This window comes from Brevibacterium ravenspurgense (assembly GCF_001584615.1).
In the GTDB taxonomy this organism is placed as follows: Bacteria; Actinomycetota; Actinomycetes; order Actinomycetales; family Brevibacteriaceae; genus Brevibacterium; species Brevibacterium ravenspurgense.
In genome coordinates, this window is sequence record NZ_LQQC01000006.1 from 1 (window position 1) to 44,066 (window position 44,066).

The window sequence follows — 44,066 nt, forward strand, 5'->3', positions numbered from 1 at the left end:
CCGCACTCGGTATGGTCAGCCCCGTCGACTTTGAGAACCAAATTGGTCTAATCACTAGTAGAAAAGAAATAGCTGCCTAACCACTAGGTAGCTCCACTACGTGTCCACGATTTGCGGGTAACCCCACAAGTATCAGGCGAGAAAACCCAAACCCACGATCACTATCTCAAAGGCACCGTGTTCTGCGGTGAGTGCGGCTCCCGACTCATGGTCACCAACGCCAAGAGCCGCCGTGGCGTCATCTACCCGTACTTCATCTGTGCCGGTCGTCACGCCAAACGCACCAACTGTGAACGCAAAGCAATGTATGTGCCTGATGTTGAAGCCGCGGTCGAAGACTACTACCGGCGCATCCAAATCCCTGAGCACACCATCCAGGGATTGCGTAGCCTCATCACCGCGCAATTCTCTCAACTCCACGCCACCGTCAAGCAAGAACGCAACGCACACGTGCTCGAACACGACGACCTCCAGGCAGAGCGTTCCAAACTTCTGCAAGCCCACTACGCGGGGGCGGTGCCGCTTGATCTCCTCAAGTCAGAGCAGGATCGCATCGGCAGACGGCTCGCGTTCCTCGAAGCACAGATCGAAGCCGGTGACATGGAGTACGAACTGGCAAGTGCCCACCTGGACGACTGCCTCGCACTGGGCAGAGACTGCTACAAGCTATACATGAGCATCGATGACTCGCTGCGGCGCATCGCCAACCAGGCGTTCTTCGACAAGCTCTACCTCAGTGAGGAGGGCACCGTTATCGGTGAACCGGGGGAACCGTTCAACGCGTTCTTCGACCCTGGTGTGCAGACGATAGCGGCCCGCCACGAGGGGCGGGCCGCTGAATCGAGGTCTCAAACCGGTAATGTCGCCGGTTTGAACAACGACCTTCTGGTGGGCCCCGTGGGGATCGAACCCACGACCCACGGATTAAAAGTCCGTTGCTCTACCAACTGAGCTAGAGGCCCGCGCACACAGCGCCTGACCAGTTTATCCTTTGCCATGCCGCGGCTCAAATCATCGGATGCCTCCCGCCTCGTACGGCGCGCCGGACGAGTCCTGCTCGTTTCGGATACCAGACAATAAGAATGCGGGGGTGGAAGGAGGACTAGTTCCTTCCACCCCCGCGGGGGATGAGCCGTCCAAAGGGAGAACCTACCCAGAAACTCCTCGGTGAACGCCTCAGACTGTGTGGTTCAGACCCAGTGGGCCTGCAGGGAGCGGCCTGCCTGCACCGTCAACAAACCGTGCAGGCAGGCGGTTTCAGTCGCAGATCATCCGAAGCGGCCGGAGATGTAGTTCTGCGTCTCTTCCTTATCCGGGTTCGAGAAGATGTTCGAGGTTTCGTTGAACTCGATGAGCTTGCCCGGCTTGCCGGTTCCCGCGATGTTGAAGAACGCGGTCTTGTCGGACACACGGGCGGCCTGCTGCATGTTGTGCGTGACGATGACGACGGTGAAGCGGTCCTTGAGGGTGTTGATGAGGTCCTCGATGGCCAGCGTCGAAATCGGGTCGAGAGCTGAGCACGGTTCGTCCATGAGGATGACTTCCGGTTCGACAGCGATTGCGCGTGCAATGCACAGACGCTGCTGCTGACCACCGGAAAGACCCGAACCGGGCTTGTCCAGACGGTCCTTGACCTCTTCCCACAGGTTCGAGCCGCGCAGCGCGCGCTCGGCGAGATCGTCGGCTTCAGACTTGGACAGCTTGTTGTTGTTCAGGCGAACACCGGCGAGCACGTTTTCCTTGATCGACATGGTGGGGAAGGGGTTGGCCTTCTGGAACACCATGCCGACTTCGCGGCGCACGTTGACGGGGTCGACGCCGGGGCCGTAGATGTCTTTGCCGTCCATCTTGACGGATCCCTGGACGCTGGCGCCGGGGATCACTTCGTGCATGCGGTTGAGCGTGCGCAGCACGGTGGACTTGCCACAGCCCGATGGGCCGATGAATGCGGTTACGGACTTCGGTTCGATGGTCATGGACACGCTTTCGACAGCGCGGAAGTCGCCGTAGAAGATGTTGAGATCTTCGATGTCGATCTGCTTGGACACGTTTCCTCCAAAAATCTGTTGCGGCTTATGCCGTTTCCCCGGGATCCGGGGTGCCGACTGAATTCACGAGGTGGAAGTCGGCTGAATTCTTGTCTGTTGTGCTGGGTGGGTCAGCGGCCGGCCTTGGGGGCAAGGACCTTTGCCATGATGCGCGCACCGAGGTTGAGCACCATCACGATGATGATGAGCACGAGCGCTGCGGCCCATGCGCGGTCAACCGAGGCGATTGCTGCGCTGCCCGGTGCGGTCGGTCGGGTCACGGAGTCGTAGATGTATGTCGGCAGGGTGGACATCCAGCCGGAGAATACGTTCCAGTTGACGCTTGCCGCGAAGCCGGCTGTCACCATGATCGGTGCGGTTTCACCGATGACGCGGGCAATTGCGATGGTGACACCGGACAGGATGCCCGAGATCGCGGTGGGCAGGACGATCTTGATGATCGTCTTCCACTTGGGAACGCCGAGCGCGTAGGAAGCTTCGCGCAGGTCGTGGGGGACCAGGCGGAGGATTTCTTCCGTGTTGCGCACGACCACCGGGATCATGAGCACAGACAGTGCCACGGCCGCTGAGATACCCGATTTCGCGGCCGTGAGGCTTTCGGGTGCGACGAGTCCGATGACAGTTGAGAACAGGGAGAAGGCGAACAGACCGGCAACGATCGACGGGATGCCCGTCATGACGTCGACAAAGAAGGTGATTGAACGGCCGAGCGCGCCGGCCTTCTTGCCGCCGGAGTATTCCACCAGGTAGACGGCGCACATGATGCCGACCGGAATCGAGATCAGTGCAGCGAACAGAGTGATGAGCAGCGTACCGACGATGGCGTGGTAGAAGCCGCCCAACAGTTGACCCCGGCCGGCGGCGAACTCCTTGTCGTAGATGCCCTTCATGCCTTCCATGGAGCGAGACAGGAGGGTGGAGTTCTCGACGAGGACGGGGCCGCCCTTCTCAAGCGACATCCACAGAAGTGAGATGAGCGGAATGAGCGCCAGCGCGAATGCCGAAGCCACGAGTGTTGTGGCCACACGGTCGACTGCCTTGCGGCGGCCTTCGACCGTCCACGACCACCCGACGATGATGGCGAGGTTGATGACGCCGGCGAGGAACGCGGCAAGCGGAACGTTGAAACCGTGTGCGATGACGAACGTCAAGACGATCGCCAGGATGATGGAGCCCGCAGCGACGAACAGGGGTGCGAACTTGGGCAGTCGCTTTGTGACCAGATGCGATGAGCTGCGGTTCTTGTCAACAGTGTTTGTCTGGGTGTTCATCACTTCCCCTTCACGGTCGTGCGAGCAACGATCCAGCGTGCTGTCATGTTGACCACCAGCGTGATCGCGAACAGGACGAGGCCGATCGAGATGAGTTCAGAGAGGCGCAGACCTGCGGCTTCTGGGAAGTTGTGGGCGATTTCCGCTGCGATCGTCTGGTTGCCCGACAGGAGAAGCGACACGATCAGGCCGCCCGAGGACAGAACCATGGCGACGGCCATCGTCTCACCGAGAGCGCGGCCCAGGCCGAGCATAACGGCGGACACAATGCCGGACGTGCCGAAGGGCAGAACAGCCATGCGGATCATTTCCCAGCGAGTTGCGCCAAGAGCCAGCGCGGCTTCTTCCTGCAGACGGGGGGTCTGGAGGAAGACTTCGCGGACGAGCGACGTGATGATCGGCAGAATCATGATGGACAGGACGAAGCTCGCGGTGAGCAGGGTGCGGCCCGTCTGTGAAATGGCTCCGTCGTCGTCGGGTGCGAAAATCGGGATCCAGCCGAGGTACTTGGCCAGCCAGGCGTAGAGACCGACGAGGTTGCTCGACAGTGCCAGGCCCCACAGGCCGTAGACGACCGAGGGGATGGCAGCCAGAAGGTCGATCGTGTAGCCGAGAACCGGTGCGAGCTTGCGCGGGGCCATGTGCGTGGTGAACAGCGCAATGCCGATGGCGAAGGGGGTCGCAATGATCAGCGAGATCACGGCCGAGATCAGTGTGCCGATGATGAGCGGGAACACGTAGGGCAGGAAACCGCGTCCGCCGCTGATCTGCGAGGGGTCGTCAAACGACGCTTTGATGGTGTCCGTGGACTGAAGAAGCAGGAAGAATGCAACGCCGGCGAGGATGGCAAGAATGAAAATGCCTGCGCTGAGTGCAGCTGCCGAGAAGATGCGGTCACCGGGACGGATTACCGTGCGGGACTTCTTCGTGTCCGGAGCAGAGGCTTGTGTGTCTGTTGCTGTAGACAAAAGAGCTCCTGTGGTGTGGGTAGGTATTTCAACGGGCTGTGCGGCTGTTCGGAGTCCGTCCCGAACAGCCGCACAGCCCTAATGCTCAGTCTGAGTATGTTTCAGACCGGCGTAAGATCACTGCTTGACTTCGATCTTGTCGAGGACAGAGGTGATCTTGTCGCGCATTTCAGAGGAGATCGGAGCCGAGCCTGCGCTTTCAGCAGCCGATTCCTGGCCCTCTTCGCTCACGACGAAGTTTTCCCAAGCCTTGACCAGGTCGACCTTTTCCTGGCTGTCGTAGGACGAGCACACGATGTGGTAGGACACGAGGACGATCGGGTAAGCGCCTGCTTCTTCGGTGTCGCGCTTCAGTTCAACAGCGATGTCACCTTCGCCGCGGCCTTCCGCGACGGGCGAAGCGTCAACGACCTTGGCGGCTGCTTCGGGGGTGTACTCCACGAAGTCTTCGCCGACCTTGATCTTGGCGGTGCCGAGGTCGTCGGCAACTGCGGAAGCGTCTGCGTAGCCGATTGCGCCGTCGGTTTCAGAAACGAGCGAAACAACACCGTCGGTGCCCTGTGCAGCTTCACCGCCGTATTCCGACGGGAATTCTTCGGCTGCTTCGTCCTTCCAGTCTTCGCCGGCTGCCTTGTTGAGGTAGTCGGTGAAGTTCTTGGTGGTGCCCGATTCGTCGGAGCGGTGGACAGCCGTGATCTTGGTGTCAGGCAGGTCAGCGTCCGGGTTCAGGTCGGCGATTGCCTTGTCGTTCCACTTGGTGATCTTGCCTGCGAAGATCTGTGCGGCGGTGGCAGCGTCGAGGTTGAGTTCGTCAACGCCTTCGAGGTTGTAGGCAATTGCGATCGGCGAAATGTAGACGGGGAATTCGAAAGCTCCGCCGTCGCCGCAGACCTTGTTGGCCTGCTCGAGTTCGTCGTCGTCCATGAATGCGTCCGAACCGGCGAAGTCTGCCTTGCCGGCCAGGAACTGCTTGCGGCCAGCGCCGGAGCCGTCGGGCGAGTAGTTGACGGTCACGTCGGAGTTCTGGCCGGTGAAGTCGGTGGTCCAGGACTGGATGGCGGCCTTCTGCGAGGACGCTCCGATGCCGACGAGTTCGCCGGAGACCTGGTCTCCGCCTTCGTTGCCTCCGCCGGATTCTCCGGTGGCGGATCCTCCGCCGCATGCGGACAGGGTGATTGCAGCTGCGGCGAATGCGGCTGCGGCAGGTGCGAGGCGCGTAAGCTTCACAAGAGTGCCTTTCTTTCGAGGTCACGGGGTAGGTTTTCCCTCAGTGCTCTTCAAAAGCTAGGCCGCGCGTGTAACGCCCAGGAACTTTTAAGGTTAACTGAAGGTGAACCTCTGCCAGGGCGCGGTGTTCCCCGCCACAAAAGGGCCTTCAAGCGACTATTGTGCCGATCTGTTCCTGCCGTTTGATCGGTTCGGACCGGTCGGTCGGGCAGTTGTTTTCAGGAGTCGATCGGGCGGAACCGCTCGAAGTCCACGATCTTCGGAATTGAGCCCGGCCGCACATAGGCCACAAGGATCTCGCCGGGGCTGAGGTACGGGTCTTTCTGCGGCAGCTTTTCCGCCAGGCCGGGCACACAGTATTCGGAGACGACTTCCAGGAATGTCGGCAGCACCGGCCTGTGCGAGCAGATGGCGGTCGTCTGGCCGCGCGCCATAACCTTCTTCAGCACCTTGACGGTCTTATTGGGGTTTTGGGTGTTCGCCTTCTCTGACAGCCAGCGGTTGGTGGAGATCTTCAGTCCGCGGCCTGCCGAGAACGGTTTGAGCGTTGCGGTGCAGCGTTTCCACGGGCTGGACAGCAGCTTGGGAATGTTCCAGGACCCCAAAAGGCCGGTCAGCGCCATCGACTGGCGCGTACCAATGGCCAGCAGGGGCCGCAGCGCTTCTGTTTCGTGCCATTTGGAGCGTGGGAAGGCCTTGGCGTGGCGGACGATGATGAACTGCCACGCCCGCAGCGAACCTGTTGAGTAGGCGAGTTTGAGCTTCTCCAGCTGTTCGCGGTCTGAGTGGCGGGAGACCTTTTTGATGGCCTGATCGATGGGCAGCCACCGCCCCTCATCGACTTCTTTGGGGTTGTCGGCCGCGGGCTTTTGGGTCGTGGTGATTTCAGCAGACCAGTACTTGACGTGCTTGGTGAGCTTTTTTCCCACCGTGTAGCGGGCGTCCGGCAACGGCAGGCCCAGGTGGATGATGTAGCCGGTCTCTTCCCGGACTTCGCGCACGGCGGCTTCCGGAAGTGTTTCGCCTTTGTCGACTTTGCCCTTGGGGAACGACCAGTCTTTGTGCTTGGGTCGGTGGATGAGCAGGACTTCCAGCTGGCCGGTGAAGTCGCGCCACAGAACTGCGCCGGCGGCAAAGACGTCGGCTTTGATCTTGGCGGATTCGCCGGCGTTGGCGACAGGGGTGGGGCTCACGGGCGCTCTCCTGGGCGACGGCGGTAGTCGGCGATGGTCAGTTCCTGATAGTTGGCGAGTTTCTCGCCGTCGGGTGAGCGGTCGATGTGCCGCCACACTCCCGCGGGACCCAGGACGAAGGATTCGGTCGCCGGGTCGAACGCGCGGTCGAACAGGGCGTCGATCTTGGCTATGTGTTCGGCTGATTTGAGTTCGACGAGAGCTTCGACGCGACGGTCGAGGTTGCGGTGCATGAGGTCGGCTGAGCCGATCCACATTTCGGTGTTCCCGTCGTTGAGGAAGGAGAACACGCGTGAGTGTTCGAGGTAGCGGCCCAGCACGGAGCGGACTTCGATGTTTTCGCTCAGCCCCTTGATCCCGGGTCGGATCGCGCAGATGCCGCGCACGAACATCTGGCACTGCACGCCTGCGCGGCTGGCCAGGTAGAGCGCGTCGATGATCGCTTCGTCGACGATGGAGTTGACCTTGATGCGCACGCGAGCGGGTTTGCCGGCGCGAGCGTTTTCGGTTTCGCGGTTGATCAGGTGCAGCAGGCTGGTGCGCACTGACTGTGGTGCGACCACGAGCCGCTGGTAGTCCGAGCGGGGCGAATAGCCGGAGAGCTTGTTGAAGAGCTTCGAAATGTCTTCGCCCAGCACGGGATCGCGGGACAGCAGGCCGAAGTCTTCGTAGCCACGGGCCGTTTTGGGATGGTAGTTGCCGGTGCCCACGTGTGAGTAGCGGACCAGGCCGTCGCTTTCCTGCCGCACGACAAGACAGAGCTTGGCGTGGGTTTTTAGGCCCACGAGTCCGTAGACCACGTGCACGCCGGCCCGTTCGAGTTTGCGCGCCCACGAAATGTTGGCCTCTTCGTCGAAGCGGGCTTTGATTTCGACGACCGCGAGCACCTGTTTGCCGTCGTGGGCGGCTTCGATGAGCGCGTCGACGATCGGGGAGTCTCCCGAGGTGCGGTACAGGGTCTGCTTGATGGCCAGCACGTGCGGGTCGGCCGCCGCCTGTTCGATGAAGGCCTGCACTGATGTCGAAAAGGAATCGTAGGGGTGGTGCAGGAGGATTTCGCGTTCCGCTGTCGCTTCGAAGACGTCGACCTGGTCGGCGGTTTCGGTGGGTGCGAGGTCACGGTTCATGCGCGGAACGGCCCGGGGGAAGTGCAGGTCGTCACGGGGAATGTCCGCGATGACCGACAGTCCCGTGAGGTCGAGCGGACCGTCCAGTTCGATGATTTCGGTGTCTGCCAGGTCGAGTTCTTCCTGCAGCAGCGCGCGCACGCGGGGGTGGATGTCGTGGGTGACTTCCAAACGGACGGGCGGGCCGAAGCGGCGGCGGCTGAGTTCTTTTTCCAGCGCCTTGAGCAGGTTTTCGGCTTCGTCTTCTTCGACTTCCATGTCTTCGTTGCGGGTGACGCGGAAGAGCGAATAGCCGACAATCTCCATGCCTTCGAAAAGGGTGTCGAGCTTTGTGGCGATGAGGTCTTCGATCGCGACGAAGCGGGCGGGGTGTTCTGGTGACACCACCCGGTTTCCATCGGGGGACTCTGACACGTTGATGAACCGGGGCAGCAGGCCGGGCACTTTGAGGCGGGCAAAGCTCTCCGATCCTGTCGCGGGGTTGCGCAGCAGGATGCCGAGGTTGAGCGAAAGCCCCGAAATATAGGGGAAGGGGTGCGCGGGGTCGACTGCCAGGGGAGTGAGAACGGGAAAGACCCGCTCGCGGTAGAAGCGGTCGATCCGCTTGTGTTCGCGCGCGGTGAGTTCGTCCATCGACACGAAGTGGATGCCCTGGTCTGCGAGTTTGGGCTTGATGTCGTCGAGGAAAAGCCGCGTGTGGCGTTTGGCCAGTGCACGCGAATGCTTGTTGATTGACCGCATGACCGCTCGCGGCTGGGCACCCGTGACAGAAGGTACGGCCAGTCCCGTGGCGATGCGGCGTTTGAGGCCGGCCACGCGGACCATGAAGAATTCATCGAGGTTCGACGCGAAGATCGACAGGAAGTTCACCCGCTCCAACAGCGGGGTTTCGGGGTCGTCCGCCATGGTGAGCACGCGCTCGTTGAACGCCAGCCACGACAGTTCGCGGTCGAGGTAGCGGTCCTGTGGTTCGGGAAGGTCGTGTTTCTTCCCGCTGGCGGCGACGTCGTACATCAGCGTTCTCCCTGCGTTGTTTCAGCGGTGTCCTCAGCCTGCGGCGGGGCGTAGCTGATGTGTTCAATGCGGTGTGCAAACCCCAGACGGTCGTACAGGCCGAGGGCCTTGTCGTTGTCGTCTTCTACGTAGAGCTCGAGCATCTGCGCTCCGCGGCGGTCGATCATGTCGCGCATGCCGGCAACCATGAGTGCATTGCCGATGCCCTTTGCGTGCACGCTGGGATCTACAGCGATGACGTAGACCTCGCCCACCAGCAGACCGGAAACGTGTTCGGGGTGCATTTTGGTGTCGTGGAAGCCGATGACCCGGCCGTCCTGTTCGGCGATGATGACGTCGCGCGGATCGAAATCAGCGCTGCGGGTGCGACCGCGAATGTCCTCAATGGTCTGGTTGCCCTGTTCCGGGTGCCAGGAGAAGGCGGCGTTGTTGATTTCCAGCCAACGCTCTTCGTCCGCGGTTTCAAAAGTGCGCAGCGAAACGCCAGCCGGCAGATCCAGCGGCGGCAGTTCGAGTTTTTCCACGCGCGGGGTCTGCAGCTGCAGAAGAGTGCGCTGCGGCGTGTAGCCGTATTCGGCGGCAAGAGCCGCGGCGGCCGGGTGGTTTCCGTGCGACCATGGCCACGTGGTGTGCTGACTTCCCTCAGCCCGCAGGCGCTCCAGCAGTTCGGTCCACAGCTTCTTGCCCAGTCCCTGACCTCTGAAGTCGGGGTGGATTGTGAACTCGACGGCACCTCGGGAGCCCAGCCCCGTGGCAATTCCGAAGCCGACGACGGTCGAGCCATCGACCAGAGCGACAGTGATCGTGTCGGCGGCATCCGCCGCATCGAGCACACCGTCTGACAGTGGGGGAACGCCGTCTGCGCGCTGCGCTTCTGCAAGAAGGCTGCGGACGCTTCCGTCAACGCGGGCGGGAGAGTGAATATCCCAGGACACAGCTGCTGCCACCTTTCGCGGCGATCGGGTTTCCGGCTTCGCGGCCACAGTATATCGACGCGCCGCGCTTTCCCCGCCATTAGGCAGACTCATCCGGCTCTGAGACGATAGGGCCGTGTACAGATGGTTTCGCGCCCTCGTGGCCTTGGTCGGAGCGCTCGCTTTGGGGGCAACCTCCCTCTTGGGAAGCTACCCGCTCGCCGGCGAGGCCGTTGCCGTCATACCCGTGGCCCTGGCAACAGCTGCTCTCGTCGGCGTTCTCGCCTTCGGCTGGCCGCGTCTGACTGACTCCCCACAGCGCTGGCTGACGTCGATCATGCTGTTCGTGTTCGGCCTGGCCGGCATGGGCAGCACGTGGATGAGCATCTATCCGCCGCACCTGGAGTGGCTGCCGCTGCTGACGGGCTTGGCCCTGCTGTGGGCGTTCGTGCAGAACCTGGCACGCGGCATTGAGGCCTCAAACGCCGTGGCCAATGTGTCGGCGCAGGTGGCGGGTGTCGTCGTGACGCTCGCGGCGTGTTCGTGGGCCGCGAGTTTCCGCCTGCCGGGCGATGAGTCGGCGATCATCATCGGCCTGTCCGCCATTTTCTTGGCTCAATGCGCATCCATCCTGCCGTTCCCGGCCCGCTACACGTCGCCGTTGGCGATCATCGCGGGGCTCGTCGGCGCGCTCATCGCCTACTCCGCTTGGTGGTATCCGACCCAGACTCTCGTTTCAGCGAGCATCATGGGCGTGCTGCTCGGCGGTCTCGTCGCCGCTGTTGACCGCGCGCTCGCCCCGATTGCCGTCGGCCGCTTCCATGCGCGCAGTCCCAGGCGCAGTCCCAACCGCAGCAAAGTCCGCGAAGTCGGCGTCAACCTCACCCTGGGCGGAACACCTATTGCGCTCGGCGGTGTGGTTGTCTACATCTTCGATCAGCTGCCGCTGATCTTTCCCATGATCTGACCTGATCTGTGACCGGGTGGTCAGGTCGACTGACGATGTGCCGGGCGCGTCTTCTTTCCAATCGCGCCCTGGGTACACTGAAGGCATGGATAACTTCGTGGTTCTCGAAACCTTCTTCACCGTTCTTGTTGCCCTCGCCGGCCTCGGCACCATCGGTGTTGCGGCCAAGGTCATCACCAACCTCTTCAAGAGCCGCCGCTGATGGTCACCGAAATCCCTACGGACCTCGCTCCTGAGCTTGTGCCGCTGGCATGGGTCATCGGGTCCTGGGAGGGTGTCGGCGTTGTCGGCTACGCTGACGCTCCCGACACCCAGTTCGGCCAGCGCATCGACTTCGTCGCCCCTGTCGGAGCCCCGTTCCTGCACTACACGGCGCAGGCGTACACGCTTGACGACGACGGCAAGATCGACAAGACGCTGACCATGGAAACCGGCATCTGGCAGCTGGTGCGCAAGCGCGAGGCCCACGATGCCGGTCCGGGACTCATGGTGCCCACCGCGGACACCCCGTTCACGACGGCTGACTCCGTCGAAAAGCTGCGCGGAGACGACGACGCTTTCGAACTCGAAGTCTCGATCGTGCAGCCGCACGGCATCATGGAGCTCTACACCGGTCGCGTCAAGGGCCCGCGTATTGACTTGGCCACTGACCTCGTTGCCCGCACCACCACCTCGAAGGAATACAAGTCCTCCACCCGCATGTACGGGCTGGTCGAAGGTGATCTTCTGTGGGCATGGGACATGGCCGCGCTCGGCAACCCGCTGGGCAGCCACGCTTCAGCGCGGCTGAAGAAGGTCGCCTGACAAGGTTTCCATGACGGTCGACCACACCGCCGAATACCCTCTGGATTGGTACGACGGGCCGACACTCGAAGAGCGCAGACGCCGCAGACGGCGCAATCTGGCGATCTTCGTGTCAATCTTCGTTGTGCTCGCAGTCATTGCGGGGTTCCTCGTGGCGGTCGTGGGGACGGCTACGGTGCGGTATCAGAACATCCGCGCCCATGCGGACAGCGCGGTTGAAGCGGCCAGGCAGTTCGCTGATGATCTCCGCGACGACCCGCAGAATGCCGAAGCTTCACGGAAGAAGGCCTCGGACGAACTGCACGCGGCGCGTAAGGAAATCGACAAGTTCCCCATGCCGGTTCTGCGCAAGTCCACTGACCTCGACACGAACGTGAGCATCGTTGCCACGATCCTCGACCAGTTCATCATCGTCGTCGATGAAGCTGCACCGACCGTGGTCAAACTCGCCCAGTCGACTTCGGCCTTCAAGGGCGAAGACGACCAGTCGCTGGCCGAGCGCATCAGTGCGCTGAAGGACCTTGGAACGGCAGCGGCCGACACTCCGGAGGCTATGAAGAAGCTCAAAGGCGCCCGAGACACTCTCAACAATGTGGATGAGACCGGTGCGTGGAGGTCAGTGCGCTCACAGCTGTACAAGTCCCAGGATGTGCTGAACGAGACGTACGACACTTTGAAGCCCACAACCCGGCTTGCGTCCTAGCAGCACTGTAGGCACACAGCCGTTCTGGACTGAGAAGCCTCAACGCAGTATTCCCCGTCGAACAGTCAGGAGATTCGTGAATTCGCTTCGCTACCCCCGCTCTGCAGCCGTCTACGGCATCGACGAACGCGCAGACGAAGTCCAGCACTTCGGCATGCCGCTGAAAGAACAGCGTGACCTCGCTGCAGGCCGTGCTGTCGCTGACCTTTCGAGCTTCCGCGTGTACACGCTCACCGGCGAAGACCGTCTGCGCTGGCTTCACTCCCTGACAACGCAGTCACTGGAGAACCTGCCGGCGGGCACGAGCACTGAAACGCTGATCCTGTCGGCCACCGGGCACATCGAACACTGGGTGCGGATCATCGCGGAAGAGGACAGCCTGTGGCTGATCTTCGAAACGGGCGGTGAAGAAGCTGTCGAATGGCTGAATTCGATGCGCTTCATGATGCGCGCAGAAATCACTGACCGCACGCCTGAGTTCCAGAGCGTCGGCACGGTCGGCCCCGCACCGGAAGGGCTTCCCGTCCAAGCCGAGTGGAACGACCCGTGGCCTGCAATCGGAGCCGGCTCCGCCTCGTATGCTGCCCTCGACTTGGGCCAGGAACAGGCTTCACCGAAACACCCGGGCCACACGAACGACCTGCGCATCCAGCTGTGCCCGCGGGAGCAGCTGCGCGACTGGCAGCCCGGCGGCGTTGCCGGCCGCGACGCCTGGGAGGCCCTGAGGATCGAGAACTGGCGGCCGTCCCCGCAGGACGTTGACTCGAAAACGCTCGTGGGCGAACTCGACGTGCTGCGCACCGCAGTACATCTGGCCAAGGGCTGCTACCGCGGTCAGGAAGCCGTAGCCCGTGTGCACAACCTGGGTCAGGTGCCGCGCCGCCTGGTGTTCCTGCACGTCGACGGTTCGACTCACACCATTCCGCGCCCGGGCGCGGAAGTCTATGCCGAAGTCCGAGGTGCCGAAAGGGTGATCGGGCACCTGACCTCGACCGCGATCCACTACGAGTACGGGCCCGTGGCGCTTGCTCTGATCCGCCGCGGAACCAGCCCTGACGCACAGCTGCTGGTTGCCGGAGACGAAGACGAAAAGCTGCCGACCACGGTCGAAGAAATCGTTGCCTTCAAACGCGAAAACCGCGTCGGCCTGCCGCAGATCAATCGCGAAGTTGATCTTCGTCGGTTTGGCAGGTGAGCCGGTCTGCACGAACGCGTCAGAGAGTTCTACACTGACCTCATGACTACGTTGGAGCAGGGCGGGCAGAGCCTGCCGCAGGAACGCAAACTTGTAACTGAAATCCCCGGACCGAAGTCCCGTGAACTCGAGCAGCGCCGCAAGGCCGCAGTGTGTGCCGGTGTCGGCAGTTCGCTGCCGGCCTACATCGTCGCCGGCGGTGGGGGCATCCTCAAGGACATCGACGGGAACCAGATCATCGACCTGGGTGCAGGCATCGCCGTCACGAACGTCGGCAACTCGAACCCGCGCGTGGTGAACCGTGCCAAGGAGGCACTGGAAGCGTTCACCCACACGTGCTTCATGGTCAACCCGTACGAGGCGTACGTTGAAGTTGCCGAAGCACTCAACCGCCTGACCCCCGGCGACCACGAAAAGCGCACCCTGCTTCTGAACTCGGGTGCCGAAGCGGTCGAAAACGCCGTCAAGATCGCCCGCAGCTACACCAAGCGCAACGCGGTTGTCGTGTTCGACCACGCCTACCACGGCCGCACCAACCTCACGATGGCCATGACCGCGAAGGCCATGCCGTACAAGAAGGGCTTCGGCCCGTTCGCCGGCGAGGTCTACCGCGCACCCATGTCCTACCCGTTCCGCGACAACGCCGCATACGGCACCAAGCTGTCCGGTGAAGAGGCCGCTAAGCGCGTCACCACCATGATCGACAAGCAGATCGGCGCTGAAGAAGTCGCTGCGATCGTCATCGAGCCCATCCAGGGTGAGGGCGGATTCATCGTCCCCGCTGAAGGCTTCCTGCCGGCTCTGCAGGAGTACGCGCAGAAGAACGGAATCGTCTTCGTCGTTGACGAAGTCCAGGCCGGATTTGCTCGCACCGGCAAGATGTTCGCTTCCGAATGGGAGGGCATCACACCTGACCTCGTCACCACCGCTAAGGGCATCGCCGGCGGTCTGCCGCTGTCGGCAGTCACCGGTCGCGCCGACATCATGGACGCGGTGCACGGCGGTGGCCTGGGCGGCACCTACTCCGGCAACCCGGTTGCCGTTGCCGGTGCTCTCGGCGCCATCGAAGCCTACGAACAGGACGGTCTCGCCCAGCGTGCTCTCGAGATCGGCGAAAAGATGGTTGACCGCTGCACCAAGCTGCAGTCGCGTTTCGCCGAAGTCGGCGACATCCGCGGCCGCGGTGCTATGCAGGCTGTCGAACTCGTTGTCGAAGGCACCACTGAACCGCACCCCACGCTCGCCGGTGATGTCGTCAAGTACTGCGCTGAACAGGGCGTTCTCGTTCTGTCCACCGGTACGTTCGGCAACGTGCTGCGCTTCCTGCCGCCGCTGACCATCTCCGACGAACTCCTCGACGACGCATTCGACGTCATGGAAGAGGCTTTCGCCAAGGCACTCGGCAAATGATCTGAACCGCGCGGTGGGGCTTGCCCTCACCGCGCGGCTAAGCCGCAGAAACGCTTCCGGCCGCTGCAATCACGCAGCGGCCGGAAGCGTTTCTGCTGTTCTAGTCGGCTTTAGCCCTGGCAAACAGCGCGGCGATGATTGCTCCGGACACGTTGTGCCACACGCTGAAAACAGCGGCCGGCAGTGCTGCGAGAGGTGAAAAATAGGCTGCGGCAAGGGACGCTGCCAGCCCGGAGTTCTGCATGCCCACCTCAATGGACAGTGCGCGGCGCTGGGCGGGGGACAGGCCCGTGAGCCTGGCGGCTCCATAGCCCAGCGCCAGGCCGATGGCGTTGTGCAGGATGACGGCCAGCAGAACAATGAGCCCGGCGGATGCCAGGCTGCTCTTGGAACCGGCAACGACCACCGCGACGATCAGCGTGATCGTGATGGTCGACAGCCACGGCAGGGCCGGTGCGACGGCCTCCACGGCACGTGCCGCAAACAGCCGCACGACGACACCCAAAACGACCGGCACGAACACGGTTTTGACGATCGAGAGCATCATCGCCCCGGCCGACACCTCGAGGTAGGAACCGGCAAGCCACAGTGTGAGGACCGGCGTGAGCAGGGGAGCCAGCAGCGTTGACACCGTCGTCACGGTCACCGACAGCGCAACATCGCCGCGCGACAGGTAGGTGACAACGTTCGATGCTGTGCCGCCGGGCGCACAGCCTACGAGGATGACGCCGACGGCCAGCATGGGCTCCAGGCCCAGCAGGCGGACGATTGCCAGTCCGGCCAGCGGCATGATGGTGAACTGCAGAGCAACACCGATCAGCACTGCCCAGGGGCGCTTGGCGATGCGGGCGAAGTCCGGCATCGTGAGCGTCAGCCCCATGAGGAACATGACCACGCCCAGTGCCCACGGGATCGCGGGGCTCATCGCCACGAGCGTGTCGGATGCGGCGACTCCCAGCAGCCCGCCGAGCACCACCAGTACCGGGAACGCCGTCACGGCCAGTCGTGCGCTGCGGGTCTGCTGGTCGCCGGCTGCTCTGCCTGTGTGTGCTGCTGACGAGGTGCCGCTCCCGCGGCCGCTGTCATCTTTGGGTGTGTTCGTGTTCCCGGGTGCCATAGCGGGTAATCTACGCGCCGATTCGCTTTCAGCCCAGTGAAATCTCACATGGCAAGAGGGCAGCAGACCCCCAGCCCCGCCTCGGCAGCCCACCCCAGCCCCGCCTCGGTATCCCAGCCCCGCCTCGGCGACCTGAGGGAATTACTCGCGGCTCAGGGGTGTTCCGGGATTATGACTGAATCACCGTTGAAGCTTTCGATTCTTGACCTTGTGCCGGTACGCGGCGAGCAGACCACCAGTGATGCCCTGCGGGCCTCGAAGTCGTTTGTGGAAAAGGCCGATGCGCTGGGCTACACCCGCTACTGGGTGGCTGAGCACCACAACATGCCGGCCATTGCATCGAGCCACCCGGCTGTCGAGCTCATGCACTTAGGCCAGAACACCAAGCAGATCCGCTTGGGCTCCGGCGGTGTCATGCTGCCCAACCACGCTCCGTATTCCGTTGCCGAGCAGTTCTCCCTGCTGGCTGCCGTCTACGGTGACCGGATTGATCTGGGCATTGGGCGTGCACCGGGCACCGACCCGTTTACGCGCATGGCCATGTGGGGTCACCTGGGGGATGGCCAGGTGGTCAATCGTGAAGGCCAGCCGGTTGACCCGGTGGAGTACTTCCCGCAGCACGTCATGGACATTCTGCGCCTGCTGAGCCCGGAGGGCCTGGACGTGGAGCTGTTCGGCGATCGCAAGCACACTCTGCGCGCTACCCCGAAGCTTGAGGTCAATCCGGCAGCCCAGGTGTGGCTTCTGGGTTCGAGCAATTACTCAAGCCAGCTGGCAGCAGCCCTGGGGCTGCCCTACGTGTTCGCCAATCACTTTGCCGGCCGGGGTGCACAGCAGGCCATGCAGACGTACCGTGACCAGTTCGAAGCAAGCCAGTTCGGAAGCCAGCCGCGCAGCTTCATGACGGCGAACGTCGTTGTTGCTGAAACCGAGGAAGAGGCCTGGAACCTCGCGCAGCCGTTCCTGTACCAGATGGCGAACCTGCGGGTGGGTGCTCCCATGCGCTCCATGCCGACGGTCGGGCGGGAAACCGACGAGGTCATGTCCGCAGGCCACCGCGCCGTGGCGGACAAACTCGCGCAGACCTACATCATCGGCACACCGAAGGACGCCGCTCGTCAGCTGCGCGAACTGGCAGCCGAGGGCGGCGTCGACGAAGTGATGATGCAGGCGGTAGCTGGCGGTTACCCGGACGAGGACCTGGGCACTTCGGTCGCCCGAGAGCGGACTCTCGAGCTTCTGGCCGAAGAGCTCTTCTGATCCTCTAGCTTCCCGGGGCTCTTAGGCTCCCGAGGTGCCGCCGCCCTGATCTGCGCCTTCGCCTGCGTGCCGCAGGCGGATGGCGCGGGCCTGGTTGTCGGCAAGTTCCACCAGCAGGCGTCGCTGTGCTGCCGGTGCTTGCGGGTGTTCGTCCAACCACGTGTTCGTCAGGTCGAGCACGCGCTGCAGGTCCTTGCCCCACGTGGGGTAGAGGCCCAGCACCAGACGGCGTGCGATTTCGATTGAGTGGTCAGTCCAGAACGATTCGAGTCGTTCAAAGTACTGTTCCACGTACGGTTCGCACAGCGGCAGGGCGCTCGGTGCTGTGAAGCCCTGGATGGTGGCACTCAGCGCGTCGTTGGACAGTGTGTGGTCGTCGACGGCTGCGGTGAATGCACGCTGTTTGGCCAGTGCCAGAGGCATGGCCGCCCGTGCTGTGCGTGCTCGCAGCGCTCCCGCACCGGTGTTGTCGAGTGCTGCTTCCGCGTCGATGTCTTCGTGGTCGGCCCAGCCCTGTGTGACGAGCGCGGTGAGTGCCAGCCAGCGCAGTGAGTGGTCGATTTTCAGGTTGTCTGCCCCGTCGGTCAGTGTGCTGCCGAGCTCTGCGTCGAGCACTGCCGATGCCATTTCCCGTCCGGCGGCGTCTACGGGGTGCGGTTGCGTGAGCACCGTCGAGCGCTGTACCAGCAGCAGTGTCAGTTCGGCCAGGTCGAGCTGCACGTCGGAACCAGATGGGGCCGTCGCCAGGGCGTCGAGGGCTGAGCCGAGCAGTGACCGCAGCGCCTCTGGGTGTTCGGCGTCGGCCGTCCATCGGTCGAGTGCGCCGAGCACTGTCTGGCGCATCCCGCCGGCGATGCCGGCGTGGTCTTCACGGCCGAGGGAACGTGCGTGGGCCTCAATGAGGTCTGTCACGGGCAGCAGCCCGTCGCGGGCGGCGTTGGTGAGTGCCGACCAGACCAGCGCCCGGTCCATGGGGTCTGCAAGGCGGCTGACGTGGCGCAGCGCCGTAGCGGTCGAGCGTTCGTCCAGGCGGATTTTGACGAAGTCGTCGTCGCCGTGGTTGACCAGCAGGAGGTCGGGGGCGGGCTTGCTGATCAGCTGGGGGACATCGGCCGTTGCCGTGTCGAAGTCCAGCGTGAACATGTCCGTGAGGTCAAGGGCCGCACCGTTTTTGGTGAAGATGCCCACCCGCATGGTGTGCGGGCGCAGTGCGTCGGACCCGTCGCAGTTGCGCTGGTAGGCCTTGGCGGCGGTGATGGTGCCGTCTGCGTCGACGTCCAGGTCGATGCCGATTTCGCTCATGCCGGTGGTCTGCAGCCAAGCCTGAGCCCAGCCTCGTACGTCCCGGTCCGGTGCTGCCGCATCGAGTGCGGACAGGAAGTCCTCCAGCGTGGTGCTGCCGTAGGCGTGGTCGCGGAAGTACTGGCGGGAGCCTTCGCGGAAGGCGTCAATGCCCACGTAGGCGACCAGCTGTTTGAGCACTGATGCGCCCTTGGCGTAGGTGATGCCGTCGAAGTTGAGTTTCGCTGCTTCGACGTCGGGAATGTCGGCCACGATCGGGTGGGCTGTGGGGTATTGGTCTTGGCGGTACGCCCAGTCTTTGCGCGACAGTGCGAAGGACACCCAGCCGTCGTCGAATTCGGTGGCTTCGGCCAGGGCGAGTCCGCCCATGTAGTCGGCGAAGGACTCTTTGAGCCACAGATCGTCCCACCAGGTCATGGTTGCTAGGTCCCCGAACCACATGTGTGCCATTTCGTGCAGGATGACGTTGGCGCGGCCTTCCAGCTGGCGGCGAGTGACGGCGTCCCGGAACAGGTAGTCGTCGGTGAAGGTCACCAGGCCGGGGTTCTCCATGGCGCCGAGGTTGTATTCGGGTACGAAGATCTGGTCGTACTTGCCCCACGGGTAGGGGTAGTCGAAGAAGTCCATGAAGAAGTCCAGGCCCTGCTTCGTGACCGTGAAGATGGATTCGGGGTCCATGTGGTCGGCGAGGCTGGCCCGGGCGTACAGGCCCAGTGGGATGGTGAGGTCTGTGCCGTTTTCACCGGCACCGGCGCGGGTGTAGGTGTCGGTGAGTTCGACGTAGTGGCCGGCGCACACGCACGTGATGTAGCTCGACTGGCGCAGGGTGGGGGCGAAGCTGTGCCGCGTGATGTCCTTGGCGACCTCTTCGGACTGCAGGCTGGCTCCGCCGGACAGCACCGTGAAGTCGGACGGTGCGGTCACGTCGAATTCGAATACGGCCTTGAGGTCCGGCTGGTCGAAGTTTGCGAACACTCGGCGGGCGTCGGTCGGTTCGTACTGCGTGTACAGGTAGACCTTGTCGTCTGCCGGGTCGAAGAATCGGTGCATGCCCTCACCGGAGCGCGAGTACAGCGCTTTCGCTCCGATGGTCAGTTCGTTGTGTCCGGCCGTGACGGGGAAGGTCACGCGGAAGCCGTCGAAGGCCGAGGCCGGATCGAGGTCCTGCCCGTTGATGCTGACGGCGTACACCGAATCGGCGATGATGTCGATGAACGTCGTGGCGTCTTCCGCCGCGGTGAACGTCACGGTGGTCACGGAGTCGTAGGTGGGGATGTCACGGTTGGGCGCACCGGACACGTCGAGGCTGACGCGGTACGTGTCGAGGGTGAGCAGACGTGCTCGTTCTTGTGCTTCTTTGCGAGTGAGATTTGATGTCATTGGTCCTCCGCCGAACAGCTTTTCATATTTCGCTGAAGGTGGATATATAGACTTCAGGAGGAGGTGCGTCAGTGAGTACAGTCAAGCAGCCGTCGCGGGCCAGGCGCCTGGGTTCGTACGTGGGGCTGCGCGCTCGGCTGGGTCTGCGCCGCATCAAGGCGAACTTCAGCCAGTATCTGCAGGTGGTCATCGGCGCTGTTGTGGCGTATTCGTTCTGTCTGCTGGTGCTTGGCCACCAGTACCCGTTCTTGGCGGCCGTCGCCGCAACCGTGGGAACGGGTGTTGTCACAGACCGTCGTCTGCGGCGGGCCACAGAGTTCGGCATCGGAGCGATTTTCGGTGTGCTGGCCGGCGAGGTGGTGCTGTCGCTGTTCGGCACGGGCATCTGGCAGATGGCTCTGGTCATGTTCTGCGGCATCCTCGTGGGCGCGCTCATCAATTCCGGCCCGCTGTTCATCACGCAGATCGGTGTGCAGTCCATCTACGTGGTCACGGTTCCGCCGGCGCTGAACGCCTACCCCTTTGATCGAACCGTCGACGCTGCTGTCGGCGCGTCTGTCGCAATCCTCATGAGCCTCATCGTGCCGCACGACGCGCGCAAGGCCCCGCGAGACCGAGCGGCGTCCCTGCTCGACGAGATCTCTGAGATTCTGCAGGCCATTTCGCGCAGCATCCGAACGGCGGACACAGGAGCGGCGCAGCGCGCGCTGGAACGGGCGCGTGACACCCAGAGCTTTGTCGACCAGTGGCACAGTTCGGTCAACGTGTCGAAGGAAGCCACTCGCATCAACGCGCGGTCACGCCGCTACGCAGCCGAGGTCAACCGACTTGCCCGCGCCGCCGAATACGCGGACCGCTCCATGCGCATGGTGCGGATTGTGGCGCGCCGATCGGTCACGCTGACCCAGACGGGCGAGGCCAGGTCGGAGATCTCGGGTCTCATCGATGCGCTCGCCGAGGGCAGCTCGATGCTCGGCATTGCGCTGCGCCGCGGTACGTCCCGCGTGCCGGCCGAAGAGTACCTGTCATCGGTGGCGGCACGCCTGGACGTCAAGGCCCCTTTTGTTGAAGACCGTCTAGACGAAACGATCATCCTCATGCTGCGCCCGCTGGCACACGACCTCATGTGCGCTGCCGGTCTGACCGAAGCCGCAGCTGATGACATCCTGCCGGGCCTGCCGGAACTTGGAGAGAACTGACCGGCACGTGAGTGCCGGGGCTCCTGGTGAGCCAAGTGCCCGGGGGAGCAGCCCGGGAAGCTTCCGGCACCTCGTGGAACCACAAGGCTGACGAGGTGCCGGTCACCTGGTGCGGCAAATCTGCAGCTGATCAATTTTCCACACGTTTTGGCACACAGCGTCGATGTCTGCTTGATTGTGGCTGGTCAGAAGCACAGTGCGACCTTCTTCCCGAAGCTCGTGCAGGAGCGTGCGAATCCGCTCAACGCTGCTGTCATCGAGCCCGTTGAATGCTTCGTCGAGGATGATCATCTTCTGACCTTCCATAAAGGCTTGGGCAATAGACAGTTTCTGCTTCATGCCGAGAGAGTAGTTGCGAGCTTTTTGTTTGAGGCTTGGGTCGAGGCCGACTCTTTCCATTGCCGCGGCTGCCTCATCTGGGCCGATGACCCGACGAATGCGGGCCAGATCGAGTAGATTCTCTAAGCCTGTGAGGTGGCCAAGATAGGCCGGACGGTCGATCACGACCCCGACTTCGGTCGGGAAATCAGCGCGGGGACTTCTGAGGCTTTGGTCCAATCGGATGCTTCCGGAATCGGGCCGCTGCAGTCCGACGATCATTTTGAATAGGACTGATTTCCCTGAGCCGTTAGGGCCTTGAAGACCGTGGATTCGGTTTTCCTCGATCTCCATTGACGCTGATCGAAAGATTTCTGTGCCTTTGAAGGACTTGGATACGTTGTCGATATGCACAAGCGGCTGATTCATGGTTTCCACCGTTCGATGTAGTCGGGTGAGGGAGAGCAGGTCAGTGTCTGTCTGCTTCTGGCAGAGGTCTGAATTTGGAGATCAGAATCAGCAGGGCAGCACTGCTGCAGAAGCTGATTGCTGAGGCGCCCGCGGTCCAGGAGGATTCCCAAGCACCTAGAAAACCAGTTGCGGAAGGTGCAGGCCATAGCGGGTTCGCCGCGGGCAAAGTGGATGCTCCTGCCGCAACTAGGACGAGCGCGGCAGAACCGATTCGCGAAGTCGCCCATACTGCGGCCAGGGCCAACATGATCGTTGCCATGGAGCTGGCAGTCCCGCCGAGTACGACTGCGAGCCAGTCAGTCCAGACAGCCGGGGTGAGGCCGTAGATCATGCCGCTGGCTGCGCAGAGAAGCACAAAGGCCGAAGCTGAAACGAGTGTGCGCGCCGTGTCGGTCACCAGTTCGCGGATCAGTACGCGTGACGCTGTTCCGTGCCGAAGGGCTACAAGAGAGAATCGGGGAAGGACCCACCCGGACCAGCGGACAAGCGAGACCATCGCCAGTCCCAGCCAGACGATCACGCCATAAGCCCAGTGGACGAAGGACAGTCCGGCAGGCGACGTTCCGTAGAACAGCGCATCCGCCGCTGTGTCTTCTGGGGATGCGAGCAGCAACAGCATCCAGGCTAGAGCGAGTGCTGTAAGAAACCACACGCTTCGAGGTGTTCGAAGGACTCGAAGGGCGGTGTGGATTCCAGCTCCGGCCTGTATGACAGCTAATGTCGCGATGCTGAAGGCGATGCAGGGGTGTATCCAAACGCTCAGGCCGTTTGCGCTCGGATGTATCGGCAAAAGAAAAGAGATCGGATTCACCGTTAGCGGAAGGAACTCTGCCCGGAATAGGACGGGTGGCAGAAGGATCAACAAGGCGGCTGAAATCCTGTGTGCAAAAACTGAGACACGGTACGCCACTGCGAGCCCTGCGGCAGCAGCCGCCAAGGTTCCAGCCCATGCGAATAGCGGAACGAGGAGTGCGCTGAGGACTGGAGTTTCTGCGAGTGCGAATGCGCTGAGCACCTGTGACCCAGCGGCGTCACCGGGGATTGTGGCGAAGCTGCTCCATGACAGGCTTAGACCGTTTCCTGTCGCAGTGATTGCAGAGCCGACCGCAGCTCCCGCACCTGCAGCGAGCCCTGCGAATGCACCGGTGACCGCCTCCGAGGCAACGGCCGCCCTCACTGTGCCCCGCCGGAGAATTCGCAAGGGAGACATGGAGCTCTGCTGGCCAGTCGCGCTGGCGATGATCAAAACTGGCCACACTGCATACAGCAGGGGGTACGGGTCATGCGAACCCGCAACAACCGACTCCCAAAAAGAAACCCGCGCATCTGTAGGGATAGGAGGAAAAACAAGACCGAAGACAAAATAGACCCCAGCGCTCGCTAAAAAGATGAGACTGGCTTTTCGCAGAACTTCGGGACCGGGCAGTACTTGAGAAAAGCGAATCGGCGCAGCTGTGCTCTGGGGGCGCCGAGCGTGCGCCGATTTCATTGCAGCGCCCGGGGTAAGCGAGGAGACCACAGCGTAAAGCCGACCGTGCCGAGGACCGTGAGCAGTACGACGCAGGTTGTTATGACCGGCTCGTGGAGTGGTCCCTGTTCCAGCCCGGTCGGCAGCACAGCGTTGTCAGGCATGAACATCTCCAGCTGTGCGATTGCCAGAGCGGTGCCGACAAGAAAAACAACTGCGGGGCCCAGGAGCAGCGCCAGGAATGGATTGCGCAGGTGCATTGCCAGTGCTGTGAAGAGAACCGTATAGAGCATGCCGTGGAAAGCAGTCCAGAAAATCATGAAGACGACGAATTTCCAGGTTCCTGTGTGCGCAAACTGGCTGAATGTCATGTCTTCTGCCACTGGAAGAACCCGTTGTTCTGGTATGAAGGCGACCTGGTCGAATGCGGGTGCAATGGCAAAGGCCCACATTGCGGCCAACCCGATAGCTGAGCCAAACGCAAGTGCTCCTATCGCAGCTGAGCGAACAACGTGGGTTCCAACATAGGAACTCCGTCCCCGGCGAGCGATGATCGGCATCCATCCAGCGGCTTGAGTCTCCTGGAGCACGACGGGCACATAGAGAAGCGCTGCGTAGAAGACGAACAGCAGCGGCAGAACGTTGCCGATCGAAAAAATGAAAAGATCAGCCGGATCGGCGATGACGTTCGACGGTGCCGCTAGTGAACCATAGAGCACAGGAGTGAAGGCGATGAGAATGCCGACCGCAGCGGTCGGCGCAAATCGCTTGACATTGGCTGCTGAGAGAGGCTTTTCCCCAGCGAGCGCTGGAAATACTCGCTGGGGAAAAACGCTGACTATTGCGTGTTTCAGTTGCTCTTCCACTTTCCTGAGACTTGGACATTCACTCGGGTTGTGAGGTTGGTGCTGAACTGCACACGAGTCTTCTTTTTAGCCCCGACTCCGTTAGGCAGATCTCTGGATCTGTTCAGAAAGTTTTTGTTCATGCCTTCTCCTTTGAAGTTCCTTAAACCAGAATAGTAAATGTATGGCTTGAGTCACGTCAATGCTTCGTTTAGCGTTTTATTTGGATGCTGCGGTCCATGGTCTTGCGCCCGGCTAGAATGGCGGCATGCAGGTGCTCGGGAATATCCAAATGGGAATCATGATGCTCATCCAGGTGGGCGTCTTCGCTTTGACGACGATCGCGTTCATCGACTCGCTGCGATTCTCTGACGAGGCCTACAAAGCCATTGACCGCCACTCTAAGGCGCTGTGGTGCATCATCCTGGGTGTGGCCGCGGCCTTGGCGTTCGTCAACCTGCCGATCACCGGCGGCACGGGTGGTCTTGGCCTGCTGGGCATTGCCAGCATCGTGGCCGCCGGCATCTATCTGGGCGACATGGCCAAGAAGCTGCGCGCCGTTCAGCCCCGACGTGACCGGCGATGACGCGCGCGATTCTGCCCGGCGCGGAAGAGCACTACACGGCCATCATCGGCTCGGGTGAGCCCACGACCGTCTTCGCGCACGGCTTCGGCGGCAGCATTCGCGACACCAGGCCCTTCGGAACCGGTATTCGCGGTACAAAAGTCTTTCCCCACATGCCCGGCCACGGAGGCAACCCATCGCCGGGACCCGGGTGGGACTATCCGATGCTGGCACACGCGCTCGCGGGTGTTCTTGAGCGCACTGACGCTGATCACGCACTCGGGGTTTCCATGAGCGCTGGGGCTCTCGCCAGGCTCATCACTGACGGGCATCCGGCTGCACGCAGTCTGAAAAAGGTCGCTTTTGTCCTCCCGGCCTCGTGGACCCCGCCGCCCGAACACCTCATGGAGAACTTTGAGGCGTACACGACGATGCTGCGCGGCTATGTCGAATCCGGTGATGAAGACGGCCTCGTTCGGGCTCTTGTGGAACGCGAAGCGCCCGAGGTTCGGCAGATGCCGGAAGCCCAGCAGTTCGCTCGCGGGCGAGCCCGGGCCATCATGACAACTGACCTCAAAGACGGCATCGGCTTGGCGCGCCAAACGGCAGTTGAGAACCCGCAGGGTGCGGCAGGTTTCACGGGCGAAGTTCTTGTGCTGACCCACGAGGACGACAACAGCCACCCTGTTGAAGTCGCACAGAAATATGCGGCGGCGTTCCCCAGCGCGCGCTTCGAAGTTCTGCCGCGTGGCTCCATCCTGTGGCGCGGCCGCCAGGACGTGCGACGCATACTGGGCGAGTTCTTCAATAGCTGAGCCGCCGATGCCGAACTCATCCGCTCGCCGTTTGGCACTCATATCCCTGCACACGTCCCCGGCTGCCCAACCCGGTGCCGGTGATGCCGGGGGACTGAACGTGTACGCCCTCAACGTGGCCCGGGAAATCGCGGCCGCCGGGCACACCGTCGACATCTTCACAGCGGACCCGCAGCTGCAGAGCGGGGGCCAGCAGGCACCTCGTGAACTGGGTCCCGGAATCCGTGCCCACCTGTTGGAGACGAGAGCCCAGACAAAAGAGGAACTCGCAGCCGACATCGACATCTTGGCCCGGCAGCTGAGCGAACACCCCGACTACCGTGCCGCCGACTGCGTGTGGGCGCACTACTGGATTTCAGCCGACGCAGCCCTGCGCGCGAAGCCGCACAAACCGACCGCAGTGTCGTTCCACACGATGGCGGCGGTTAAGGAGCGTGACTTCCCGGGGCACAGCGAACCGGCCCAGAGGCTGGAAGCCGAACGGCGGATCGCGCAGACGGCCGACACCATCGTGGCCAACACACCGGCGGAAGCCGAAGACGCGCAGGATCTGCTGGGCGCGAAGGCTGACAGAGTGCTCACGGCGCCGCCGGGTGTGCGCGCAGACATCTTCACCCCCGGCGACCAGGCCGAAGCGCGCAGCCGGGTGGGCGTTGACGCCGACCTGCTGGTTCTGGGTGTCGGCAGGATGCAGCGTGTCAAGGGAACCGATTTGGCGATCGAAACCCTCGCATCGCTGCGTGCTCTGCGGCCGGACCTGGCGAGCCGCACGCGCATGGTCCAGCTGGGCGCGGCATCCGGAGGCGCACACGACAGCGTGTACACCGAACTGGCCGAGAGGCTCGGGGCTGCTGAGGTTCTTGAGATCCGCGAACCCGTGCCGGCTGAGGAACTAGCCGACTGGTACAGGGCGGCTGACGTGGTGATCGTGCCGTCGCGCTCGGAGTCCTTCGGCTTTGTCGCCGCCGAAGCGTCAGCCGCCGGCCGCGCGGTTCTCGCCTCGCGCGTGGGCGGGCTGGAGGTCATCGTCGACAGCGGGGCAACGGGAATTCTGCTGGCTAAGCGGGACCACCGGCTGTGGGCCGAGGAGCTCGCACGGCTGCTCGACGATGCTGGGCTGCGTGATCGCCTGGGGCGGGCGGCGCACAAGCGCGCACAGAGGTTTACGTGGCAGGCCTGTGCTGAGAAGGTAATGGAAGCACTGACTGTTGCCGGAGCGGGTGGAAAGCCTGCGGGGAGGAACGAATGACGTCGATCGAAGAAACAGCATCTGCCCTGGTCGCTTGGGCCAAAGACGCGGAGGTCGAATTCGATGTGGTCGACGTCGGCCACTTGGTCGTCACGCTGCCGGGCGAAAAGAAGCTCAAAACCACCGTGTCGGTCCGCTTCACCCCCACCCGAGTCGACCTGCAGGCGTTCCTCATGCGCAGGCCCGACGAAAACCATGCCGCGTTCTACAGGTGGATGCTGCGGCGCAACCAGATCCTCCACCTCGTGTCGTTCTTCCTCGACCCGCACGGAGACGTCTACCTGCGCGCATCGATTCCAGCATCCGCGTGGACGCCCGACATCATCGACCAGGTGATGGGTGAAATCCTCACGGTCTCCGACGGCAGCTTCAACGACCTTCTGGTCCACGGCTTCCTCACCTCGATGAAGCGCGAATGGGCGTGGAGGATCGCCCGCGGCGAATCCACCCGCAACCTCGAAGCATTCAAACACCTGCTGGATACCGACGACAACGAATTCATCGGCACGTTCACCGAAACAGGTGACGAAAACAGCCAGTGAGAATGACAGCGACCGCGGCTGATTTCAGCTGAAACTGACGCTGTCTGAGACTGTCAACGGCGGCCCTGCGGATGATCCCGCCGAGCGAGACCCGCGCATGGAAGAATAGAGATATGACTTACAACCTCGTGCTGCTGCGCCACGGCGAAAGCGAATGGAACAAGAAGAACCTCTTCACCGGCTGGGTTGACGTAACCCTCACTGATAAGGGCCGCACCGAAGCCGCCCGGGCCGGTGAGCTGCTGACAGAAGCGGGACTCGCACCCGATGTCCTGCACACCTCGCGCCTGAAGCGCGCCATCATCACATCGAACTTGGCACTGGAAACCGCTGACCGGTCCTGGATCGATGTCAAGCGCTCCTGGCGCCTGAACGAACGCCACTACGGTGCCCTGCAGGGTAAGAACAAAGCCGAAGTGCGCGACGAATTCGGTGAAGAGCAGTTCATGACGTGGCGTCGTTCGTTCGACACCCCGCCGCCGGAACTCGACGACAGCTCAGAATGGTCGCAGGCAGGGGAAGCCCGCTACGCAAACCTGGGTTCGGCCATTCCGCGGACTGAATGCCTCAAGGACGTCATCAAGCGCCTGCTGCCGTACTGGTACGACTCGATCGTCCCGGACCTTCAGCTGGGCCGCACGGTTCTGGTCACCGCACACGGCAATTCGCTGCGGGCACTCGTCAAGCACCTCGACGGCATCAGCGACGAAGAGATTGTCGGCCTCAACATCCCCACCGGCATTCCGCTGCACTACGAACTCGACGAAGACTTCAAGCCGGTGACCCCCGGTGGTCGCTACCTCGACCCGGAAGCTGCAGCAGAAGCCGCCGCTGCGGTCGCAGCCCAGGGCAAGAAGTGAGCTGAGAGCTGAGCTTCGGCGCGCTGAAGCTCAGCATCAACCGCAAAGGCCCGGTGTCCATGTGGACACCGGGCCTTATGCGTTCAGCTGTGTGCTGCTGAACCCTGTGCTGCTCAGTTTTCGTTCTGCTCAGCGCGGATGTCGGCGATTTCAGCTTCGCGGCGGGCCGGTTCGGAGTCGTGAAGCGTTGACAGCGTCGGTTCGAACGAACCGGTGAGCAGGTACTCAACGCGGTGTGCCACGTTGACGGCCTGGTCGCCGAAGCGCTCAAAGTAGCGGGAGATCAGCGTGACATCGGCAATCTGGCTGGGCGAGATTTCGCCGTTAGACAGTTCGCCGATGATGGTGAATACCCGCAGGTGAAGAGTGTCGAGCTCTTCGTCGATCGCAGCGATCATCGGAACGGCTGCAGTGCCGGGCTCGCTCAGCAGCTGAACAAGAGCATTGCCGATGCGGACCGCGGTCGTGCCCATGTGGGTGAAGACATCGCGGAACTGCTCGGGCAGAGCCGGTTCGGGGTGGCGGATGCGCACGAGCGAGCCGATGTGGCGGGCGAGGTCGCCCATGCGCTCGATGGCAACCGACATCTTCAGCGCCGCGATGACGGCGCGCAGATCCGCTGCGACAGGGGCCTGGAGAGCCAGCACTTCTGCTGAACGGCGGTCCAGGGAAGCCTGCATTCCGTCGATCGAATCGTCAGCGGCGATCACCTGCTGAGCGAGTTCGAGGTTGTTTTCCAAGAGAGCCTGAACTGAGCCCTCCATGGCCGCGGTGGCCTTTTCGGCCATTTCGACGAGTCCGTCGGCGATGGATTCGAGTTCATTGCGGAAGGCTTCGCGCACTCGAGGTCCTTTCCTTGAAGTTCTACGTGAGGCACTGTACACCCACACGAATCAAGTTAACGTTTTCAAGCGGGAGTTAAAGGAGCCTGTCACCAATATGAATACCACGGGAAATATCGTCAACTCCGTCGCTTTCAGATAGAACCCGCGTCACCATCCGTTTAGGCTATCAGTGTGGACGTGTTGATTATTTCGCTCATCACCGGCGGAGTTGGCCTCATTTTGGGCATCGCCGGGATCCTTGCGTTCCGCATGTCCGAAAGCTCGTGGTCATCCGCATCCCTGCACTCGGATGATGAACTTCCCGACGGCATTGCCGAAGTCCTTGCCGTTCTGCCCAGCGCGGCCATTGTCATCGACGCCGGTGACGACGTCACGAAGGCATCGCCTGCCGCCTACACGTTTGGTCTTGTGCGCGGTCACGTGCTGGCCGCCCCGCAGCTGCGCGAAGCCGTTGCAAGGGTGCGTGTGCGCGGTCTGATCGAAGAGATCGACTTTGAAACTCAGCGCGGATCGGATGAAAAGAGCCGCCGCTATCTGCACGCTCGCGTTGCTCCGCTGGCCGAGGCCTATGTTCTTGTGCTGTGTGACGACCAGACTGAGTCCCACCGCATCAACGCTGTCCGACGCGACTTCGTGGCGAATGTTTCGCACGAACTCAAAACACCCATCGGCGCGATTTCCCTCATGGCTGAAGCTGTTACTGACTTTTCGGACGATCCCGAGGCCGTGCAGCGCTTTGGCGGCAAACTGCAGAAGGAATCTGCTCGTCTGGCGCAGCTTGTCCAGGAGATCATCAATCTTTCCCGCGTACAGGACAACGAACAGCTGGAATCAACTGCCCGGGTGGAACTCGACGACGTCGTGCAGGAGGCTGTCGATCGGGCGCGGACGAATGCCGAAGCGAAAGGCATCGAACTGTCAGTCTCCGGCAGCCCTGGCACCGCTGTGCAGGGTTCGTTTGACCTTCTGGTCAATGCGGTGCGCAATCTGATTGACAATGCGGTCAACTATTCGAATTCCGGCACTTCTGTGGGCATCAGCGTGGAGTTTGCGGACGGCGATGCTTCGATCACCGTCACCGACCACGGGATCGGCATTTCCCCAGAAGAATCCGAGCGCATCTTTGAGCGCTTCTATCGGGTTGATCCGGCGCGTTCGCGCAATACGGGCGGCACCGGACTGGGTCTGTCGATCGTCAAGCACATCGTGGCCACCCATGGCGGCCGCATCGACGTGTGGAGTCGTCCCGGTGAGGGGTCTACCTTCACCATCATCCTGCCGGCCACGCCGGCTGATAATGTTCGGCTTCTGAAGCCGCCGGAAAACAAGACCTCGGACGGAATGTCTGTCGAAGGTCACGAGAGAAAGGCATGAGTTGACCAAGATTCTGCTCGTCGAAGACGAAGAGTCGCTGTCGGACCCGCTGTCCTACCTGCTGGGGCGCGAAGGCTACGACGTTGTTGTGGCTGCTGACGGCAAGAAGGCGGTCGAGGAATTCGAGACCGGCGGGGCAGACCTGGTGCTTTTGGACCTCATGCTGCCCGGTCTGCCGGGTACTGAAGTCTGCCGCACTATTCGCAGCAAATCGAACGTGCCGATCATCATGCTCACTGCAAAGGACGCCGAAATCGACAAGGTTGTGGGCCTCGAGCTCGGCGCGGATGACTATGTGACGAAGCCGTATTCTTCGCGCGAACTTCTGGCGCGCATTCGCGCTGTTCTGCGCCGTGGTTCAGCGTCTGTTGACGATGAATTCGACGACGTTCTCGAAGCAGGCGGTGTGCGCGTGGATGTTGACCGTCACGTGGTCACGGTGCGCGGTGAGGAAATGCAGCTGCCGCTGAAGGAATTCGAGCTTCTGGAAATGCTGGTTCGCAATGCCGGTCGCGTTATGACGCGCGGTCAGCTGATCGATCGGGTCTGGGGCTCCGACTACGTGGGAGACACCAAAACCCTCGACGTCCACATCAAGCGTCTGCGCGCCAAGATCGAGGTCAACCCCTCCGAACCCAAGCTGCTGACAACACTGCGCGGCCTGGGCTACAAGTTCGAAGACTGAGGCTTTGCAATCTGAGCGGCTGCGCCCATTAGGACTGAACTAAGACAGTTGGCTGGGTGAACAAAGTGCCAACGGGCTGAGACGAAGCCAAAGCAGAGGCCCCCGAGTGGAACTCCACTCGGGGGCCTCTGCTTTAGGCGGTCGCCCACGCTTTAGCAACGGATCCACGCTTTAGCAGTGGCTGTTTTCGCGCAGATTCCGGCTATCGGGTGTTTGTGTGCGGCTAACGGGTGTTTTTCTTGCTTAGGGGTGTTTTTGTTGAGGCGGGGTTTATGCCGGTCTGGTTTGCTCTGGTTGTCGAGGCGGAGGTGGGGAGGGCACCCGCGCCGCCGAGGTGGGGCTTGTGCTGGGACCCGAAATCCACCTAGGCATTCCCTTGTGCTGCCTCCTGCGGGCGGTCGCCCACGCTTTAGCAACGGATCCACGCTTTAGCAGTGGCTGTTTTCGCGCAGATTCCGGCTATCGGGTGTTTGAGTGCGGCTAACGGGTGTTTTTGTTGCTTAGGGGTGTTTTTGCCGAGGCGGAGGTGGGGCTTGTGCCGGTCTGGTTTGCTCTGGTTGCCGAGGCGGAGGTGGGGCTTGTGCTGGCTGCCGAGGTGGGGCTTGTGCCGGGACCCGAATTCCACTTAGGTATTCCCTTGTGCTGCCTCCTGTGGGCGGTCGCCCACGCTTTAGCAACGGATCCACGCTTTAGCAGCGGTTGTTTTTGCGCAGATTCCGGCTATCGGGTGTTTGTGTGCGGCTATCGGGTGTTTTTGTTGCTTAGGGGTGTTTTTGCCGAGGCGGAGGTGGGGAGGGCACCCGCACCGCCGAGGTGGGGCTTGTGCCGGTCTGGTTTGCTCTGGTTGCCGAGGCGGCGCCACATGCAAGAGGTCCCCGAGCGACAATCGCTCGGGGACCTCTTCTGTAAGCGTGTGCAAGAACCTGCCCGCTGTGGGAGCAGGCTCACCGGCTTCACTGTCCGGTGGTGCTGTCCGTTGTGGCGTCAGCGCCGGCGGACGGTTCGCTGGTGGGCTCCAGGGTCTTGTAGTACCAGTGGCTGCCGTCGAGGATCTGCGTCTGCACGTCTTCGGAGTTGCCGTTGACGGTGACCGTGACGTCGACGAGCGTGCCGGTTTCCTGGTTCAGGCCGGTGACGATGACTTCCTTGTCGCCTTCAGCGTTGGGGTTCTGCGGGTCCTGCGAGAAAGTGTCCCCAGCTTTGACGGTCTGCTTGACGGTCTTGTCGCCGGCCTCAATCGAGACTTCGGCGGTTTCTTCGCTGTTGTTGACCAGCGTGTAGAACAGCTGGGCCTTTTCCTGGTCTTCGTCTGAGATGAGCAGGATGCCGCGAACGTCCACACCGTCAATCGAGGTGGCCGCGCCGTCGCCACCGTTGTAGTGGTACTTGGCGGTCTGCTGAGAAGAGATCAGTGCGGCACAGCCGGTGAGGGGTGCAACCAGGGCTGCTGCGAGCGCGACGGCGCCGAAGCGGGTCAGCCTTTTCACGATTAAAGCTCCTAGAAGAAGAAATGCTAAGCCTCTGACCGCATCGTACCTGTTTTTGTCAACGGTCCGAAACTCGGGTCACAGGATTCAGTATGGAATCTCCCATGGTCCTCTGAAAGTGCCAGTAGAGCGCTATATCACACTGTGGACCGCTGTCGCCCAATTTGCGGAAAGTGTCGTGGTAAGATGGGTCACCGAAAGGGGACTAAAGAGTATGAGTTTTCAGGTTGGAGACACCGTCGTCTACCCGCACCACGGTGCAGCCACTGTTCAAGAAGTGAACACCCGCAAGATCAAGGGTGAAGAGACCGTCTTCCTCAAGCTTGAGGTTTCGCACGGCGATCTGACAATCGAAGTCCCTGCTGAGAACTGCGACCTCGTCGGTGTTCGCGACGTCGTCAACGCAGAGGGTCTGGAAAAGGTCTTCGAAGTTCTTCGCGCTGAAGTGGCCGAAGAGCCCACTAACTGGTCGCGCCGTTACAAGGCCAATCTCGAAAAGTTCCAGTCCGGCGACGTCATCAAGGTTGCCGAAGTTGTTCGCGACCTGTGGCGCCGCGAACAGGACCGCGGACTTTCCACTGGTGAAAAGCGCATGCTTGCCAAAGCACGTCAGGTTCTGGTTTCTGAACTGGCTCTGGCCAAGGAAAAGGAAGAGGACGAAGCCGAAGCAATGCTTGACGAGGTTCTCGCTTCCTGATTTCTGTCACACGGTCCGCGCTCAGACTGTCCTGAGCGCGGGCTTTGTGCTTCTGTGCCGGCTGTTTCCCCGGGCTGGCGTCGCCACCGCCAGCAGCCGCCATGTCGCTGCCGCCGGCTACCATTGCTGTCGTGGAGACAGCTCTCATCATTCCCGCCGCCGGGTCCGGTACGCGCTTGGGCGCTGACCGTCCGAAGGCCTTCGTTGAACTGGCAGGCCGCACGCTCTTGGCGTGGTCCCTGCGCTCTGGTCTGCGTGCCGGCTGCGGGCTCACCGTTATTGCCGCACCCGCGGACTTGCTGGAAGAAGCGCGCGCCATCGCAGACGCCGAATGTGACTCGCTCAAAGTTCCACGCAGCCTGGTTGCGGTCGTTGAAGGCGGTGCTGAGCGCACAGATTCCGTCGCTGCCGCACTGGAACTGCTCGAAACCGCCAACCCAAGCTTTGTCCTTGTGCACGATGCAGCTCGCGCGCTCACCCCAAACGAGGTCTTCATCCGCGTGATCGATGCTCTGCGCGCCGGCGAGCGCAATGTTGTGCCGACCCTCCCGGTAGCCGACACCATCAGGACAGTGGCGGGCAGCACCTCGTCAGTCGAGGACCTTGCGACTCCCGTCGACCGTTCCCAGCTGAGGCGAGTCCAGACCCCGCAGGGGTTCCGCACGGAAGACCTGCGCGCGGCTCACCGGCACGCTCGCCAGACCGGTCTTTCGGCAACTGACGATGCGGGGCTCCTGGAAGCCATCGGCATTCCCGCCAGGGGAGTGCCGGGGGCAGAAGCGGCACACAAAATCACGTACCCCGAAGATCTGCGCACAGCGCGCGCTCGACTGCAAGGAGAATGACAATGCGGGTGGGAATCGGCTTTGACACCCACGCTTTTTCGGACGACCCACAGCGGCGCCTGTGGTTGGCGGGCTTGCTGTGGGAAGACGCCGGGCCGGGCCTGGAGGGGCACTCGGATTCCGATGCGGTTGCTCACGCCTGCTGTGACGCTCTGTTCTCGGCCGCCGGCATCGGCGACCTGGGCGCGCACTTCGGTGTTGACCGCCCGGAACTTGCCGGAGCATCCGGTGCTGAACTGCTGAAAGAAGCCGCCCGCCTGGTGCGCGAAGCCGGTTTTTCCATTGGCAACATCGCGGTGCAGGCCGTGTGTACTCGCCCCAAAATAGGCACCCGCCGGGCCGAAGCCCAGCGGGTGCTGAGTGTTGCCGCCGGAGCGCCGGTCGCGGTGTCCGGCACGACGTCTGACGGTTTGGGCTTCACCGGTCGAGGTGAAGGAGTCGCCGCTGTGGCGACCGCCCTGGTTTACCAGGCGTGAGGTTCGTCCGGTGCGAGTTCATCGCCGCCGGTGACTTCCTCAACTGACTTACCGCGCGTCACGATGACGCCGATCAGCCACACGATGGCGAAGATGCCGAACGTCCACAGCATCTGCGTGCGGGTGTCCGGAGCGAACATGCCCAGCACGATGACGGCCAGCAGAGCGGCCGCGGTCAGCCACGACAGGACCGGGTAGCCCCACATCTTCATGGGCAGCGGGGTGCCGTCGCGTTCGGCGCGGTGGCGCAGGACGATGTGGCTGGCCACGGTCGCGATCCAGGTCACGAGCAGTGTTGAGCCGACCACGTTGAGGCCGATGAACAGCACATTGTCCTGGTTGAAGGCGTTGACCAGCACGGATGCGAAGCCGATGAGAACCGACACCATGATCGCTGGAATCGGCACGCCCCTGTTGTTTGCGCGTCCCGTGGCCGCCGGCGCCATGCCGCGGTGGGCCAGCGAGAACACCATGCGGGAGGCTCCGTACACGTTCGCGTTGAGCGAGCTCAGCAGAGCCACCACGATGATGATGGCCATGATGGCGCCCACTGCCGGCAGTCCGGTGGTCGTCAGGGTCGTGACGAACGGGTTTTCGGCAAGGTCCGGGTTGTCCCAGCGGACAGCGAGGATCATGAGCGTCACCGAACCCATGTAGAACACGAGGATGCGCAGCACGATGCCCGCGATCGCCTTGCGGATGGAGGTTTCCGGATCTGCTGTTTCAGCTGCTGCGACCGCGAGGATCTCAATGCCGCCGAACGCGAAGATCACAATGAGCAGGCCGGTGCCGATGCCGCCGATGCCCGAGGGCGCCAGGTCGATGCCCTGCACATTGCTCAGACCGGGGGATTCACCGGGGGTCAGGCCGAACAGGAAGGCTGTGACCACGATGAGGAACAGGATGACGAAGGCGACCTTGATGAAGCTGAACCAGTATTCGAATTCGCCGAACGAGCCAACGCCCATGAGGTTGATGACGGTGAAGATGAGCATGAAGGCCAGCACCCAGATCCACTGGGGAACATCCGGGAAGAACGCCGAGCGCATGATCTGCGCGGCGGCTGTCGCCTCAACCGCGACGACCAGGCACAGCTGCACCCACCACAGCCATCCGACGGCAAAAGCGGCCGCGGGGCCCAGCGCCTTGCCGGCGTAGTAGGAGAACGCTCCCGGGTTGGGGTCGGCGGCAACCATTTCGCCGAGCATCCGCATAACCGAGATGATGATGAGTCCGGCAGCCACATAGGCCAGAAGGATTGCCGGGCCGGCAACGGCGATTCCTTCGCCGACGCCGAGGAAGAGGCCCGCGCCGATTGCCGACCCGAGGCTCATCATGACGAGGTGCCGGGTCTTCAGACGCTTCTGCAGTTGGGTGGTGGCCATGAAAATCCTTTATGAACAAAACAGATGGTGGTCGCGGGTGACACTATGCCGCTCAGTGTCCGCGGTCAATCCATTCCTGCAGGTGCGGTTTTTCCGCGCCGATGCTGGTGGAATCGCCGTGTCCGGTCAGCACGATCGTGTCCTCAGGCAGGGCGAAGAGGCGTTCGCGAATCGACTCGATGATCGTGTCGAAGCTCGAATACGACCGTCCTGTTGCTCCCGGGCCCCCGTTGAACAGAGTGTCACCGGACAGCAGGACAGGCACCTCGGCATCCGAGGCTGTGGTTCCCCGAACGTCCTCGGGCAGTCCGGCACCCGTGAGGCCTTCGGCAATGTAGAAGCACGTGGAGCCAGGGGAGTGGCCCGGCGTGTGAAGCGCGCTCAGACGCAGGCCGGCCACCGTGAAGCTGTCGCCGTCGTCGATCCGGCCGGTGGGCTGACGGTCCTCGAAGACCTGGTCCCACAGGACCGAATCTGCGGGGTTGAGCAGAATCGGCGGGTCGCCGAGTTTGGCCTGTGCGTCGAAAACGTACCGAATGTGGTCATCATGGCCGTGTGTCAGCAGGATCGCGCTGACTTCGCGTTCGCCGACCGCTTCTGCAATCGCATTCGGGTTGTGTGCCGGGTCGATGACGACGACGGTGGAATCGTCGCCGACAATCCACACGTTGTTGTCGACGTCAAAGGTTTCGCCGTCGAGTGAAAAGGTTCCCGAGGTGATGAGCCGCTCAATGCGGACTGCGCTGTCTGTCATGTGAACTCCACTACCGATCGAAGGACTTCTCCTCGCGCCATCTTGTCAAAGGCATCTTCAACCTGCTCGATGCTGATCCGCTCGGTGACGAACTTCTCCAGCGGCAGGCGGCCCTGCTTGTACAGTTCGGTGAGCATCGGAAAGTCGCGTTCGGGCAGGCAGTCGCCGTACCACGAGGACTTGAGCTTGCCGCCTCGGGCGAACATGTCGATGAAGGGGACTGTCAGCTCCATGTCTGGTGTGGGAACACCCACCAGGACGACCGTTCCGGCGAGATCGCGGGCGTAGAACGCTTGGCGCCAGGTTTCGGGGCGGCCCACGGCGTCGATGACGACATCAGCGCCGAAGCCGCCGGTGAGGCTCTGGACCTTCTCGACGACCTCGTCTTCGCTCATGCCCTTTGACGAAAAGCTGTGGGTTGCGCCGAGTTCTTCTGCCGCGGCGAGCTTCTTGTGGTCGAAGTCGATCGCGATGATGGTCGATGCGCCCGCCAGCTTTGCGCCGGCAATCGCGGCACAGCCCACTCCGCCGCAGCCGATAACGGCCACGGAATCGCCGTGCTTGACCTCACCGGTGTTCATTGCTGCGCCGATGCCCGCCATGACACCGCAGCCCAGAAGCCCCAGCACGGCCGGGTCGCCCTCGTCGACCTTGGTGCACTGGCGTTCGGCAACGAGGGTCTTTTCAGCAAAGGACCCGATACCCAGGGCGGCTTCGAGTTCCGTGCCGTCAGTCAGCGTCATCTTCTGCTTGGCGTTGTGGGTGGCAAAGCAGTATTGCTGTTCGTTGCGCTTGCAGGCGCGGCATTCGCCACAGGTGGCGCGCCAGTTGAGGATGACGAAATCGCCGACCTCAACGTGGACGACGCCCTCGCCGACCGCGCTGACAACACCGACGGATTCGTGTCCCAGCAGGAACGGGAAGTCGTCGCTGACTCCGCCCTGACGGTAGTGGTAATCGGTGTGGCAGACACCGCAGGACTTGACGTCGACGACGACTTCGCCCGGACCGGGGTCGGGGATGACGATGTCGACTAGCTGTACGGGTTCTTCCTTTGCGAAGGCGACAATGCCCTTCACGGTCTGGGACATGCTGACTCCTATAAGCAGTCGTTGATGTGTCATGTCCCACGCTACCGAAAACTCGGCACGAATAAAGGCCGGGCTTCGCGGTGTGCGAAGCCCGGCCTCTGTTCAGTCAGCGGGTGGCGACGGTTCAGTCGATGTCGCCGGCCGCCTCGTCAGGGTGCGCCTTGAGGTGCAGGATTGCGGCTCCGAGACCGCCCCAGACGGTGATGATGGCGATGAGCATCATGATGACTGCGGATGCGCTCATGGCGTAACTCCGTTCTCGTTGTGCGGTGTGGCTTCCGGCGCGGCCTGCGGTTCAGTGGTCGCATGTGGGGCGGCGGCCGGGGAGCTGAGCTGCTGTTCGAACTCAGCCTGTGCTCGTTCAACCTTTTCGAGGCTCTTGCGCGGCCACGGTGTGATCGACAGGAGAATCGACACCACCAGGATGAGCCCGAGGACGCCCCAGCCGAGCAGGTTCAGTGTGATCTGCGGATAGCCTTCGTAGCCTTCCTTGATGGTTGTGATAATGACCTGAACGAGCATGACGACCAGGACTATCGGGGTGATGACTCCGACGAACGCCATCCAGACCTTGCCGAGCTTGAACGTTGAGACCGCGTTGAGGTGGTCGCGCAGGAACGGCAGGCGGCGCAGAACCCAGGCGACCGTGATGACCGCGATGATGGCAATGCCGACGATTCCGATGTTGTTGACGAAGTAGTCAATCGTGTCCAGTGTGATGAGGCCCGAGGTGGTGGAGAAGCCGACCACCGCGACAAGCGCCATGCCGCCGCCGACGAATCCGGTCGACTTGCGCTGCGAGATGCCGAGCTTGTCCGAAACAGCTGCGATCGGCACCTGCACCAGCGAGATCAGCGAGGACAGACCCGCGAAGATCAGGCTGACGAAGAACAGCACACCGAAGATCTCACCGAAGGGCATTTCGGAGATGATCAGCGGGAACACCACGAATGCCAGGCCGACACCGCCGGCAGCCACTTCGCTAACCTCGGTTCCAGAAGCAGTGGCCATGAAGCCCAGTGCGGCGAACACGCCGAGGCCCGCGAGGATTTCGAACGCGGAGTTCGACAGACCGACGACCAGGCCGGAGCCGGTGAGGTTGGTGCGCTTCTTCAGGTAGGACGCGTAGGTCAGCATGATGCCGAAGGCAACAGACAGCGAGAAGAAGATCTGACCGTAGGCGGCGATCCACACGCTGGGCTTGGCTATCTGACTGAAGTCCGGCTTGAACAGGGCGTCGAGGCCGGTGATGGCTCCGTCCAGCGTGAGGGCTCGGATGACGAGCCCCACGAACAGGACGATGAGCAGCGGAATGAAGACCTTCGAGAAGCGGGCGATACCGCCCTGCACGCCCAGGAAGAGGATGATGAGCGTAATGACCCACACGCCGATGAGCGGGCCGAGAACTGCGGGCACGATATCCGCGGTCGGCAGACCGCCGTCATCCAGCTGCAGGTACGAACCGAAGAGGAAGCCCTCGGGATCGTCGCCCCATGCCTTCGACAGGGAGAACCAGGCGTAGCTGGCCGCCCAGGCGATGATTGCCGAGTAGTAGATGGCGATGACGGTGGCGATGCCGACCTGGATCCAGCCGATGGGTTCAGCCGCCCGGTTCATCGACCGGAAGGCCAGCGGGGCCGAAGACCGGAACCGGTGGCCGATTGCGTAGTCCAGGAACAGCAGTGGGATACCCGCCGTAAGCAGAGCGATGAGGTAGGGGAGGATGAACGCTCCGCCGCCGCTCTCGTAGGCGACATAGGGGAAACGCCAGATGTTGCCCAGGCCGACTGCAGAGCCGACCGCGGCAAAGATGAAAGCGCTGCGGCTGACGAAAACCTGCCGCTTTTCACCCTGAGGGGGTGCTTGAGTAGACATATAAAACACCTTTGTTTTGATGCGATGTTGAGGAAACTGTAGACGAATTCGTGACGAATGTCATAGTTTTCCCAGTGCGCGTCCAGACTGTTGTCAGTTTGTGATTCGCAGGAGCGCGTGCGCCGGGGCTTCCGGGCCGGGCGCGTGCAGCAGATGGCGGCTAGACTGTCGGGCGTGACAATTCAGCTGTATAACACCAAGTCCCGCACCCTCGAGCCCCTCGTTCCCGTCTGTGACGGACAGGTGGGGATCTACGTGTGCGGTGCGACCGTTCAGGGTGCACCTCACATCGGCCACATGCGCTCGGCGGTCGTGTTCGACCAGCTTCGCCGCTGGCTGACCTACAGGGGACTTGATGTTCTGCTGGTGCGCAATGTGACCGACATCGACGACAAGATCCTGCAGAAGTCCGTCGAAGAGAGCCGCCCGTGGTTTGCCCACGCCTATAAATACGAGCAGGTGTTCACTGCCGCCTACGACCGGATCGGCGTGCTGCCCCCGTCCTATGAGCCGCGTGCCACCGGCCACATCACCGAAATGGTCGAACTGATCGGCAGGCTCATCGATGCCGGCCATGCCTATGCGGCGGAAGACGGCAGCGGCGACGTGTACTTCGACGCCCGGTCCTGGCCACAGTACGGTGCGCTGACGCACCAGAGCCTCGACGACATGGCCGAAACCGACGCTGAAGTTCGCGGCAAGCGGGACCCGCGCGACTTCGCTCTGTGGAAGGGCCACAAGGACGGCGACCCCCTGACCGCCAGCTGGCCCACCCCGTGGGGTCGCGGCCGGCCGGGCTGGCACATCGAGTGCTCCGCAATGTCGACCAAGTACCTGGGGGCCGAATTCGACATCCACGGCGGTGGCCTGGATCTGCGCTTCCCGCACCACGAAAACGAACTCGCCCAGTCGACCGCGGCCGGTGACGGCTTTGCCCGCATCTGGATGCACTCCGGTCTGCTCAATGTGGGCGGCGACAAGATGTCGAAGTCACTGGGCAACTCGATTTTCGCCCACGACCTTTTCGACGATCACTCCGCACTTCTGGTGCGCTACTTCCTGTCCACGGCGCACTACCGTTCCGTGCTGGAGTTTTCGGAAGAGCTGGTCGAAGGACAGGCTCCGGCCCTTGAGCGGATCCGCAACTTCATTTCCCGAGCCCGCCAGGAACTCGGAGATGAGGCTCCGGCAGTGCCGACGTTCCGCGACACCTCGATAACGGTGCCGGAAGCCTTCGCACAGGCCATGGATGCCGACCTCGGCATCCCGAAGGCCCTGGCCGTCGTGTTCGACCAGGTGGGCACCGGCTTCCGCCTGCTTGAGGGTGGGGACCGAGGTGAACTCGCCACAGTGTTGACTTCGGTTGAGCTCATGCTCGACATCCTCGGCATCAACCCGAGTTCTGCCACCTGGGCGCAGGGTGGGGAATCCTCGGCGACCGCGCACGCTCTTGACCAGCTGGTCGACGAACTCGTGCGCACGCGCGCTCAGGCGCGCGCCGACAAGGACTGGGCTGTGGCCGATGCGATCCGCGACCAGCTGGCAGCAGCCGGCATCGTCGTCGAAGACACCGCCGACGGCTACCGCTACCACGTAAGGGACTGAACATGGCAAAGGCAAAGGGCCCGCGCAAGGGCACGGGCGGTCACGGGCGGCGTCGGTTGGAGGGCAAGGGCCCCACGCCGAAAGCCGAAGACCGCGTTTACCACAAGGCGCACAAGGAGAAGCTCGAACGGCAGCGCCGCCAGCAGGGCAAGCAGAACTCTCGTCGCTTTAAGGGTGAACAGGGTGTGGACACTGTGGCTGGCCGCAACTCGGTGCTCGAAGCCCTGCGCGAAGGTGTGCCGGCGAAAGCGCTCTACATTGTCCGCGGTGCCGATTCTGACGACCGGGTGCGCGATGCGATCGCAATTGCCGCTGACCGCGGAGTTCCGCTGTTGGAGGCAAGCCGTGACGAACTTGACCGCATGACCGACAGGGCGGTCCACCAGGGACTCGCTCTTGTCCTGCCACCGTACGAGTACGCAACCCCGAAGGACCTGCTGGACGCGGCTGCCGCGGAAGTGCAGAAGCCGCTGCTGGTGGCCCTCGACGGCATCACCGACGCCCGCAACCTCGGGGCCATCATCCGCTCTGCCGCAGCTTTCGGCGGTCACGGTGTGATCATCCCCGAACGCCGTTCCGCCGCCATGAACGCCGGCGCCTGGAAGACCTCGGCCGGTGCAGCCGCCCGCATCCGGGTGGCCCAGGTGGTCAACCTGGCCCGCGAACTCACCGAGCTTAAGAAGCAGGGCGTGTTCGTGCTTGGCCTCGACATGGACGGCGATGTGGATCTGCCGGAACTCTCTTTGGGCACCGAACCGGTGTGTCTGGTTGTCGGTTCGGAAGGCAAGGGTCTGTCGCGGCTTATTCGCGAAACCTGCGATCAGATCGTGTCGATCCCCATGGCGGGAGCAACCGAATCGCTCAACGCGGGTGTTGCAGCCGCGGTGTCGCTGTACGAAATTGCGCGCACGCGCGGTCTGCGCAGCGCTCCCGCCGAACCCGGCGCCTGAGCCTCAGTCCGCTCCCGTGAGGGAGCGGTACGCCTCCACCAAACGGGAGTCGAGTTTGCGCACGGAGGCGAGATCCGCCTCGTCAGTGGAGTGAGCGGTGTTGAACAGCTCGCCCGCCATGTTGAGGCGCGCCAGTTCAAGATCGTGCGTTTTCTGGCCCTCGGACAGGCTTGGGTGAAGCTCGCCGGTTTCAGCATCGACCAGCCACGCGGTGTACCCGTCGCTGCTGGGTGAGAACAGCGTGTTGGACAGTGCAGCATCGCCCCAGAAGAACCCGGCCCGGTGAAGGTGGGCCAGAAGTTCGGCAAAAGCCTCGACCACGCTGTGTGCGGCGGGGGAGCGGGGCCCGTCCCGCAGGATTTCGTCGTAGCGAGCGGCGGGTGTCAGCCGTCGGGTGATGAGCGCCCCTGAAGCTGCCGTGGTTCGGCCGGTGACGACCCCCAGTGGGCAAACCGCCGGTAATCGTGCGTCCCGCAGTGCGTGCAGCAGGCGGTATTCGTCACCGGCGCCATCTTCGTCCATTTCCTTGATGACCACCGCAGCAGGTTGTGTGCCTTCTACCGCACCAGGCTGCACGCAGTCTACGGTTCGGACGGTGTGGCGTGACAACCCAAGCGAATCAGAGTGAACACCATCCCATTCGGCCAGGGGTCTGTCCCACGGCAGGGAAGCTAGGTGCTCGCGCAAATCAGCGTCAACAGCGGTGATCTGTGCAGCCGGCACGCCCGCCGGCCCGGGCTCAGGCGCTGAGCGCGCCTGCCGCACGCCCGCTGCCGCGTCCCACCCGCTCGTCACAGGGAGTCGCGCAGCTCGTCGGGCGTTCCGAGCCGCGTGATTCTGCCCTTTTCGAGCACGGCGATTCTGTCGGCGATGCCGAGCGCCAAAGGAACGTCGCGAGTGGCAACGATCGACGTGATGCCGATGGTGCGCTGGAGGTCAGCCAATGCCGCGGTGGTCTCTTCGCGGGTGTCTTCGGGCAGGCGGTTCAGAGGTTCGTCCAGGAGGAACACTGCCGGCCTGCGCACGGCTGCGCGTGCCATCGAGACAGTGTGGCGCTGGGTGCCGGTCAGTTCGTCCGGGGTGGCATCCAGCAGGTCTTCCAGACCCATGCGCTTGGCGACGGCGTGCACGCGCTCCCTGGCGCCTTCCTGCGTTTCGCCGTACAGCAGCAGTGCGAAGGCCATGTTCTCGGCGACTGTCATGTGCGGGTAGAGGGCGTAGTTCTCAAAGGCCATGACCACGTGGCGCTGGTGTGCCGGCAGCTTTGTGAAGTCTTCGCCATCGAAGGTGATCGTGCCGGCCGTCGGCGTTTCCATTCCGTTGATCAGCCGCAGAAGCGTGGTTTTGCCCGATCCGGTGCCGCCGAGCACAACGAGCAGTTCGCCGTCCGGCACATCAAGGCTGAGAGTGTCGATTGTTGTTGTCACAGTCGACGGATACCGGTGTGTGAGGCCTGTGAGGACGACCCGTGCCATTGATGCCTTTCGTCATTGAACAGCGTGGCGAAAAACCGTTGGGGAGCGGTGAACGGAGACAACATTACCGCACATGAGGGCGTCTGTGAGCCCGTGGTGCCTCATTGTCAAGTCCCCGCGTAGTGGGGGTCCGTGCCTCATGTGTTTTTCCCCGCGTAGTGGATGTGGGGTTTAGCTGACGCGGCGTATGCCTGTGGTTGGTGGGGTGTGTGGGTGGAGTTGTTCTTCGAGTTTGCGGGTTTTGGTTGCGGCGAGTCGGTTCAGTTCGTTTTGGATGCGGGTTATTTCGC

The 44,066-nt window shown here is 62.5% G+C and carries 40 protein-coding genes, 1 tRNA gene and 1 pseudogene; 20 read left to right on the forward strand and 22 right to left on the reverse strand.

The window, feature by feature from the left end; genetic code table 11:
- Nucleotides 1-207: 207 nt before the first annotated feature.
- Nucleotides 208-288: pseudogene (locus tag Bravens_RS10890) on the forward strand (hypothetical protein); the annotation flags it as partial.
- Nucleotides 289-886: 598 nt separating this feature from the next.
- Here the strand turns inward: Bravens_RS10890 and Bravens_RS02510 are convergent.
- The 8 genes from Bravens_RS02510 to mshD all read right to left on the reverse strand — a co-directional run bounded on the left by Bravens_RS02510 (nt 887) and on the right by mshD (nt 9,783).
- A tRNA-Lys gene (locus Bravens_RS02510) sits at nt 887-962 on the reverse strand.
- A 306-nt stretch (nt 963-1,268) separates the two neighbouring features.
- Nucleotides 1,269-2,048, reverse strand: coding sequence for a phosphate ABC transporter ATP-binding protein PstB (gene pstB / locus Bravens_RS02515; protein ID WP_062020024.1), 780 nt, complete (start codon nt 2,046-2,048; stop codon nt 1,269-1,271).
- Between the two features lie 110 nt (nt 2,049-2,158).
- Nucleotides 2,159-3,319, reverse strand: coding sequence for a phosphate ABC transporter permease PstA (gene pstA, locus Bravens_RS02520; RefSeq protein ID WP_062020026.1), 1,161 nt, complete (start codon nt 3,317-3,319; stop codon nt 2,159-2,161).
- Nucleotides 3,319-4,287 (reverse strand): phosphate ABC transporter permease subunit PstC, encoded by a 969-nt coding sequence (gene pstC, locus Bravens_RS02525; protein WP_019175814.1) that lies wholly within the window; start codon nt 4,285-4,287, stop codon nt 3,319-3,321. Before pstC ends, pstA begins: the two co-directional genes overlap by 1 nt.
- Before the next feature lie 117 nt (nt 4,288-4,404).
- Nucleotides 4,405-5,514, reverse strand: coding sequence for a phosphate ABC transporter substrate-binding protein PstS (gene pstS, locus Bravens_RS02530; RefSeq protein WP_062020027.1), 1,110 nt, complete (start codon nt 5,512-5,514; stop codon nt 4,405-4,407).
- A 218-nt stretch (nt 5,515-5,732) separates the two neighbouring features.
- Entirely contained in the window at nt 5,733-6,707 is a 975-nt protein-coding gene (locus Bravens_RS02535) for an NUDIX hydrolase (protein WP_062020029.1), read from the reverse strand.
- Nucleotides 6,704-8,848 (reverse strand): RNA degradosome polyphosphate kinase, encoded by a 2,145-nt coding sequence (locus Bravens_RS02540; RefSeq protein ID WP_062020031.1) that lies wholly within the window; start codon nt 8,846-8,848, stop codon nt 6,704-6,706. Before Bravens_RS02540 ends, Bravens_RS02535 begins: the two co-directional genes overlap by 4 nt.
- A complete protein-coding gene (gene mshD, locus Bravens_RS02545) occupies nt 8,848-9,783 on the reverse strand; it encodes a mycothiol synthase (protein WP_167346386.1) in 936 nt (311 codons plus the stop codon). The genes Bravens_RS02540 and mshD overlap by 1 nt, the downstream gene beginning before the upstream one ends.
- Before the next feature lie 115 nt (nt 9,784-9,898).
- Here mshD and Bravens_RS02550 point away from each other — a divergent pair, with 115 nt between their 5' ends.
- The 5 genes from Bravens_RS02550 (at nt 9,899) to gabT (ending at nt 14,841) form a co-directional block, all read left to right on the forward strand.
- On the forward strand, nt 9,899-10,729 hold the full coding sequence (locus Bravens_RS02550; protein ID WP_239233580.1) for an ammonia permease: 831 nt from the start codon (nt 9,899-9,901) through the stop codon (nt 10,727-10,729).
- 201 nt (nt 10,730-10,930) lie between these two features.
- Nucleotides 10,931-11,533, forward strand: coding sequence for a heme-binding beta-barrel domain-containing protein (locus Bravens_RS02555; protein WP_062020037.1), 603 nt, complete (start codon nt 10,931-10,933; stop codon nt 11,531-11,533).
- Between the two features lie 10 nt (nt 11,534-11,543).
- A complete protein-coding gene (locus Bravens_RS02560; RefSeq protein WP_062020040.1) occupies nt 11,544-12,236 on the forward strand; it encodes a hypothetical protein in 693 nt (230 codons plus the stop codon).
- Between the two features lie 76 nt (nt 12,237-12,312).
- Nucleotides 12,313-13,431, forward strand: coding sequence for a CAF17-like 4Fe-4S cluster assembly/insertion protein YgfZ (ygfZ, locus tag Bravens_RS02565; RefSeq protein ID WP_062020042.1), 1,119 nt, complete (start codon nt 12,313-12,315; stop codon nt 13,429-13,431).
- 42 nt (nt 13,432-13,473) lie between these two features.
- Nucleotides 13,474-14,841 (forward strand): 4-aminobutyrate--2-oxoglutarate transaminase, encoded by a 1,368-nt coding sequence (gabT, locus tag Bravens_RS02570; RefSeq protein WP_062020044.1) that lies wholly within the window; start codon nt 13,474-13,476, stop codon nt 14,839-14,841.
- 100 nt (nt 14,842-14,941) lie between these two features.
- Here gabT and Bravens_RS02575 read toward each other — a convergent pair whose 3' ends face one another.
- A complete protein-coding gene (locus Bravens_RS02575; RefSeq protein ID WP_062020046.1) occupies nt 14,942-15,958 on the reverse strand; it encodes a bile acid:sodium symporter family protein in 1,017 nt (338 codons plus the stop codon).
- A gap of 171 nt (nt 15,959-16,129) precedes the next feature.
- Between Bravens_RS02575 and Bravens_RS02580 the strand changes: the two genes are divergently transcribed.
- Nucleotides 16,130-17,218, forward strand: coding sequence for an LLM class flavin-dependent oxidoreductase (locus Bravens_RS02580; RefSeq protein ID WP_062020048.1), 1,089 nt, complete (start codon nt 16,130-16,132; stop codon nt 17,216-17,218).
- A gap of 21 nt (nt 17,219-17,239) precedes the next feature.
- Here Bravens_RS02580 and pepN read toward each other — a convergent pair whose 3' ends face one another.
- Nucleotides 17,240-19,900, reverse strand: coding sequence for an aminopeptidase N (gene pepN / locus Bravens_RS02585; RefSeq protein ID WP_062020050.1), 2,661 nt, complete (start codon nt 19,898-19,900; stop codon nt 17,240-17,242).
- Nucleotides 19,901-19,971: 71 nt separating this feature from the next.
- Here pepN and Bravens_RS02590 point away from each other — a divergent pair, with 71 nt between their 5' ends.
- Nucleotides 19,972-21,099, forward strand: coding sequence for an FUSC family protein (locus Bravens_RS02590; protein WP_244878100.1), 1,128 nt, complete (start codon nt 19,972-19,974; stop codon nt 21,097-21,099).
- 102 nt (nt 21,100-21,201) lie between these two features.
- Here Bravens_RS02590 and Bravens_RS02595 read toward each other — a convergent pair whose 3' ends face one another.
- From Bravens_RS02595 to Bravens_RS02605, 3 genes are all read right to left on the reverse strand, one after another.
- Nucleotides 21,202-21,846, reverse strand: coding sequence for an ABC transporter ATP-binding protein (locus tag Bravens_RS02595; RefSeq protein ID WP_062020052.1), 645 nt, complete (start codon nt 21,844-21,846; stop codon nt 21,202-21,204).
- Between the two features lie 40 nt (nt 21,847-21,886).
- Nucleotides 21,887-22,507, reverse strand: coding sequence for a hypothetical protein (locus Bravens_RS02600; protein WP_062020054.1), 621 nt, complete (start codon nt 22,505-22,507; stop codon nt 21,887-21,889).
- Nucleotides 22,508-23,373: 866 nt separating this feature from the next.
- Complete coding sequence (locus Bravens_RS02605; protein WP_062020057.1) at nt 23,374-24,222, reverse strand: hypothetical protein; 849 nt, start codon at nt 24,220-24,222, stop codon at nt 23,374-23,376.
- A gap of 247 nt (nt 24,223-24,469) precedes the next feature.
- On the opposite strand from Bravens_RS02605, the gene Bravens_RS02610 reads away from it, so the two are divergent.
- The 5 genes from Bravens_RS02610 (at nt 24,470) to Bravens_RS02630 (ending at nt 28,232) form a co-directional block, all read left to right on the forward strand.
- A complete protein-coding gene (locus tag Bravens_RS02610) occupies nt 24,470-24,787 on the forward strand; it encodes a DUF2516 family protein (RefSeq protein ID WP_062020059.1) in 318 nt (105 codons plus the stop codon).
- Nucleotides 24,784-25,581, forward strand: a complete 798-nt coding sequence (locus Bravens_RS02615) for an alpha/beta fold hydrolase (RefSeq protein WP_062020061.1) — start codon at nt 24,784-24,786, stop codon at nt 25,579-25,581. The genes Bravens_RS02610 and Bravens_RS02615 overlap by 4 nt, the downstream gene beginning before the upstream one ends.
- Nucleotides 25,582-25,588: 7 nt before the next feature.
- On the forward strand, nt 25,589-26,830 hold the full coding sequence (locus Bravens_RS02620; RefSeq protein ID WP_062020062.1) for a glycosyltransferase: 1,242 nt from the start codon (nt 25,589-25,591) through the stop codon (nt 26,828-26,830).
- Nucleotides 26,827-27,372 carry a YbjN domain-containing protein gene (locus tag Bravens_RS02625; RefSeq protein ID WP_062020064.1) on the forward strand — a complete coding sequence of 182 codons (546 nt, stop codon included), beginning with the start codon at nt 26,827-26,829 and terminating at the stop codon, nt 27,370-27,372. Before Bravens_RS02620 ends, Bravens_RS02625 begins: the two co-directional genes overlap by 4 nt.
- Nucleotides 27,373-27,485: 113 nt before the next feature.
- Nucleotides 27,486-28,232 (forward strand): phosphoglyceromutase, encoded by a 747-nt coding sequence (locus Bravens_RS02630; protein WP_061942117.1) that lies wholly within the window; start codon nt 27,486-27,488, stop codon nt 28,230-28,232.
- A 113-nt stretch (nt 28,233-28,345) separates the two neighbouring features.
- On the opposite strand, the gene phoU is transcribed toward Bravens_RS02630, so the two are convergent.
- Entirely contained in the window at nt 28,346-29,074 is a 729-nt protein-coding gene (gene phoU / locus Bravens_RS02635) for a phosphate signaling complex protein PhoU (protein ID WP_062020066.1), read from the reverse strand.
- A 174-nt stretch (nt 29,075-29,248) separates the two neighbouring features.
- On the opposite strand from phoU, the gene Bravens_RS02640 reads away from it, so the two are divergent.
- Nucleotides 29,249-30,451, forward strand: coding sequence for a sensor histidine kinase (locus Bravens_RS02640; RefSeq protein WP_062020068.1), 1,203 nt, complete (start codon nt 29,249-29,251; stop codon nt 30,449-30,451).
- Nucleotide 30,452: 1 nt separating this feature from the next.
- Nucleotides 30,453-31,136 (forward strand): response regulator transcription factor, encoded by a 684-nt coding sequence (locus Bravens_RS02645; protein WP_019175788.1) that lies wholly within the window; start codon nt 30,453-30,455, stop codon nt 31,134-31,136.
- Between the two features lie 953 nt (nt 31,137-32,089).
- Here Bravens_RS02645 and Bravens_RS02650 read toward each other — a convergent pair.
- On the reverse strand, nt 32,090-32,623 hold the full coding sequence (locus tag Bravens_RS02650) for a hypothetical protein (protein WP_062020070.1): 534 nt from the start codon (nt 32,621-32,623) through the stop codon (nt 32,090-32,092).
- A gap of 214 nt (nt 32,624-32,837) precedes the next feature.
- On the opposite strand from Bravens_RS02650, the gene Bravens_RS02655 reads away from it, so the two are divergent.
- From Bravens_RS02655 to ispF, 3 genes are all read left to right on the forward strand, one after another.
- Nucleotides 32,838-33,320 (forward strand): CarD family transcriptional regulator, encoded by a 483-nt coding sequence (locus tag Bravens_RS02655; RefSeq protein WP_019175786.1) that lies wholly within the window; start codon nt 32,838-32,840, stop codon nt 33,318-33,320.
- 131 nt (nt 33,321-33,451) lie between these two features.
- Nucleotides 33,452-34,165 (forward strand): 2-C-methyl-D-erythritol 4-phosphate cytidylyltransferase, encoded by a 714-nt coding sequence (gene ispD, locus Bravens_RS02660; RefSeq protein ID WP_244878101.1) that lies wholly within the window; start codon nt 33,452-33,454, stop codon nt 34,163-34,165.
- Nucleotides 34,162-34,641, forward strand: a complete 480-nt coding sequence (ispF, locus tag Bravens_RS02665; RefSeq protein ID WP_062020074.1) for a 2-C-methyl-D-erythritol 2,4-cyclodiphosphate synthase — start codon at nt 34,162-34,164, stop codon at nt 34,639-34,641. The genes ispD and ispF overlap by 4 nt, the downstream gene beginning before the upstream one ends.
- Here ispF and Bravens_RS02670 read toward each other — a convergent pair.
- The 5 genes from Bravens_RS02670 to Bravens_RS02685 all read right to left on the reverse strand — a co-directional run bounded on the left by Bravens_RS02670 (nt 34,629) and on the right by Bravens_RS02685 (nt 39,746).
- Nucleotides 34,629-36,026 (reverse strand): amino acid permease, encoded by a 1,398-nt coding sequence (locus Bravens_RS02670; RefSeq protein ID WP_062020076.1) that lies wholly within the window; start codon nt 36,024-36,026, stop codon nt 34,629-34,631. The genes ispF and Bravens_RS02670 overlap by 13 nt on opposite strands.
- Nucleotides 36,027-36,078: 52 nt before the next feature.
- A complete protein-coding gene (locus Bravens_RS02675) occupies nt 36,079-36,780 on the reverse strand; it encodes an MBL fold metallo-hydrolase (protein ID WP_062020078.1) in 702 nt (233 codons plus the stop codon).
- The gene (locus Bravens_RS02680) at nt 36,777-37,871 is read right to left on the reverse strand and encodes an S-(hydroxymethyl)mycothiol dehydrogenase (RefSeq protein WP_062020080.1); all 1,095 of its coding nucleotides are present in this window, start codon (nt 37,869-37,871) and stop codon (nt 36,777-36,779) included. The genes Bravens_RS02675 and Bravens_RS02680 overlap by 4 nt, the downstream gene beginning before the upstream one ends.
- 124 nt (nt 37,872-37,995) lie before the next feature.
- Complete coding sequence (locus Bravens_RS10370; protein ID WP_019175780.1) at nt 37,996-38,115, reverse strand: methionine/alanine import family NSS transporter small subunit; 120 nt, start codon at nt 38,113-38,115, stop codon at nt 37,996-37,998.
- A complete protein-coding gene (locus Bravens_RS02685; RefSeq protein ID WP_082790988.1) occupies nt 38,112-39,746 on the reverse strand; it encodes a sodium-dependent transporter in 1,635 nt (544 codons plus the stop codon). Before Bravens_RS02685 ends, Bravens_RS10370 begins: the two co-directional genes overlap by 4 nt.
- Nucleotides 39,747-39,920: 174 nt before the next feature.
- On the opposite strand from Bravens_RS02685, the gene cysS reads away from it, so the two are divergent.
- Nucleotides 39,921-41,351 (forward strand): cysteine--tRNA ligase, encoded by a 1,431-nt coding sequence (gene cysS / locus Bravens_RS02690; protein WP_062020088.1) that lies wholly within the window; start codon nt 39,921-39,923, stop codon nt 41,349-41,351.
- Nucleotides 41,352-41,353: 2 nt separating this feature from the next.
- Nucleotides 41,354-42,301 carry a 23S rRNA (guanosine(2251)-2'-O)-methyltransferase RlmB gene (rlmB, locus tag Bravens_RS02695; RefSeq protein WP_061942095.1) on the forward strand — a complete coding sequence of 316 codons (948 nt, stop codon included), beginning with the start codon at nt 41,354-41,356 and terminating at the stop codon, nt 42,299-42,301.
- A 3-nt stretch (nt 42,302-42,304) separates the two neighbouring features.
- Here the strand turns inward: rlmB and Bravens_RS02700 are convergent, their stop codons facing one another.
- Nucleotides 42,305-42,838 carry a lipopolysaccharide kinase InaA family protein gene (locus tag Bravens_RS02700; protein WP_062020082.1) on the reverse strand — a complete coding sequence of 178 codons (534 nt, stop codon included), beginning with the start codon at nt 42,836-42,838 and terminating at the stop codon, nt 42,305-42,307.
- 254 nt (nt 42,839-43,092) lie between these two features.
- The gene (locus Bravens_RS02705) at nt 43,093-43,776 is read right to left on the reverse strand and encodes an ABC transporter ATP-binding protein (protein ID WP_062020084.1); all 684 of its coding nucleotides are present in this window, start codon (nt 43,774-43,776) and stop codon (nt 43,093-43,095) included.
- Nucleotides 43,777-44,066: the final 290 nt, after the last annotated feature.

What these genes read in the sequence shown, in the direction of transcription:
- pstA (WP_062020026.1), bottom strand. Translation starts at nt 3,319, where the DNA reads ATGAACACCCAGACAAACACTGTTGACAAGAACCGCAGCTCATCGCAT.
- Bravens_RS02540 (WP_062020031.1), bottom strand. Translation starts at nt 8,848, where the DNA reads ATGTACGACGTCGCCGCCAGCGGGAAGAAACACGACCTTCCCGAACCA.
- Bravens_RS02555 (WP_062020037.1), top strand. Translation starts at nt 10,931, where the DNA reads ATGGTCACCGAAATCCCTACGGACCTCGCTCCTGAGCTTGTGCCGCTG.
- Bravens_RS02560 (WP_062020040.1), top strand. Translation starts at nt 11,544, where the DNA reads ATGACGGTCGACCACACCGCCGAATACCCTCTGGATTGGTACGACGGG.
- gabT (WP_062020044.1), top strand. Translation starts at nt 13,474, where the DNA reads ATGACTACGTTGGAGCAGGGCGGGCAGAGCCTGCCGCAGGAACGCAAA.
- Bravens_RS02575 (WP_062020046.1), bottom strand. Translation starts at nt 15,958, where the DNA reads ATGGCACCCGGGAACACGAACACACCCAAAGATGACAGCGGCCGCGGG.
- Bravens_RS02580 (WP_062020048.1), top strand. Translation starts at nt 16,130, where the DNA reads ATGACTGAATCACCGTTGAAGCTTTCGATTCTTGACCTTGTGCCGGTA.
- pepN (WP_062020050.1), bottom strand. Translation starts at nt 19,900, where the DNA reads ATGACATCAAATCTCACTCGCAAAGAAGCACAAGAACGAGCACGTCTG.
- Bravens_RS02595 (WP_062020052.1), bottom strand. Translation starts at nt 21,846, where the DNA reads ATGAATCAGCCGCTTGTGCATATCGACAACGTATCCAAGTCCTTCAAA.
- Bravens_RS02600 (WP_062020054.1), bottom strand. Translation starts at nt 22,507, where the DNA reads ATGCTGTTGCTGCTCGCATCCCCAGAAGACACAGCGGCGGATGCGCTG.
- Bravens_RS02610 (WP_062020059.1), top strand. Translation starts at nt 24,470, where the DNA reads ATGCAGGTGCTCGGGAATATCCAAATGGGAATCATGATGCTCATCCAG.
- Bravens_RS02615 (WP_062020061.1), top strand. Translation starts at nt 24,784, where the DNA reads ATGACGCGCGCGATTCTGCCCGGCGCGGAAGAGCACTACACGGCCATC.
- Bravens_RS02620 (WP_062020062.1), top strand. Translation starts at nt 25,589, where the DNA reads ATGCCGAACTCATCCGCTCGCCGTTTGGCACTCATATCCCTGCACACG.
- Bravens_RS02625 (WP_062020064.1), top strand. Translation starts at nt 26,827, where the DNA reads ATGACGTCGATCGAAGAAACAGCATCTGCCCTGGTCGCTTGGGCCAAA.
- Bravens_RS02630 (WP_061942117.1), top strand. Translation starts at nt 27,486, where the DNA reads ATGACTTACAACCTCGTGCTGCTGCGCCACGGCGAAAGCGAATGGAAC.
- Bravens_RS02655 (WP_019175786.1), top strand. Translation starts at nt 32,838, where the DNA reads ATGAGTTTTCAGGTTGGAGACACCGTCGTCTACCCGCACCACGGTGCA.
- ispF (WP_062020074.1), top strand. Translation starts at nt 34,162, where the DNA reads ATGACAATGCGGGTGGGAATCGGCTTTGACACCCACGCTTTTTCGGAC.
- Bravens_RS02670 (WP_062020076.1), bottom strand. Translation starts at nt 36,026, where the DNA reads ATGGCCACCACCCAACTGCAGAAGCGTCTGAAGACCCGGCACCTCGTC.
- Bravens_RS02675 (WP_062020078.1), bottom strand. Translation starts at nt 36,780, where the DNA reads ATGACAGACAGCGCAGTCCGCATTGAGCGGCTCATCACCTCGGGAACC.
- Bravens_RS02680 (WP_062020080.1), bottom strand. Translation starts at nt 37,871, where the DNA reads ATGTCCCAGACCGTGAAGGGCATTGTCGCCTTCGCAAAGGAAGAACCC.
- Bravens_RS10370 (WP_019175780.1), bottom strand. Translation starts at nt 38,115, where the DNA reads ATGAGCGCATCCGCAGTCATCATGATGCTCATCGCCATCATCACCGTC.
- Bravens_RS02685 (WP_082790988.1), bottom strand. Translation starts at nt 39,746, where the DNA reads ATGTCTACTCAAGCACCCCCTCAGGGTGAAAAGCGGCAGGTTTTCGTC.
- rlmB (WP_061942095.1), top strand. Translation starts at nt 41,354, where the DNA reads ATGGCAAAGGCAAAGGGCCCGCGCAAGGGCACGGGCGGTCACGGGCGG.
- Bravens_RS02705 (WP_062020084.1), bottom strand. Translation starts at nt 43,776, where the DNA reads ATGGCACGGGTCGTCCTCACAGGCCTCACACACCGGTATCCGTCGACT.